50 protein-coding genes (2 of these 50 cut by a window edge) are annotated in these 57671 nt (G+C 63.2%); 23 read left to right on the plus strand and 27 right to left on the minus strand.

What is annotated here, in order from left to right:
• Window positions 1–986: the beginning of a BCCT family transporter gene (locus ACNFBR_RS02025; protein WP_416733466.1), read on the minus strand. 1018 nt of this gene lie to the left of the window's left edge; only the first 986 of its 2004 coding nucleotides appear in the window; the start codon lies at window positions 984–986; its stop codon lies beyond the left edge, outside the window.
• A 476-nt stretch (window positions 987–1462) separates the two neighbouring features.
• On the opposite strand from ACNFBR_RS02025, the gene betI reads away from it, so the two are divergent.
• From betI to trxC, 7 genes are all read left to right on the plus strand, one after another.
• Complete coding sequence (gene betI, locus ACNFBR_RS02030) at window positions 1463–2119, plus strand: transcriptional regulator BetI (RefSeq protein WP_416733467.1); 657 nt, start codon at window positions 1463–1465, stop codon at window positions 2117–2119.
• Window positions 2120–2158: 39 nt separating this feature from the next.
• On the plus strand, window positions 2159–3631 hold the full coding sequence (betB, locus tag ACNFBR_RS02035) for a betaine-aldehyde dehydrogenase (RefSeq protein ID WP_416733468.1): 1473 nt from the start codon (window positions 2159–2161) through the stop codon (window positions 3629–3631).
• A gap of 77 nt (window positions 3632–3708) precedes the next feature.
• The gene (betA, locus tag ACNFBR_RS02040; RefSeq protein WP_416733469.1) at window positions 3709–5406 is read left to right on the plus strand and encodes a choline dehydrogenase; all 1698 of its coding nucleotides are present in this window, start codon (window positions 3709–3711) and stop codon (window positions 5404–5406) included.
• Window positions 5407–5669: 263 nt separating this feature from the next.
• On the plus strand, window positions 5670–7412 hold the full coding sequence (locus ACNFBR_RS02045; RefSeq protein ID WP_012274619.1) for a potassium/proton antiporter: 1743 nt from the start codon (window positions 5670–5672) through the stop codon (window positions 7410–7412).
• Window positions 7413–7447: 35 nt separating this feature from the next.
• Entirely contained in the window at window positions 7448–10756 is a 3309-nt protein-coding gene (gene mscK, locus ACNFBR_RS02050; protein WP_416733470.1) for a mechanosensitive channel MscK, read from the plus strand.
• Window positions 10757–10903: 147 nt separating this feature from the next.
• A complete protein-coding gene (selO, locus tag ACNFBR_RS02055) occupies window positions 10904–12364 on the plus strand; it encodes a protein adenylyltransferase SelO (RefSeq protein WP_416733471.1) in 1461 nt (486 codons plus the stop codon).
• A gap of 54 nt (window positions 12365–12418) precedes the next feature.
• Window positions 12419–12853 carry a thioredoxin TrxC gene (trxC, locus tag ACNFBR_RS02060; protein ID WP_016712483.1) on the plus strand — a complete coding sequence of 145 codons (435 nt, stop codon included), beginning with the start codon at window positions 12419–12421 and terminating at the stop codon, window positions 12851–12853.
• Between the two features lie 372 nt (window positions 12854–13225).
• On the opposite strand, the gene ACNFBR_RS02065 is transcribed toward trxC, so the two are convergent.
• A complete protein-coding gene (locus ACNFBR_RS02065; protein ID WP_416733472.1) occupies window positions 13226–13999 on the minus strand; it encodes a ParA family protein in 774 nt (257 codons plus the stop codon).
• Window positions 14000–14075: 76 nt separating this feature from the next.
• Entirely contained in the window at window positions 14076–14975 is a 900-nt protein-coding gene (locus tag ACNFBR_RS02070; RefSeq protein WP_416733473.1) for a LysR substrate-binding domain-containing protein, read from the minus strand.
• 167 nt (window positions 14976–15142) lie between these two features.
• Between ACNFBR_RS02070 and ACNFBR_RS02075 the strand changes: the two genes are divergently transcribed.
• Entirely contained in the window at window positions 15143–16330 is a 1188-nt protein-coding gene (locus ACNFBR_RS02075) for an MFS transporter (RefSeq protein WP_416733611.1), read from the plus strand.
• A 36-nt stretch (window positions 16331–16366) separates the two neighbouring features.
• On the opposite strand, the gene ACNFBR_RS02080 is transcribed toward ACNFBR_RS02075, so the two are convergent.
• The 11 genes from ACNFBR_RS02080 to pilM form a co-directional block, all read right to left on the minus strand.
• Window positions 16367–16714, minus strand: a complete 348-nt coding sequence (locus ACNFBR_RS02080) for a YgiW/YdeI family stress tolerance OB fold protein (RefSeq protein ID WP_416733474.1) — start codon at window positions 16712–16714, stop codon at window positions 16367–16369.
• Window positions 16715–16830: 116 nt separating this feature from the next.
• Window positions 16831–17895: a uroporphyrinogen decarboxylase gene (gene hemE, locus ACNFBR_RS02085; RefSeq protein ID WP_051099567.1), complete on the minus strand. Its 1065-nt coding sequence runs from the start codon at window positions 17893–17895 to the stop codon at window positions 16831–16833.
• A 191-nt stretch (window positions 17896–18086) separates the two neighbouring features.
• Window positions 18087–19505 carry an FAD-dependent oxidoreductase gene (locus ACNFBR_RS02090; RefSeq protein WP_003249156.1) on the minus strand — a complete coding sequence of 473 codons (1419 nt, stop codon included), beginning with the start codon at window positions 19503–19505 and terminating at the stop codon, window positions 18087–18089.
• Window positions 19506–19611: 106 nt separating this feature from the next.
• Window positions 19612–24057, minus strand: a complete 4446-nt coding sequence (gene gltB, locus ACNFBR_RS02095; RefSeq protein WP_416733475.1) for a glutamate synthase large subunit — start codon at window positions 24055–24057, stop codon at window positions 19612–19614.
• Window positions 24058–24430: 373 nt separating this feature from the next.
• Window positions 24431–26044 (minus strand): AAA family ATPase, encoded by a 1614-nt coding sequence (locus ACNFBR_RS02100; protein WP_416733476.1) that lies wholly within the window; start codon window positions 26042–26044, stop codon window positions 24431–24433.
• Between the two features lie 15 nt (window positions 26045–26059).
• Complete coding sequence (gene aroB / locus ACNFBR_RS02105; RefSeq protein WP_041166613.1) at window positions 26060–27157, minus strand: 3-dehydroquinate synthase; 1098 nt, start codon at window positions 27155–27157, stop codon at window positions 26060–26062.
• Window positions 27158–27254: 97 nt separating this feature from the next.
• The gene (gene aroK, locus ACNFBR_RS02110; RefSeq protein WP_025340956.1) at window positions 27255–27773 is read right to left on the minus strand and encodes a shikimate kinase AroK; all 519 of its coding nucleotides are present in this window, start codon (window positions 27771–27773) and stop codon (window positions 27255–27257) included.
• 4 nt (window positions 27774–27777) lie between these two features.
• Window positions 27778–29040 (minus strand): type IV pilus secretin PilQ, encoded by a 1263-nt coding sequence (locus ACNFBR_RS02115; RefSeq protein WP_416733477.1) that lies wholly within the window; start codon window positions 29038–29040, stop codon window positions 27778–27780.
• The gene (locus tag ACNFBR_RS02120; RefSeq protein ID WP_416733612.1) at window positions 28964–29965 is read right to left on the minus strand and encodes a pilus assembly protein PilP; all 1002 of its coding nucleotides are present in this window, start codon (window positions 29963–29965) and stop codon (window positions 28964–28966) included. The genes ACNFBR_RS02115 and ACNFBR_RS02120 overlap by 77 nt, the downstream gene beginning before the upstream one ends.
• 11 nt (window positions 29966–29976) lie before the next feature.
• On the minus strand, window positions 29977–30513 hold the full coding sequence (locus tag ACNFBR_RS02125) for a PilN domain-containing protein (RefSeq protein WP_416733478.1): 537 nt from the start codon (window positions 30511–30513) through the stop codon (window positions 29977–29979).
• Window positions 30510–31391 (minus strand): type IV pilus biogenesis protein PilM, encoded by an 882-nt coding sequence (gene pilM, locus ACNFBR_RS02130; protein ID WP_416733479.1) that lies wholly within the window; start codon window positions 31389–31391, stop codon window positions 30510–30512. Before pilM ends, ACNFBR_RS02125 begins: the two co-directional genes overlap by 4 nt.
• 181 nt (window positions 31392–31572) lie before the next feature.
• Between pilM and ACNFBR_RS02135 the strand changes: the two genes are divergently transcribed.
• Window positions 31573–34023: a penicillin-binding protein 1A gene (locus ACNFBR_RS02135; protein WP_416733613.1), complete on the plus strand. Its 2451-nt coding sequence runs from the start codon at window positions 31573–31575 to the stop codon at window positions 34021–34023.
• 152 nt (window positions 34024–34175) lie between these two features.
• On the opposite strand, the gene ACNFBR_RS02140 is transcribed toward ACNFBR_RS02135, so the two are convergent.
• The 3 genes from ACNFBR_RS02140 to rpmE form a co-directional block, all read right to left on the minus strand.
• Window positions 34176–35444 carry a malic enzyme-like NAD(P)-binding protein gene (locus tag ACNFBR_RS02140; RefSeq protein ID WP_416733480.1) on the minus strand — a complete coding sequence of 423 codons (1269 nt, stop codon included), beginning with the start codon at window positions 35442–35444 and terminating at the stop codon, window positions 34176–34178.
• A gap of 178 nt (window positions 35445–35622) precedes the next feature.
• On the minus strand, window positions 35623–36444 hold the full coding sequence (locus tag ACNFBR_RS02145; protein ID WP_416733481.1) for a thermonuclease family protein: 822 nt from the start codon (window positions 36442–36444) through the stop codon (window positions 35623–35625).
• 2 nt (window positions 36445–36446) lie between these two features.
• Window positions 36447–36662: a 50S ribosomal protein L31 gene (gene rpmE / locus ACNFBR_RS02150; RefSeq protein ID WP_012274639.1), complete on the minus strand. Its 216-nt coding sequence runs from the start codon at window positions 36660–36662 to the stop codon at window positions 36447–36449.
• 167 nt (window positions 36663–36829) lie between these two features.
• Here rpmE and ACNFBR_RS02155 point away from each other — a divergent pair, with 167 nt between their 5' ends.
• The 3 genes from ACNFBR_RS02155 (at window position 36830) to ACNFBR_RS02165 (ending at window position 41592) form a co-directional block, all read left to right on the plus strand.
• Window positions 36830–39049 carry a primosomal protein N' gene (locus ACNFBR_RS02155; protein ID WP_416733482.1) on the plus strand — a complete coding sequence of 740 codons (2220 nt, stop codon included), beginning with the start codon at window positions 36830–36832 and terminating at the stop codon, window positions 39047–39049.
• A 106-nt stretch (window positions 39050–39155) separates the two neighbouring features.
• Window positions 39156–40892: an arginine--tRNA ligase gene (gene argS / locus ACNFBR_RS02160; protein ID WP_416733483.1), complete on the plus strand. Its 1737-nt coding sequence runs from the start codon at window positions 39156–39158 to the stop codon at window positions 40890–40892.
• A gap of 1 nt (window position 40893) precedes the next feature.
• The gene (locus tag ACNFBR_RS02165) at window positions 40894–41592 is read left to right on the plus strand and encodes an SPOR domain-containing protein (RefSeq protein WP_416733484.1); all 699 of its coding nucleotides are present in this window, start codon (window positions 40894–40896) and stop codon (window positions 41590–41592) included.
• Between the two features lie 34 nt (window positions 41593–41626).
• On the opposite strand, the gene ACNFBR_RS02170 is transcribed toward ACNFBR_RS02165, so the two are convergent.
• Window positions 41627–42046: an NINE protein gene (locus ACNFBR_RS02170; protein WP_416733485.1), complete on the minus strand. Its 420-nt coding sequence runs from the start codon at window positions 42044–42046 to the stop codon at window positions 41627–41629.
• A 166-nt stretch (window positions 42047–42212) separates the two neighbouring features.
• On the opposite strand from ACNFBR_RS02170, the gene ACNFBR_RS02175 reads away from it, so the two are divergent.
• Window positions 42213–42839: a C40 family peptidase gene (locus ACNFBR_RS02175; protein ID WP_416733486.1), complete on the plus strand. Its 627-nt coding sequence runs from the start codon at window positions 42213–42215 to the stop codon at window positions 42837–42839.
• A 112-nt stretch (window positions 42840–42951) separates the two neighbouring features.
• Here the strand turns inward: ACNFBR_RS02175 and ACNFBR_RS02180 are convergent, their stop codons facing one another.
• A complete protein-coding gene (locus tag ACNFBR_RS02180) occupies window positions 42952–43950 on the minus strand; it encodes a type IV pilus twitching motility protein PilT (protein WP_416733487.1) in 999 nt (332 codons plus the stop codon).
• A 65-nt stretch (window positions 43951–44015) separates the two neighbouring features.
• Here ACNFBR_RS02180 and ACNFBR_RS02185 point away from each other — a divergent pair, with 65 nt between their 5' ends.
• From ACNFBR_RS02185 to ACNFBR_RS02225, 9 genes are all read left to right on the plus strand, one after another.
• Window positions 44016–44696, plus strand: a complete 681-nt coding sequence (locus ACNFBR_RS02185) for a YggS family pyridoxal phosphate-dependent enzyme (protein WP_416733488.1) — start codon at window positions 44016–44018, stop codon at window positions 44694–44696.
• Window positions 44697–44734: 38 nt separating this feature from the next.
• Window positions 44735–45553 carry a pyrroline-5-carboxylate reductase gene (proC, locus tag ACNFBR_RS02190; RefSeq protein WP_416733489.1) on the plus strand — a complete coding sequence of 273 codons (819 nt, stop codon included), beginning with the start codon at window positions 44735–44737 and terminating at the stop codon, window positions 45551–45553.
• A 10-nt stretch (window positions 45554–45563) separates the two neighbouring features.
• Window positions 45564–46154 carry a YggT family protein gene (locus tag ACNFBR_RS02195; protein WP_012274648.1) on the plus strand — a complete coding sequence of 197 codons (591 nt, stop codon included), beginning with the start codon at window positions 45564–45566 and terminating at the stop codon, window positions 46152–46154.
• Between the two features lie 88 nt (window positions 46155–46242).
• Window positions 46243–47382, plus strand: coding sequence for a homoserine O-succinyltransferase MetX (gene metX, locus ACNFBR_RS02200; protein ID WP_416733490.1), 1140 nt, complete (start codon window positions 46243–46245; stop codon window positions 47380–47382).
• 7 nt (window positions 47383–47389) lie between these two features.
• Window positions 47390–48010 (plus strand): methionine biosynthesis protein MetW, encoded by a 621-nt coding sequence (gene metW / locus ACNFBR_RS02205; protein ID WP_012274650.1) that lies wholly within the window; start codon window positions 47390–47392, stop codon window positions 48008–48010.
• A 22-nt stretch (window positions 48011–48032) separates the two neighbouring features.
• Window positions 48033–48467 carry a DUF4426 domain-containing protein gene (locus tag ACNFBR_RS02210; protein ID WP_416733491.1) on the plus strand — a complete coding sequence of 145 codons (435 nt, stop codon included), beginning with the start codon at window positions 48033–48035 and terminating at the stop codon, window positions 48465–48467.
• Window positions 48467–49060 (plus strand): RdgB/HAM1 family non-canonical purine NTP pyrophosphatase, encoded by a 594-nt coding sequence (gene rdgB, locus ACNFBR_RS02215; RefSeq protein ID WP_416733492.1) that lies wholly within the window; start codon window positions 48467–48469, stop codon window positions 49058–49060. The genes ACNFBR_RS02210 and rdgB overlap by 1 nt, the downstream gene beginning before the upstream one ends.
• Window positions 49057–50232, plus strand: a complete 1176-nt coding sequence (gene hemW, locus ACNFBR_RS02220; protein ID WP_416733493.1) for a radical SAM family heme chaperone HemW — start codon at window positions 49057–49059, stop codon at window positions 50230–50232. The genes rdgB and hemW overlap by 4 nt, the downstream gene beginning before the upstream one ends.
• 9 nt (window positions 50233–50241) lie before the next feature.
• The gene (locus ACNFBR_RS02225; protein ID WP_003249095.1) at window positions 50242–50568 is read left to right on the plus strand and encodes a DUF3392 domain-containing protein; all 327 of its coding nucleotides are present in this window, start codon (window positions 50242–50244) and stop codon (window positions 50566–50568) included.
• Window positions 50569–51192: 624 nt separating this feature from the next.
• Here the strand turns inward: ACNFBR_RS02225 and trmB are convergent.
• The 4 genes from trmB to ACNFBR_RS02245 all read right to left on the minus strand — a co-directional run bounded on the left by trmB (window position 51193) and on the right by ACNFBR_RS02245 (window position 53466).
• Complete coding sequence (gene trmB, locus ACNFBR_RS02230) at window positions 51193–51915, minus strand: tRNA (guanosine(46)-N7)-methyltransferase TrmB (protein ID WP_004575478.1); 723 nt, start codon at window positions 51913–51915, stop codon at window positions 51193–51195.
• A gap of 9 nt (window positions 51916–51924) precedes the next feature.
• Window positions 51925–52737 carry a thiazole synthase gene (locus tag ACNFBR_RS02235; protein ID WP_019097203.1) on the minus strand — a complete coding sequence of 271 codons (813 nt, stop codon included), beginning with the start codon at window positions 52735–52737 and terminating at the stop codon, window positions 51925–51927.
• A gap of 54 nt (window positions 52738–52791) precedes the next feature.
• Complete coding sequence (thiS, locus tag ACNFBR_RS02240) at window positions 52792–52992, minus strand: sulfur carrier protein ThiS (protein WP_003257817.1); 201 nt, start codon at window positions 52990–52992, stop codon at window positions 52792–52794.
• 102 nt (window positions 52993–53094) lie between these two features.
• Entirely contained in the window at window positions 53095–53466 is a 372-nt protein-coding gene (locus ACNFBR_RS02245) for a DUF423 domain-containing protein (RefSeq protein ID WP_416733494.1), read from the minus strand.
• A gap of 64 nt (window positions 53467–53530) precedes the next feature.
• On the opposite strand from ACNFBR_RS02245, the gene mtgA reads away from it, so the two are divergent.
• A complete protein-coding gene (gene mtgA, locus ACNFBR_RS02250; RefSeq protein WP_416733614.1) occupies window positions 53531–54241 on the plus strand; it encodes a monofunctional biosynthetic peptidoglycan transglycosylase in 711 nt (236 codons plus the stop codon).
• Between the two features lie 169 nt (window positions 54242–54410).
• On the opposite strand, the gene rpoH is transcribed toward mtgA, so the two are convergent.
• The 4 genes from rpoH to ftsY form a co-directional block, all read right to left on the minus strand.
• Entirely contained in the window at window positions 54411–55265 is an 855-nt protein-coding gene (rpoH, locus tag ACNFBR_RS02255) for an RNA polymerase sigma factor RpoH (RefSeq protein WP_015272155.1), read from the minus strand.
• A gap of 110 nt (window positions 55266–55375) precedes the next feature.
• A complete protein-coding gene (ftsX, locus tag ACNFBR_RS02260) occupies window positions 55376–56401 on the minus strand; it encodes a permease-like cell division protein FtsX (RefSeq protein ID WP_416733495.1) in 1026 nt (341 codons plus the stop codon).
• Entirely contained in the window at window positions 56398–57069 is a 672-nt protein-coding gene (ftsE, locus tag ACNFBR_RS02265; protein WP_009684915.1) for a cell division ATP-binding protein FtsE, read from the minus strand. The genes ftsX and ftsE overlap by 4 nt, the downstream gene beginning before the upstream one ends.
• Before the next feature lie 2 nt (window positions 57070–57071).
• Window positions 57072–57671, minus strand: the 3' end of a protein-coding gene (ftsY, locus tag ACNFBR_RS02270) for a signal recognition particle-docking protein FtsY (protein WP_416733496.1). It continues 915 nt past the right edge of the window; only the last 600 of its 1515 coding nucleotides appear in the window; its start codon lies beyond the right edge, outside the window — the gene reads right to left on this strand; the stop codon is at window positions 57072–57074.

Genomic DNA, 57671 nt, shown 5'->3' on the forward strand with positions numbered 1-57671 from the left:
ACGGTCCACAGGCCCAGCCAGCGCTCGGACTTGCCGGCTTCGCCTTCATACACATAGAGGTCGAAGGTTTTCAGCACGATGCCGTTCAGGTAGTCACCGATGTTCTGCACGAAGCCGTTGAGCAGGTGCAGGGTTTCGCCGCCCAGCAGCACGAAGATCAGCAGGCCGCTGAACAGCATGATGTTCAGGTTGGACAGGCGGCGAATGCCGTTTTCCACACCCGAGACCGCAGCCACGGTGGCCACACCGGCCATGACCAGAATCACCACCAGCAGGTTGGTCTTGCTGTGGTCCATGCCGAACAGGTATTCCAGGCCCGAGGACACCTGCATCGAGCCGATGCCCAGGTTGGTCACCAGGCCCAGCAGGGTGACGAACATGCCAAAGATGTCGACGGCGTTGCCGGCAGCGCCCTTGACCCAACGCTCGCCGACCAGTGGGTAGAGCGCCGAGCGCAGGGCCAGTGGCTGGTTGTGGCGGTAGGCGAAGTAGCCCACGGCCAGGCCGACCAGGGCATAGATTGCCCAGCCATGCAGGCCCCAGTGCAGGAAGGTCAGCTGCAGGCCCTGGCGCGCGGCTTCGAGGCTGGCCGGAGTGCCTTCCGGGGGGTTGAAGTAGTGGTCCAGCGGCTCGGAGGCGCCGAAGTACAGCAGCGAAATACCGATACCGGACGAAAACAGCATGCCGGCCCAGGCGCCATAGCTGAAGTCAGGCTGGTCGTCCTTGCCACCCAGCTTGAGGCTGCCGTAGTCGGAGAACGCCAGGTAGACGACGAACAGCAGGTAGCCGCAGATGACCAGCATGTAGTACCAGCCAAAGGTACGCGTCAGCCATTTCTGGGCCACGCCCAGCACTTGGCCCGCGGTTTCGGGTACAGCGATCAACAAGGCAGTCAGAACAAGGATCATCAGCGCGGAGGTGAAGAACACCACGCGGTTGACCCGTACCCTCTCGGCGGGGGGCTTGGTAAGTGAGGCAGAACTCATTGCACGAATGCTCCGGGCAGTACGGCTGTGGAGGCTAATCAGTCTTTCCCGAGCAATTGGTGGAATATCCCCACTGCGTCAGGTGTTATAAAAGCACCCTGGAAACCGTGATCCCGAATCGATACGTTGCAAAAAAACAGACAGGTGGCCTGCTGAAAATGCCACGCCTCAACTGAGGTGCGCGCATTCGTCACAGATCACCCCGCCCGCTCCAAGGGCCTGCCGCAGGGCCAATGACCGTACGGCAGAATCTGCATTTCGCATCGCTCATGCCCGTCAACGCCTTGTATTCCGGGGGTTACGCGATTTCCTGGGGTGTCAATCCGTGCCTTCTCGACCGCCTGAAAAACTGTCAATGGCACAAATTGTCGCAGAGCTTATTCTTTATTGATTGAACGTTCAATCAAAACAAAATAGACTGGCCTTCGCCGAGTCAGCCGCCTGTCGTCTGCTCGCAGGCCTGAGGAGATAGCAAGATGCCCAAGGTCGGTATGCAACCCATCCGCCGCCAGCAGTTGATCGAAGCCACGTTGCAGGCGGTCGATCAGGTCGGTCTGGGGGACGCCAGCATTGCGCTGATTGCCCGTTTGGCCGGTGTGTCGAACGGCATCATCAGTCACTACTTTCGGGACAAGAACGGCCTGATCGCAGCGACGATGGGTTACATCATGAACATGCTCAACGAAGGCGTTCGAGCACGTCGCCAGGCCCTGACGGACGACAGCCCGCGCGCCCACCTGAAAGTGATCATCGAGGGCAACTTCGATGCCAGCCAGGTGAACGGCCCGGCAATGAAAACCTGGTTGGCCTTCTGGGCTTCCAGCATGCACCAGCCCGATTTGCACAGGTTGCAGCGGATCAACGACCACCGCTTGTATTCCAACCTGTGCTGCCAGTTCCGCCGCACCCTGCCGCTCTACCATGCGCGCAAGGCAGCCCGTGGCCTGGCAGCCCTGATCGACGGCTTGTGGCTGCGTGGCGCCCTGTCGGGTGATGCATTCGACACCGACCAGGCAATACGGATTGCTTACGAATACATGGATCTACAACTGGCTAAGCAGCACACCCTGGGCACAACCGACCAGGCTGCTGACCAAGCGCGCACGGCCCTTGCCAACCCGGCAGGAGCGTGACGCGCAAGCCAAACCACACACTGCACTTGCGAGGACACTATGGCCCGTTTCGGAACGCAAAAACTCTACATTGATGGCGCTTACGTCGACGCTGGCAGCGATGCCACCTTCGAAGCCATCAACCCGGCCACCGGCGAAGTCCTCGCCCACGTACAGCGTGCTACCGAGGCTGACGTCGAGAAGGCCGTGGAAAGCGCCGAGCGTGGCCAGAAAGTCTGGGCTGCGATGACCGCCATGCAGCGTTCGCGCATCCTGCGCCGCGCCGTCGACATCCTGCGCGAGCGCAACGACGAGCTGGCCATGCTGGAAACCCTGGACACCGGCAAGTCGTACTCGGAAACCCGCTACGTCGATATCGTCACCGGCGCCGACGTGCTGGAATACTACGCAGGCCTGGTACCGGCCATCGAAGGCGAGCAGATCCCGCTGCGCGAATCGTCCTTCGTCTACACCCGCCGCGAGCCGCTGGGCGTGACCGTGGGTATCGGCGCCTGGAACTACCCGATCCAGATCGCCCTGTGGAAGTCCGCCCCGGCCCTGGCCGCCGGCAACGCGATGATCTTCAAGCCGTCGGAAGTCACCTCGCTGACCACCCTGAAACTGGCCGAGATCTACACCGAAGCCGGCCTGCCGAATGGCGTGTTCAACGTGTTGACCGGCAGTGGCCGTGAAGTCGGCACTTGGCTGACCGAGCACCCGCGCATCGAAAAAGTCTCGTTCACCGGCGGCACCACCACCGGCAAGAAAGTCATGGCCAGCGCCTCCAGCTCTTCGCTGAAGGAAGTGACCATGGAACTGGGTGGCAAGTCGCCACTGATCATCTGCGCCGACGCCGACCTGGACAAGGCCGCCGACATCGCCATGATGGCCAACTTCTACAGCTCGGGCCAGGTGTGCACCAACGGCACCCGCGTGTTCATCCCGGCCGAAATGAAGGCTGCCTTCGAAGCCAAGATCGCCGAGCGCGTTGCCCGCATCCGCGTTGGCAACCCGGAAGACGAAAACACCAACTTCGGCCCGCTGGTCAGCTTCCCGCACATGGAAAACGTGCTGGGCTACATCGCCAAGGGTAAAGCAGAAGGTGCCCGCGTCCTGTGCGGCGGCGAGCGTCTGACTGCCGGTGATTTCGCCAAGGGCGCTTTCGTTGCGCCGACCGTGTTCACCGATTGCACCGACGACATGACCATCGTCAAGGAAGAAATCTTCGGCCCGGTGATGAGCATCCTCACCTACGAAACCGAAGAAGAAGTGATCCGTCGCGCCAACGACACCGAATACGGCCTGGCCGCCGGTGTCTGCACCAACGACATCACCCGCGCCCACCGCATCATCCACAAGCTCGAAGCCGGTATCTGCTGGATCAACGCCTGGGGTGAATCGCCGGCCGAAATGCCGGTGGGTGGCTACAAGCAGTCGGGCGTCGGCCGTGAAAACGGCGTCAGCTCGCTGGCTCAATACACTCGCATCAAGTCGGTCCAGGTCGAGCTGGGCGGCTACAACTCGGTTTTCTAAACCCTGTCTAGCCACGCCCGTGCCGCTGTGCACGGGCGCTCCCGCTCCCTGATCACCGCCAACACGAGGGTACTTTCATGTCCCAAGAATTCGATTACATCATCGTCGGTGCCGGTTCGGCCGGTAACACCCTGGCTACCCGCCTGACCGAAGACGCCGGCGTCACCGTCCTGCTGCTTGAAGCCGGTGGCCCCGACTACCGCTTCGACTTCCGCACCCAGATGCCAGCCGCCCTGGCCTTCCCGCTGCAGGGCCGCCGCTACAACTGGGCCTACGAGACCGACCCGGAGCCGTACATGGACGGCCGCCGCATGGAATGCGGCCGCGGCAAGGGCCTGGGCGGCTCTTCGCTGATCAACGGCATGTGCTACATCCGCGGCAACGCCATGGACTTCGACGGCTGGGCAGAACTGCCAGGCCTGCAAGACTGGACCTACCTGGACTGCCTGCCGTACTTCCGCAAAGCCGAAACCCGCGACATCGGCCCGAACGACTACCACGGTGGCGAAGGCCCGGTCAGCGTCGCCACCCCTAAGGCTGGCAACAACCCGCTGTTCCACGCCATGGTCGAAGCCGGCGTACAAGCCGGTTACCCGCGCACTGAAGACCTCAACGGCTACCAGCAGGAAGGCTTCGGCCCGATGGACCGCTCGGTGACCAAGAACGGCCGCCGTTCCAGCACCGCCCGTGGTTACCTGGACCAGGCCAAGAAACGCCCGAACCTGACCATCGTTACCCACGCCCTGAGCGACCGCGTACTGTTCGACGGTAAACGCGCCGTTGGCGTGACCTACCTGGTCGGCGACAGCGAAGAGCGTGTTGAAGCCCGTGCCCGCAAGGAAGTGATCGTCAGCTCCGGCGCCATCGCCTCGCCGCAGTTGCTGCAACGCTCCGGCGTTGGCCCACGCGCCCTGCTGGAAAGCCTCGACATCCCGGTTGTGCACGACCTGCCGGGCGTTGGTGAAAACCTGCAGGACCACCTGGAACTGTACCTGCAGTACGCCTGCACTCAACCCGTGTCGCTGTACCCATCGCTGCTGTGGTGGAACCAGCCGGCCATCGGTGCCGAGTGGATGTTCAACGGCACCGGCATCGGCGCCAGCAACCAGTTCGAGGCCGGTGGTTTCATCCGTACCCGTCCTGAATTCAAGTGGCCGAACATTCAGTACCACTTCCTGCCAGTGGCCATTAACTACAACGGCTCCAATGGCGTGAAAGAGCACGGTTTCCAGGCGCACATGGGTTCCATGCGCTCGCCGGCCCGTGGCCGCATCCAGGCCAAGTCGAAGAACCCGCGCCAACACCCGAGCATCCTGTTCAACTACATGTCCACCGAGCAGGACTGGCAAGAATTCCGCGACGGCATCCGCCTGACCCGCGAAATCATGGCCCAGCCGGCGCTGGACCCGTACCGTGGCCGCGAAATCAGCCCGGGCGCCCATGTGCAAACCGATGAAGAACTGGACAAATTCATCCGCGAGCACGCCGAAACCGCCTTCCACCCGTCCTGCTCGTGCAAGATGGGCACCGACGACATGGCCGTGGTCGATGGCGAAGGCCGCGTGCATGGCATGAAGGGCCTGCGTGTGGTCGATGCGTCGATCATGCCGCTGATCATCACCGGCAACCTCAACGCCACCACGATCATGATCGCCGAGAAGATTTCGGACAAGATCCGTGGCCGCAAGCCTTTGCCGCGCAGCACCGCCAAGTACTATGTGGCGGGTGATGCACCGGTGAAGGGCAAGCCGATGCGGGAGGTGAAACAGGGCTGATAAACCCTGGGGCCGCTTTGCGGCCCATTCGCAGCGCAAGGCTGCTCCTACAGGGCATGCACGTCCCCCTGTAGGAGCAGCCTTGCGCTGCGAAGAGGTCCGCCCAGGCAACACAAGAAAAGGCACCCACCGCGGTGCCTTTTTTACATCTGCAGAAACGCTTTACATGCTGCCAATTCATCAGGTTAGAATCGATTGGCACGCGACCTGCTAGCGACACGCTATCAAGCCCTCTCCCGCCCGTTGTCCCGGAGTACCTGCCTTTGGATGCAAGCACCATCAACAGCCTGTTCCTGATCGGCGCATTGCTGGTGGGCGCAAGTATCCTGGTCAGTTCGCTGTCGTCGCGCCTGGGCATCCCTATTCTGGTCATCATCCTCGCCGTCGGCATGGTCGCCGGCGTCGATGGTGGCGGCATCATCTTCAACAACTACCCCACCGCCTACCTGGTGGGCAACCTGGCACTGGCCGTAATCCTGCTCGACGGTGGCCTGCGCACACGGGTGGCAAGCTTCCGCGTGGCGCTGTGGCCGGCGCTGTCGCTGGCCACGGTCGGGGTCATGATCACCACCGCCCTCACCGGCCTGGTCGCTGCCTGGCTGTTCAACCTGAGCCTGATCCAGGGCCTGCTGATTGGCGCCATCGTGGGGTCCACCGATGCCGCCGCGGTGTTTTCGCTGCTCGGAGGCAAAGGCCTGAACGAGCGGGTTACCGCCACCCTGGAGATCGAGTCAGGCAGCAACGACCCGATGGCGGTATTCCTCACCGTCACCCTGATCGACATGATCGCCAGCGGCCAGACAGGCCTGCACTGGAGCCTGCTGGGCCACTTGCTGCGCGAGTTCGGCATCGGCGGGCTGCTGGGCCTGGGTGGCGGCTGGCTGATGCTGCAACTGGTCAACCGCATCAACCTGGCCGGCGGCCTGTACCCGATTCTGGTGGTTGCCGGCGGCCTGGTGGTGTTCTCGCTGACCAACGCCTTGCACGGCAGCGGCTTCCTCGCCGTGTACCTGTGCGGCCTGGTGCTGGGCAACAAGCCGATCCGTAGCCGCCATGGCATCCTGCATATGCTCGACGGCATGGCCTGGCTGGCCCAGATCGGCATGTTCCTGGTGCTGGGGCTGCTGGTCACGCCACACGACCTGCTGCCCATCGCCCTGCCGGCGCTGGGCCTGGCGCTGTGGATGATTCTGGTGGCGCGGCCACTGTCGGTGGTCGCCGCCCTGCTGCCGTTCAAGGCCTTCCATGGCCGCGAAAAGGGCTTCATTTCCTGGGTTGGCCTGCGCGGCGCGGTCCCGATCATTCTGGCGGTGTTCCCGCTGATGGCCGGCCTGCCGGACGCCCAGCTGTTCTTCAACCTGGCGTTCTTCATCGTGCTGGTGTCGCTGCTGGTACAAGGTACCAGCCTGCCGTGGATGGCCAAGCTGCTGAAAGTGACCGTACCGCCAGACCCGGCACCGATCTCCCGCTCCGCCCTGGAAGTGCACGTCACCAGCGAGTGGGAGCTGTTCGTGTACCGCCTGGGTGCCGAAAAATGGTGCATCGGGGCCGCCTTGCGCGAGTTGAAAATGCCCGAGGGCACGCGCATTGCCGCCCTGTTCCGCAACGAACAGCTGCTGCACCCGTCGGGCAGTACCGTGCTGGAAGTCGGCGACATGCTTTGCGTGATCGGCCACGAGCACAACCTGCCAGCCCTGGGCAAACTGTTCAGCCAGGCCCCGCAGCGTGGCCTGGACCTGCGCTTCTTCGGCGACTTCGTCCTCGAAGGCGATGCCGAACTGGGTGCGGTGGCGGCGTTGTACGGCCTGAAACTCGACGGCCTGGACGCGAAAATGCCGCTGGCGCAGTTCATCCGACAGAAGGTCGGAGGCGCTCCAGTAGTGGGTGACCAGGTCGAATGGCATGGCACGATCTGGACCGTGGCCACCATGGACGGGAACAAGATCCAGAAAGTAGGCGTCAGATTCCCCGAAGGAACGCGACCCGGACCAGGATTGTTCCTCTAAACTTCGTTTCTGCCGGATCCACAAGTAGCCTGCCTATGTCCCTGCGCGTGTACCTTCGCACAGCCCTGCTCGGGCTGTGCCTGTCTCTTCCTTTTGCCGCCTACGCGGCAGAAGCCCCGACCACCGCCAGCATCCAGAACAGCCTCGACAAGATCGCCGAGCGCAAGCTGCCCGAGGCGGACCAGAAGGCCTTGCAGCAAGTGCTCGAACAAACCTTGAGCTTGCTTGCGGCCAAGGAAGACAACGAGAAGAAGCTGGCCGCACTGAAGCAGCAGCTGACCGGTGCCCCCAAGGAGACCAGCGACAGCCAGAAAGAGCTGGCCAGGCTCAAGGAAAGCAAAGCCCAGCCTGTCGCGCAGCGTTACGCCACGCTGACGGTACCGCAGCTCGAGCAGATGCTCAGCGAACGCAACACCCAGCAGGGCGAGTTGCAGAAGGCGCTGTCCGAAGCCAACAGCCTGATCATCAACTCGCAAACCCGGCCAGAGCGCGCCCAAGCCGAAATCAGCAGCAGCCAGACCCGCACCCAGCAGATCAACAACATCCTTAAAACCGGCAAGGATGGCGGCAAATCCATCAACGTCGACCAGCGCAACCAGCTCAACGCCGAGTTGGCCTCGCTCAACGCCCTGACCCTGCTGCGCCGCCAGGAACTGGCCGGCAACAGCCTGCTGCAAGACCTCGGCAATGCGCGTCACGACCTGCTGATCGAGCGCGCAGCGCGCCTGGAGCAGGAAATCCAGGACCTGCAGACGCTGATCAACGACAAGCGCCTGGCGCAATCCCAGGAGGCAGTCACCCAGCAGTCGATCGAGGCCCAGAAAGCCGGCGGCAGCAGCCTGCTGGCCACCGAGAGCGCGGTCAACCTCAAGCTCTCCGACTACCTGCTCAAGAGCACCGACCGCCTCAACGAGTTGACCCAGCAGAACCTGCGCACCAAGCAGCAGCTCGACAGCCTGACCCAGGCCGACCAGGCGCTTGACGAGCAGATCAACGTGCTCAAGGGCAGCCTTTTGCTGTCGAAGATCCTCTACAAGCAGAAGCAGACCCTGCCGCACCTGAAAGTCGACCGCGACCTGGCCGATCAGATCGCCGACACCCGCCTGTACCAGTTCGAGGTCAACCAGCAACGCGAACAAATGAGCAGCCCGGTCACCTACGTCGACAAGCTGCTGGCCGCGCAACCGCAGGAAGAGGTGACCCCGCAGCTGCGCAAGGCCCTGCTGGAGGTGGCCATCACCCGCAGCGACCTGCTGGAACGGCTGAACCGCGAGCTGTCGGCCCTGCTCAACGAATCGATCACCCTGCAACTCAACCAGAAGCAGCTGCTGGGCACCGCGCAGAGCCTGCGCACCACCCTCGACGAACAGATGTTCTGGATTCCCAGCAACAAACCACTGGACTGGGACTGGCTGCGGTATGTGCCAGAGCGCCTGGCCGACCAGGTCGCCAACCTGCCGTGGGGCTCGGGCCTGAAAGAGCTGGCCGACGGCCTCAGCCAGCGCCCCTTGCTGTTTCTGCCACTGCTGCTGGTGATCGGCGCCCTGCTGTGGCGACGCAAATACTTGTACCAACGGCTGGGCAAGGTGCACCAGGACATTGGCCATTTCCGCCGTGACAGCCAGTGGCACACGCCCCAGGCGATCCTGATCAATATCCTTCTGGCGATGCCGGTCAGCCTTGGCCTGGCGCTGTGCAGCTACGCCCTGCAGATCGACGCCCGCGGGCAGAACGCCAACCTGGGCGCCGCACTCTGGCAACTGGCCCAGGCCTGGCTGGTGTTCTACACCGCCTACCGCATTCTCGCCCCCGGTGGCGTGGCGGAAATTCACTTCCGCTGGCACAAGCCACAGGTCGAGTTCCTGCGCGGCTGGGTACGCCGCCTGGGCACCGTGGTGCTGGCGCTGGTCGGCGTGGTGGCGGTGGCCGAGCACCAGCCGTCGGCGCTGGCCGACGACGTGCTGGGCATCGGCGTGGTGCTGACCTGCTATGCGCTGATGGCCTGGCTGCTCAGCCGCCTGCTGCTCAGCAGCCCCGCGCACCGCGACACCTCGCTGTTCCGCAGGGCTGTGGGCGTAGCGTTCACCGCCCTGCCCATCGCCCTGTTCGTTGCCGTGTGCTTCGGCTACTACTACACCGCGCTGAAGCTCACCGACCGGTTGATCTACACCCTGTACCTGCTGCTGTTCTGGCTGGTGATCGAAGCCGCGTTCGTGCGGGGCCTGTCGGTAGCGGCGCGGCGCCTGGCCTACCAGCGTGCGCTGAGCAAGCGTGCGGCGGCCAAGGAAGGGCTGGATGGCGAAGTGATCACCGAAGAGCCAACGCTGGACATCGAACAGGTCAACCAGCAGTCGCTGCGCCTGATCCGCCTGGCCCTGCTCGGTGGTTTCATCGCCGGCCTGTACTGGGTGTGGTCGGACCTGATCTCAGTGTTCGCCTACCTCAACAACTTTGTCCTGTACGAATACACCAGCGGCACCGGTGCGGCCGCCAGCATGGTGCCGATCAGCCTCGGCGACCTGCTGGGTGCGCTGGTGATCGTCGGCATCACCTTCGCCCTGGCCGGCAACTTGCCAGGCCTGCTGGAAGTGCTGGTGCTGTCACGCCTGAACCTGGCCCAGGGCAGTGCCTACGCCACCACCACGCTGTTGTCGTACACCATTGTCGGCATCGGCATCGTCAGCACCCTGTCGACCCTGGGGGTAAGCTGGGACAAGCTGCAATGGCTGGTGGCCGCGCTGTCGGTGGGACTGGGCTTTGGCATGCAGGAAATCTTCGCCAACTTCATCTCCGGCATCATGATCCTGTTCGAGCGCCCAGTGCGGATTGGCGACACCATCACCATCGGCAACCTGTCGGGCACGGTGAGCAAGATCCGCATCCGCGCCACCACCATCACCGACTTCGATCGCAAGGACATCATCGTCCCCAACAAGACCTTCATCACCGGCCAGCTGATCAACTGGTCGCTGACCGACACGGTCACCCGGGTAACGCTGAAGCTGGGCATCGACTACGGCTCCGACCTCGATCTGGTGCGCGAGCTGCTGCTCAAGGGTGCGCATGAGAACCCACGGGTACTCAAGGACCCGGAACCGATCGTGTACTTCCTCAACTTCGGCGAAAGCTCGCTGGACCACGAACTGCGCATGCACGTACGTGACCTGGGCGACCGCAACCCGACGCTGGACGAGATCAACCGCTACATCAATCGCGAGTTCAAGGCCCATAACATCAAGATCTCGGTACGCCAGGTCGAGGTGTTCCTGATGGACCAGAAGGGCGGCAAACAGCAGCTGATTCCGCTGGAGCAACCCAAGCCGGATGGCACTGCGCCGGCCTAAGCAGGCTCGAATACTTTATCCTGTGCCAATACCCTGCAAGGGCTTCGCCCTCGTTCGCGGGCACGCCCGCTCCTACAAGGGTGGGAGCGGGCGTGCCCGCGAAGGGCCGCAAAGCGGCCCCAGTCAATCTATCTCAGGAGCCGGCCCGTGAAAGCCCTCGACCAACTCAGCTTCGACAATCGCTTCGCCCGCCTGGGCGACGCGTTCTCCACCCAGGTGCTGCCTGAGCCCATCGCAGACCCGCGCCTGGTAGTTGCAAGCGAGTCGGCCATGGCCCTGCTCGACCTCGACCCCGCTCAGGCCGACCTGCCAGTGTTCGCCGAGCTGTTCAGCGGCCACAAGCTGTGGGAACAGGCCGACCCTCGGGCGATGGTCTATTCCGGCCACCAGTTCGGCTCGTACAACCCACGCCTGGGCGACGGCCGTGGCCTGCTGCTGGCCGAGGTACTGAACGACAAAGGCGAGCACTGGGACCTGCACCTCAAAGGCGCCGGCCAGACCCCGTACTCGCGCATGGGCGACGGCCGCGCCGTGCTGCGCTCATCGATCCGTGAGTTCCTCGCCAGCGAAGCACTCCATGCGCTGGGCATCGCCACCAGCCGGGCATTGTGCGTGATCGGCTCCAGCACCCCGGTATGGCGCGAAACCCGCGAAAGCGCCGCCATGCTCACACGCCTGGCACAGAGCCACGTGCGCTTCGGTCATTTCGAGTACTTCTACTACACCAAGCAGCCGGAACAGCAGCGCCTACTGATCGACCATGTGCTGGAGCAGCACTACCCCGAATGCCGTGATGCCGAACAACCTTACCTGGCCATGTTCCGCACCATCGTCGAGCGCAATGCCGAACTGATCGCGCGCTGGCAGGCGTATGGCTTCTGCCACGGGGTGATGAACACCGACAACATGTCGATCCTCGGCATCACCTTCGACTTCGGCCCGTATGCCTTCCTCGACGACTTCGATGCCAACTTCATCTGCAACCACTCCGACGACCGAGGCCGCTACAGCTACGCCAACCAGGTGCCCATCGCCCACTGGAACCTCAGCGCGTTGGCCCAGGCCCTGACCACGGTGATCGAGGTGGAGCCACTGAAGGAGGCACTGGGGCTGTTCCTGCCGCTGTACCAGGCCCATTACCTGGACCTGATGCGCCGGCGCCTGGGCCTGACCACTGCCGAGGACGACGACATGGCACTGGTCGAGCGCTTGCTGCAACGCATGCAGAGCGGTGGCGTGGACTACAACCTGTTCTTCCGCAAACTGGGCGAACAACCGGTGGCCGAGGCGCTGAGGGTGGTACGCGACGACTTCATCGACCTGGCCGGCTTCGATGCCTGGGGTGCAGACTACCTGGCCCGCTGCGCGCGCGAACCCGCCAATGCCGAAGGCCGCCGTGAGCGAATGCATGCGGTGAACCCGCTGTACGTGCTGCGCAACTACCTGGCGCAGAAAGCCATCGAAGCGGCCGAAGCGGGGGATTACAGTGAAGTGCGGCGGCTGCACCAGGTGCTGACCACACCCTTTGAGGAACAGCCCGGGATGCAGGCCTACGCCGAGCGGCCGCCGGAGTGGGGCAAGCATCTGGAAATCAGCTGCTCTTCTTGATTGATGAGTGCGCGACCGGCGATAGCGCCCTGGCAAACAACACAAGGAACTGAAATGTCCGACCCACTGGTAATCCCCTGCCCCCACTGCAACGGCCTCAACCGCCTGCCCGCCGAGCGCCTGGGCGATGCGCCGAAATGCGGCCGCTGCAAACAGGACGTGCTGCTGAGCACCCCCTTCGAGCTCACCGAAGCCAGCTACGCCAGCCAGATCAAAGGTGACCTGCCATTGCTGGTCGACATCTGGGCCGACTGGTGCGGCCCGTGCAAGTCATTCGCCCCCACCTTCGAACAGGCCGCCCGCCAACTCGCTGGCCGCTGCCGCCTGGCCAAGCTCGATAGCGAAGCGAACCGCAACTTGGCCGGGCAACTGGGCATCCGCTCGATCCCTAGCCTGCTGCTGTTCAAGAATGGCCGCGAAGTCAGCCGTCAGGCTGGGGCGTTTCCACTCCAGTCGTTGCTGGAGTGGGTGCGGAGCCAAGGGGTTTAGAGAACGTCAGAGATGGAAGGATTAGTTTCCTCATACCGTTCTGCCTCCAGGCCTGACTACCTCACCGCCAACAAGGGTTCGTCTTGAGAGGTGTGGCGCCTGCAATATCGAGCGCCGCCCGCGCGGCGCATCGCGAGCAAGCTCGCTCCTACATTTGTTTCGGGCCAATTGTTCCTGTGGGAATTGCGCGCGAACGCTTTGGCGCCTGGCGCGATATCGCGTCGTACAAACCAGGCGGTCGCGCGCGCCTGTCACAGGCATAACTGGCCCGAAACAAATGTAGGAGCGAGCTTGCTCGCGATGCGCCGCGCGGGCGGCGCTCGATACCCGCCCCACCACAAAAACCAACCCTTACACTTGCGTGCCTATGCACTAAGCGTTCTCTTCAAGCAGCGAATGCAACTCCACAAACTGCTGCGTCAGCTTGTGCTTTGGCTCCAGGTGAATCAGCGGCAGGCTGGCGTGGTGCGATTCACGCATCTTCACCGAGCTGCCCAGGTACACCGGCAGCACCGGCAAGCCTTCGGCCAGCAACTCGTCGAGCATCTGCTGCGGCAGGCTGGCACGGGACTGGAACTGGTTGACCACGATGCCTTCGACCAACAGGTCTTCGTTGTGGTCTTCCTTGAGCTCTTCGATCTCGGCCAACAGGCCATACAGGGCCTGGCGTGAGAAACTGTCGCAGTCGAACGGGATCAGCACACGGTCGGCAGCGATCAGCGCCGAAACCGCGTAGAAGTTCAGCGCTGGCGGGGTATCGATGTAAATACGCTCGTAGTCCTCGTCCAGCTCGTCGAGCAACTTACGCAGCTTGTTGATCTTGTGCTTGGCCTCAAGCTTGGGCTGCAGGTCGGCCAGCTCGGCCGTGGCGGTGACCACGTGCAGGTTATCGAACGGGGTTTCGTAGATATCGACCTTGTTCTTCTTGCTGAACGGCCCGCTGGACAGGCTTTGCTTGAAGAAATCGGCAATACCCATGGGGATGTCCTCGCCGGTGAGGCCGGTGAGGTACTGGGTCGAGTTGGCCTGGGCATCCAGGTCGATCAACAGGGTCCGATAGCCTTCATTGGCACTGACCGCCGCCAGGTTGCAGGCAATGCTCGACTTGCCCACGCCACCTTTCTGATTGAACACCACGCGCCGCATGATTGACCTCCGTGTTTCAACGAATGCCCGAGTATGTGGCGGCACTGCGGCAATGGCCAGTGCCATTTGCCCTGTATCAGCCCTGGCCGACCACCTGCCCTGTCAACAGCTCGGCAAATGCCTTGGCCATCACCGAGTTTCCGCGCTCGCGCTGCACCAGCCACACCGCCGACATCGCCCCTTCGTCCAGCAGCGTGCGGTACACCACGCCCTCGATGCGCATGCGCTGGAACGACGCCGGCAACACCGACACCCCCAGCCCTGCCGACACCAGGCCGATGATGGTCATTGCCTCCCCCGCCTCCTGGGCAAAGTGCGGGCTGAACCCGGCCTGTCGGGCCAGGCTCAGCAACTGCGCATGCAAGCCGCTGCCATAACTGCGCGGGAAGAACACGAACGGCTCATGGGCCAGGGCCGCCATGTACACACCCTGTTCAGTGCCCTCGGCCAGCGGATGTGAAGCATTGATCACCGCCACCAGCGGCTCGCGGAACAACTCAGTGGCCAGCAACCCTTCCGGCAACGGCATCGGCCGCATCAGCCCCACTTCGATGGACTCGTCGAACACCCCTTCGGCAACATCGCGGCTGCTCATTTCCTTGAGGTTCAGGTGCACCGCCGGGAAGCGCTGGCGAAAGGCGTGAATCGCCTTGGGGATCTTCGAAGTGAACGGTGCCGACGAGGTAAAGCCGATCTTCATCTCGCCCAGCTCACCCAGTTGCGCACGCCGGGCCACATCTGCCGCCTTTTCTACCTGCGCCAGCACCTGCCGGGCCTCTTCGAGGAACAGCCGCCCCGCCTCGCTCAGCTCGACACGACGGTTGGTCCGCTCGAACAGACGCGCCCCCAGCTCTTGCTCCAGCGCCTGGATTTGCTGGCTCAAAGGTGGCTGCGAAATGCCCAGTTGCTGAGCAGCGCGGCCAAAGTGCAGCTCTTCGGCGACGGCGATGAAGTAACGCAGATGGCGCAGTTCCATGAGGGGCTCCGAACAGGTCGCAAAACATCTTAAATAGGTCGAACAATATATTGGATCTAATCATTAGCCGGCTATATGCTTTTTTTTCATTGCGCCAGAGGTACCCGCCCGTGAAAACTGCTGTAGCCCCCCTTCCCGCCGAGCCCGAACCTGCCACCCTGAACGACATGTGGATCGAAAAAGGCACCCCCGCCTTCATGAAGACCGTGCTGGCCCTGTTCAGCGGCGGCTTCGCCACCTTCGCCCTGCTGTACTGCGTACAGCCGATGATGCCGCTACTGTCCAAGGAATTTGCCATCAACGCGGCGCAAAGCAGCCTGGTGCTGTCGGTGTCCACTGCCATGCTGGCGTTCGGCCTGCTGATCACCGGCCCGGTGTCTGACCGCATCGGACGCAAGCCGGTGATGGTCTTTGCCCTGGTCTGCGCCGCCCTTTCCACCCTGGCCAGCGCCGTGATGCCGAGCTGGGAGCTGGTACTGGCCACCCGCGCGTTGGTCGGCCTGTCGTTGAGCGGCTTGGCGGCGGTGGCCATGACCTACCTGAGCGAAGAGATCCACCCGCAACACATTGGCCTGGCCATGGGCCTGTACATTGGCGGCAACGCGATTGGCGGCATGAGCGGGCGGCTCATCACCGGCGTATTGATCGACTTCGTCAGCTGGCACACGGCGATGCTGACCATTGGCGGCCTGGCACTGCTGGCCGCGCTGGTGTTCTGGAAGGTGCTGCCGGAATCGCGCAATTTTCGCCCGCAGACGATGAACCCGCGCAGCCTGCTGGACGGCTTTGTCATGCACTTCAAGGATGCCGGCCTGCCCTGGCTGTTCCTTGAAGCATTCCTGCTGATGGGGGCCTTCGTCACCCTGTTCAACTACATCGGCTATCGCTTGCTGGCCGAGCCTTACCACATGAACCAGGCGCTGGTGGGCTTGCTGTCGGTGGTGTACCTGTCGGGGATCTACAGTTCGGCACAGGTCGGCGCGCTGGCTGACAAGCTGGGCCGGCGCAAAGTGTTCTGGGCCAGTATCCTGGTGATGGCGGGGGGCTTGCTGATGACTTTGGCCAGCCCGCTGCCGATGGTGATCGTAGGCATGCTGGTGTTCACCTTCGGCTTCTTCGGTGCGCACTCGGTGGCCAGTAGCTGGATCGGGCGCAGGGCGCTGAAGGCCAAGGGGCAGGCCTCGTCGCTGTACCTGTTCAGCTATTACGCAGGGTCCAGCGTGGCCGGTACGGCGGGCGGGGTGTTCTGGCACCAGTGGGGCTGGAACGGGATCGGGCTGTTCATTGGCAGCTTGCTGGCGGTGGCGTTGGTGGTGGCAGTGCACTTGAGCAAGTTACCGCCCAAATCGGTGTGAAGCCTTCGCGGGCGCGCCCGCGAAGAGGCCCTCGGATCAGTTGATGATCTCGACAATATCCACATCCACTTCCCGGCTCATCAGGTGCTTCTCCACCTCACCGGTCAGCTTGACCTTGGTCTTGTCGTTGAACGGCGTCGGCGGCAGGTCTTCATCGTCGATTTCAACGGTGATGGTGCCGGTGTTGTCCTTGAATTCGTACTTGTCGTCGTTATTGATCTTCTTGGTCACGAAGCCCTGCAGCACAACCGGGGTGTCATCGGCAGCGTCGTTGGCAGCAGCGACGGTTGTGACCGACTGGGCGCCAGGGCCGGTATAGCCAGCGGCAAAAGCGGCAGTACTGAAAAGCGGGGCAAGGATGAGAGCGAGGTAACGGATTTTCATGAGGATCGGGTCCTGTTTCGGTTTCGATGGGACCAGATTAACGACGTTCGCTGAATTAAAACTTAATGCAACAAAAAGCCCGGCACATGGCCGGGCTTTGCGTTTCAGTGATCAGTTCACTGATGGTACTGCGCCGACAGCTCATGCACGGCGTTGATGAACACACCCGCGTGTTCCGGGTCGACCTCCGGGGTAATGCCGTGGCCCAGGTTGAACACGTGGCCAGTGCCATGGCCGTAGCTGGCCAGAATGCGCGCCACTTCCTGGCGGATGGCCTCGGGCTTGGCGTACAGCACGGTTGGGTCCATGTTGCCTTGCAGTGCCACTTTGTCACCTACGCGGCGGCGGGCGTCGCCGATCTCGCAGGTCCAGTCCAGGCCCAGCGCGTCGGCGCCAGCTTCGGCGATGCTTTCCAGCCACAGGCCACCGTTCTTGGTGAACAGGATGACCGGCACCTTGCGCCCTTCGTGCTCGCGGATCAGGCCACTGACGATCTTGCGCATGTAGGCCAGGGAGAATTCCTGGTAGGCCGCCGCCGACAGGTTGCCGCCCCAGGTGTCGAAAATTTGCACAGCTTGGGCGCCGGCCAGGATCTGGCCGTTCAGGTAGCTGGTCACCGACTGGGCCAGCTTGTCCAGCAGCAGGTGCAGGGCTTGCGGGTTGTCGTAGGCCATGGCCTTGGTCTTGCGGAAGTCCTTCGACGATCCGCCTTCGACCATGTAGGTGGCCAGGGTCCACGGGCTGCCGGAGAAACCGATCAGCGGCACGCGGCCATTGAGCTCACGGCGAATGGTGCTGACCGCGTCCATCACGTAGCCGAGATCTTTCTGCGGGTCGGGGATCGGCAGAGCCTCGATGTCGGCCGGGGTGCTGATGACCTTCTTGAAACGCGGGCCTTCACCGGTTTCGAAGTACAGGCCCAGGCCCATGGCATCGGGGATGGTGAGGATGTCCGAGAACAGGATCGCTGCGTCCAGCGGGTAGCGGTCCAGCGGCTGCAGGGTGACCTCGCAGGCGAACTGCGGGTTCATGCACAGGCTCATGAAGTCGCCGGCCTTGGCGCGGCTGGCGCGGTACTCCGGCAGGTAGCGGCCGGCCTGGCGCATCATCCATACCGGGGTGACGTCTACGGGTTGCTTGAGCAGTGCACGCAGGAAACGATCGTTCTTCAGGGCAGTCATGTCGGCATCCGGAAAAATAGTGCGGGCATTTTCTCAGACGCCAGCGCAAAAGGCACGGCCATGGCCATGCGTTTTGTCTATTGGATGCCACAGATCAAGCGTTTTTGTATACAAAAGATTCGCGGGCAAGCCCGCTCCCACAGGTTATACGCCAAACCTGTGGGAGCGGGCTTGCCCGCGAATAGGCCGGATCAGACTTCCAGATAGTCCAGGATGCCTTCAGCAGCAGTACGCCCCTCGAAGATCGCCGTCACCACCAGGTCCGAACCGCGCACCATGTCGCCACCGGCGAACACTTTCGGGTTGCTGGTCTGGTGCTTGAACTTGCCCTTCTCCGGTGCCACCACGCGGCCCTGGCTGTCCAGCTGGATGCCGTGCTGCTCGAACCACGGCGCCGGGCTCGGGCGGAAGCCGAAGGCGATCACCACGGCATCGGCCGGCAGTATCTCTTCGGAACCTGGGATCGGCTCAGGGCTGCGGCGGCCACGGGCATCCGGCTCACCCAGGCGAGTCTCGACCACTTTCACGCCTTCGACCTTGTCCTCGCCGACAATGGCGATGGGCTGGCGGTTGTAGAGGAACTTCACGCCCTCTTCCTTGGCGTTTTTAACCTCTTTGCGCGAACCTGGCATGTTGGCTTCGTCACGGCGATACGCACAGGTCACTGCCTTGGCGCCCTGGCGGATCGAAGTGCGGTTGCAGTCCATCGCGGTGTCGCCACCGCCCAGTACCACCACCTTCTTGCCCTGCATGTCGACGAAGTCTTCCGGCGACTTCTCGAAGCCCAGGTTGCGGTTGACGTTGGCGATCAGGAAGTCCAGCGCGTCATGCACGCCCGGCAGGTCCTCGCCCGGGAAGCCGCCTTTCATGTAGGTGTAGGTCCCCATGCCCATGAACACCGCGTCGTACTCGGCGAGCAATTGCTCCATGGTCACGTCCTTGCCCACCTCGGTATTCAGGCGGAACTCGATGCCCATGCCGGTGAAGACTTCGCGGCGGTTGCTGAGCACGGTCTTTTCCAGCTTGAACTCGGGGATACCGAAGGTCAGCAGGCCGCCGATTTCCGGGTTCTTGTCGAACACCACCGGGGTTACGCCAGCGCGCACCAGCACATCGGCGCAGCCCAGGCCGGCCGGGCCGGCGCCGATGATGGCGACGCGCTTGCCGGTTGGCTTGACCTTGGACATGTCCGGGCGCCAGCCCATGGCGAAGGCGGTGTCGGTGATGTACTTCTCCACCGAACCGATGGTCACTGCACCGAAGCCGTCGTTCAGGGTGCAGGCACCTTCGCACAGGCGGTCTTGCGGGCAGACACGGCCGCACACTTCCGGCAGGGTGTTGGTCTGGTGCGACAGCTCCGCCGCCGCCAGGATGTTGCCTTCGGAGACCAGCTTCAACCAGTTGGGGATGAAGTTGTGCACCGGGCACTTCCACTCGCAATACGGGTTACCACAGCCCAGGCAGCGGTGTGCCTGCTCCACGGACTGCTGCGGCTTGAACGGTTCGTAGATTTCCACGAACTCCTTCTTGCGCTGGCGCAGCAGCTTTTTCTTCGGGTCCTTGCGGCCCACTTCGATGAACTGGAAGTCGTTGTTCAGACGTTCAGCCATTTTTCAAAACCTCTTTACCGCAGTTGCCAGCCTCAGGCTGCAAGCTGCAAGACGATCACTTGAGCACGACGGGCCCCGCGCACGGGGCCGTCACTTGCAGCTGTTCTTACTGCGGGTTGGCACGGGTGCTGGACAGCAGCTGTTTCAGGTTGGCTGCCTTTGGCTTCACCAGCCAGAAGCGCCGCACGTAGTCGTCCAGGTTCTCCGAGAGCTCACGCCCCCACTCGCTGCCGGTCTCTTCCACATACTCGCCAAGGACCCGCGCCAGGTGGCTGCGGTAGGCTTCCATCGCCTCACCACTGATGCGCTGGATTTCCACCAGCTCATGGTTGAGTTTGTCGACGAAGGTATTGTCCATGTCGAGCACGTAGGCGAAGCCGCCAGTCATGCCAGAACCGAAGTTGTAACCGGTCTTGCCCAGCACGCAGACAAAGCCGCCGGTCATGTATTCACAGCAGTGATCGCCAGTGCCCTCGACAACAGCGTGGGCGCCGGAGTTACGCACAGCGAAGCGCTCGCCCGCGGTACCCGCGGCAAACAGCTTGCCGCCAGTGGCACCGTACAGGCAGGTGTTGCCGACGATGGCGCTGTGCTGGGTTTCGAACGGGCTACCGGCAGGCGGCACGATGGTGAGCTTGCCACCGGTCATGCCCTTGCCGACGTAGTCGTTGGCGTCGCCTTCCAGGTGCAGGTTCAGGCCGCCTGCGTTCCACACGCCGAAGCTCTGGCCCGCTGTCCCCTTGAAGCGGAAGGTGATCGGCGCCGCAGCCATGCCTTGGTTGCCGTGCAGGCGGGCGATTTCGCCCGACACGCGCGCACCGATGGAACGGTCGCAGTTGCAGATGTCGAGGTTGAATTCGCCACCGGCCTGGTCGCGGATGGCCGGCATGGCCATTTCCACCATCTTCTCGGCCAACTCGCCCTGGTCGAACGGTGGGTTCTTGTCCACTTCGCAGAACTGCGGCTTGTCAGCCGGAATGTGCGAGCTGCCCAGCAGCGGCGACAGGTCGAGGTACTGCTGGCGCTCGGTGTCGCCTGGCAGTACGTCGAGCAGGTCGGTACGGCCGATCAGTTCGCCCAGGCTGCGCACGCCCAGCTTGGCCAGCCACTCACGGGTTTCCTCGGCCACGAAGGTGAAGAAATTGACCACCATGTCGACGGTGCCGATGTAGTGGTCCTTGCGCAGCTTGTCGTTCTGGGTGGCTACGCCGGTGGCGCAGTTGTTCAGGTGGCAGATGCGCAGGTACTTGCAGCCCAGGGCGATCATTGGCGCGGTACCGAAGCCGAAGCTTTCGGCGCCAAGGATGGCCGCCTTGATCACGTCCAGGCCGGTTTTCAGGCCGCCGTCGGTCTGTACCCGAACCTTGCCGCGCAGGTCGTTGCCGCGCAGGGTCTGGTGGGTTTCGGCCAGGCCCAGTTCCCAAGGGGCGCCGGCGTACTTGATCGAAGTCAGCGGGGAAGCACCCGTACCACCGTCGTAGCCCGAGATGGTGATCAGGTCGGCATAGGCCTTGGCCACGCCAGCGGCGATGGTGCCTACGCCAGCTTCCGCCACCAGCTTGACCGAAACCAGTGCCTGCGGGTTGACCTGCTTGAGGTCGTAGATGAGCTGGGCCAGGTCTTCGATCGAGTAGATGTCGTGGTGCGGCGGTGGCGAAATCAGGGTCACACCCGGCACCGCGTAGCGCAGCTTGGCGATCAGGCCGTTGACCTTGCCGCCTGGCAGCTGGCCGCCCTCACCGGGCTTGGCACCCTGGGCAACCTTGATCTGCAGCACTTCGGCGTTCACCAGGTATTCCGGGGTCACACCAAAGCGGCCGGTGGCCACCTGCTTGATCTTGGAGCTGCGGATGGTCCCGTAGCGCGACGGGTCTTCACCGCCCTCACCGGAGTTGGAACGCGCACCCAGGCGGTTCATGGCCTCGGCCAGCGCCTCGTGGGCTTCCGGCGACAGGGCACCCAGCGAGATACCGGCGGAGTCGAAACGCTTGAGGATGGCCTCCAGCGGCTCGATCTGCTCCAGCGGCAGCGGCTGGTCAGCCACTTTCACTTTCAATAGGTCGCGGATCATCGACACCGGGCGAGTGTCGACCAGCGCGGTGTATTCCTTGAACTTGGCGTAGTCGCCCTGCTGCACGGCGGCTTGCAGGGTATTGACCACGTCCGGGTTGTAAGCGTGGTACTCGCCACCGTGGACGAACTTCAGCAGGCCACCTTGCTGGATCGGCTTGCGCGCGCTCCAGGCTTCGGCCGCCAGCAGCTTCTGGTCGCTTTCCAGGTCTACGAAGCGTGCACCCTTGATGCGGCTGGACACGCCCTTGAAGCTCAGGCCGACCACTTCCTCGGCCAGGCCGATAGCTTCGAACAGCTGGGCGCCGCGGTACGAGGCGATGGTGGAGATACCCATCTTCGACAGGATCTTCAGCAGGCCCTTGGAGATGCCCTTGCGGTAGTACTTGAACACTTCGTCCAGGTCGCCCAGCACTTCGCCGGTACGGATCAGGTCGGCCAGCACTTCATATGCCAGGTACGGGTAAACGGCCGAGGCACCGAAGCCCAGCAGCACGGCGAAGTGATGCGGGTCACGGGCGGTGGCGGTTTCCACCAGGATGTTACTGTCGCAACGCAGGCCCTGCTCGGTCAGGCGGTGATGCACCGCGCCAACGGCCAGCGAAGCGTGCACCGGCAGCTTGCCTGGGGCAATGTAACGGTCGCTCAGCACCAGCTGGGTCTTGCCCGCGCGCACAGCCTCTTCGGCCTGGTCGGCGATGTTGCGGATGGCCGCTTCCAGGCCGACGCTCTGCTCATAGTTGAGGTCGATCAGCTGACGGTCAAAGCCTTCGCGCTCCAGGTTCATCAGCGAGCGCCACTTGGCGGGCGAGATGACCGGCGAGCTGAGGATTACCCGCGACGCGTGCTCCGGGGACTCCTGGAAGATGTTGCGCTCGGCACCCAGGCAGATTTCCAGCGACATCACGATCGCTTCGCGCAGCGGGTCGATCGGCGGGTTGGTCACCTGGGCGAATTGCTGCCGGAAGAAGTCGTACGGCGAACGCACGCGCTGCGACAGCACGGCCATCGGCGTGTCGTCACCCATCGAGCCGACGGCTTCCTGGCCCTGCTCACCCAGCGGGCGCAGCACCTGGTCACGCTCCTCGAAGGTGACCTGGAACATCTTCATGTATTGCTTGAGCTGGTCAGCATCATAGCTGGCCACGCCCTGGTCGTCGGTCAGCGTCGCCTGGATACGCGTAGCGTGCTGACGCAACCAGCGCTTGTACGGGTGGCGCGACTTCAGGCGGTTGTCGATGGCGTCGGTGTCGAGGATCTGGCCGGTTTCGGTGTCCACTGCCAGGATCTGACCCGGGCCGACACGGCCTTTGGCCAGCACTTCTTCAGGCTGATAGCCCCATACGCCGATTTCCGAGGCGATGGTGATGTAGCCATTGGTGGTGGTCACCCAGCGCGCCGGGCGCAGGCCGTTGCGGTCGAGCAGGCACACCGCGTGGCGGCCTTCGGTCATGACGATACCGGCCGGGCCGTCCCACGGCTCCATGTGCATGGAGTTGTATTCGTAGAAGGCGCGCAGGTCGGCGTCCATGGTCTCGACGTTCTGCCAGGCTGGCGGCACCAGCATGCGCACGCCGCGGAACAGGTCGATACCACCGGTGACCATCAGCTCCAGCATGTTGTCCATGCTCGACGAGTCGGAACCGACGCGGTTGACCAGCGGGCCGAGCTCTTCGAGGTCGGGGATCAGGTCGTTGGCGAACTTGGTGCGACGGGCCATGGCCCAGTTGCGGTTGCCGGTGATGGTGTTGATTTCGCCGTTGTGGGCGAGGAAGCGGAACGGCTGCGCCAGCGGCCATTTCGGCAGCGTGTTGGTGGAGAAGCGCTGGTGGAACACGCAGATCGCGGTTTGCAGGCGCTCGTCACCCAGGTCTGGATAGAACGCCGCGAGATCGCGCGGCATCATCAGGCCTTTGTAGATGATGGTCTTGTGCGAGAAGCTGCAGATGTAGTGGTCGGCGTCGTGGGCGTTGGCCACGGACGAACGGCGACGGGCACTAAACAGCTTGATGGCGAATTCCTGATCGCTCAGGCCTTCACCGCCGATGAACACCTGCTCGATCTGCGGCAGGCGCTCCAGGGCCAGGCGGCCCAACACGCGGGTGTCGATTGGCACTTTGCGCCAGCCGACCAGCTTCAGGCCGGCAGCAAGGATCTCGCGGTCCATGTTGGCGCGAGCAGCTTCGGCTTTGACCGGGTCCTGGTTGAAGAACACCATGCCGACGGCGTACTGCTTGGGCAGTTCGACGGCAAAGTGCTCCTGGGCCACGGCACGCAGGAATTGATCGGGCTTCTGCATGAGCAGACCGCAACCGTCACCGGTCTTGCCGTCGGCGTTGATGCCGCCGCGGTGGGTCATGCAAGTCAGCGCCTGCATGGCGGTTTGCAGAAGGTGGTGGCTCGGTTCGCCCGTCATATGGGCGATCAGGCCAAAACCACAGTTGTCCTTGAATTCTTCGGGATGGTACAGACCTGTTTTCATAGACACATTCTCACCAGGTTCACCTCTCAACGGAGGTAAATCTCTTTTTTAACAACCACTTACCATCCACGCCGATCAAACGCCAGCTTTTTTGCGGTGGCCATGGAAAACCATTGTTGCACAGCGACAGCGATGCCCACAAATTTTCATGTCTCACCACTGAAAATTTATGTCGCAATTTTGAATGTTTTTGCACCATGCGCCGTGATAGCGGCTTGGCTCGAGTCTGAAGCGTTTCAGCCATGACTGCAACTAGGGGCTTGTGGCCGGCAGTCTGGGACAGAAAAGCCTGCCGCGCTCGGGCGCAGCAGGCTAGTCGAAAGCTAGAATTCGCTTAGCTACTGGGCGGCGGGGTGATGCCGCCCGGAAGGTATCAGCGGGCCGTGGCCAGCTCTTGTTGGACGCTGGCGACGGTACGTGGCCAAGGTTTACCAGCCTGGACCTTCGCTGGCAAGTTCTTGATTGCCGCAACCGCTGCGTCGCGGTTGGCGAAGCTGCCATAGGTGACTACGTAGAGTGGCTTGCCCTGCAGGTTTTTCTTGAAGTAGCGATAGTCGCCACCCTGGGCTTTGACGTATGCCTGGGCCGAAGCTTCGGAGCTGGTGCCGAGGATCTGCACCACGTAATTGCCTGGCTTCTGCCCGGCGTACCAACCACCGCTGCCACCGCCAGCGGCCGCTGGTTTCTCGGCAGGTTTGGCGGCCGGCTTGGCCACGGCGACCTGGGTCGGCGCGGGAGCAGGCTTGGCAGGCGCAACCGGCTTGACGGGCTGGGTTGCAACAGGTTTTGGCGCAGGCGCAACCGGCTGCACAGGCTGGGCAGGCACACTGGCGACTGGCTGAGCAGGTGCGGGTGCCGGGCCAGCCGGCACACCTTGCGGCGGCGCGATGGTAGTCACGGTGGGGGGTGGGTTGCCAGGCTGCAGGGCAGTATCGCCGGCCGGGCTGCCTTCTTCACCCTCGCCCATGCCTGCGGCCTGGGCCAGCGGCTCGCGCATCACCGGCTGCGACTGGCCAACCAGCGGCAGCGGCATGGGTTGGGACGAGCCAGAGAACTCGATGGCGGCGCCCTGCTTGCCGTCGCCCAGCGGCAACTGCGCCTGGGCGGCTGGCGCTTCGGCGGGGGCCTTGTCGCCTTTCTTGGGCATCAATACCGCGGCCGCAACGGCGACCACGACCACAGCGGACAGCGCGAGCACATGTTTTTTAGGCATCTTGAACCCCATGGATGGTCGCTTGGCCGTCGAGCGGCTGGCGATCATGGCTTCGATCAAAGTGTCACGGGCGACCTGGTTGATGTTGCCAGGCCAACCGTCGGAGTTTTCATGGATATCGACGATCTGTTCACGGCTGAACACCTCGATGCCCCGGCCGGCGCCTTCCAGGCGCTGCTCCAGGTACTCGCGGGTTTCTTCCTCACTGTAGGGGGCAAGCTCGATGATGTGGAAGCGTTCTTCCTCGACATTGAGCTCGTCCAGCCCGGCAATCAGCGATGGCTCACCGAACAGGAACACGTGCGGGCGCCCTTCCGGTACCCCCGCCGCCAATTCCAGCAACGCTTGGAGTGCCGACTCGTCGAGTTGTTCCGCATCGTCCACCAGCAAATACACTTCCAGCCCGGTCAGTGCCAGCTGCACCACCTTGGACAGGATCGCCTGCATTTCGGGCTGGGCCACATCCAGTTCCTGCGCGACCTGGGCCAGCATGCTGGAGGCATCGCTGGCGCTGCGGCCGGACACCACCACGCTTTGCACAGCCTGTTTGTTGGTGCTGGCCACCAGGGCCTGGCGCAGCAGCGACTTGCCGCTGCCCAGCGGGCCGCTGACCACCAGCATCAACTGGCTGTAGCGCGCCAGGTGGTGCAGTTGGCCGAGCACGGGCTTGCGCTGGGCCGGGAAGAACTTGAAACCGGGCACGCGGGGCGCGAACGGATCGTGGCTCAACTGGTAATGGTCGAGGAAGGCCTCATCGGCATGCAAACTGGTCATTGCGCTGTCACAACCTCAAAGCTGGGCCACGATCGCGCGGTAATCCGCCGACAGCGTGGCCTGTAGAATCTCTTTCGAATAGTCGTCGGTCACCACGGCCTCGCCCATCTGGCGCAGCAGCACCAGACGCAGACGACCGTCGAGCACCTTCTTGTCGACCGCCATGTGCTCCATGAAATGCGCCGGGGTCATTTCCTGTGGTGGCACCACCGGCAAACCTGCATCCTGCAACAGGCGGATACCGCGATCGCGCTCAGCCTGGTCGATCCAGCCAAGGCGCATGGACATTTCCAGGGCCATCACCGTGCCAGCCGCCACGGCTTCGCCGTGCAGCCACACGCCATAGCCCATGTGGGTTTCGATGGCATGCCCGAAGGTATGCCCCAGGTTCAGCGTGGCCCGCACGCCGGACTCGCGTTCGTCGGCGCCCACCACTGCGGCCTTGGCCGCGCAGGAGCGGCGGATGGCTTCGGTCAAGGCTGCCGAATCGAGGGCGCGCAAGGCCTGCATATTGTCTTCGAGCCAGGCGAGGAACGGTTTGTCGCAAATCAGGCCGTACTTGATCACTTCGGCCAGGCCGGCGGACAGTTCGCGCGCGGGCAGGGTCTTGAGGCTGGTGGTATCGATCAGCACCGCATTAGGCTGATAGAAAGCACCGACCATGTTCTTGCCCAGCGGGTGATTGATACCAGTCTTGCCGCCCACCGAAGAGTCGACCTGCGACAACAAGGTGGTCGGCACCTGGATGAAGTCGACACCGCGCTGGTAGCAGGCGGCAGCGAAGCCGGCCATGTCGCCGATCACGCCGCCGCCCAGGGCGACCACGGTAGTACGACGATCGTGGCGGGCCGTGAGCAGGCCATCGAAGATCAGTTGCAGGGTTTCCCAGTTCTTGTGGGCTTCGCCATCGGGCAACACCACCGGCAGTACCGAGTAGGCACCCAGGGTCTTGCTCAGGCGTTCGAGATACAGGGGGGCGACGGTCTCGTTGGAAACGATGGCAACCTGCCGGCCGGCAATGTGCGGCGCCAGCAGTTCGGGCTGGTCCAGCAGGCCTTCGCCAATGTAGATCGGGTAGCTACGCTCGCCCAGGTCGACCTTTAGTGTCTGCATGTATCCCCACAATGTACTTGGGCGCGGTGCCATTCGGGCAGCCTGCGCGGTAACGTTGAACCTCGCCTCGGCGCTGGTGGCCGAGAATAGTCCCGGGTTAACGGGGCGGCAACTGCTGCAAGCGCTCGAGAATATCGATCACCACCATGCGTGGCGGCCGCTCATCGGTTTCCACGACCAGGTCGGCGATCTCGCGGTAGAGCGGGTCGCGGGTTTCCAGCAGGGCACGCAATGTCGCTTCGGGGTTGGCGGTACGCAGCAGCGGGCGGTTGCGGTCGCGCGCGGTGCGGCCCACCTGCTGCTCCACCGAAGCATGCAGGTAGATCACCCGGCCACCCTGGTGCAGCGCCTGGCGGTTGGCTTCGCGCATCACCGCGCCGCCGCCGGTGGCCAGGACCACGCCGTCGAGCGCGCACAGCTCGGCGATCATCGCTTGCTCGCGATCACGAAAACCCGGCTCGCCTTCCTTGTCGAAAATCCACGGGATGTTGGCGCCGCATCGCAGTTCGATTTCCTTGTCGGAATCCTTGAACAGCAGGCGCAGCTCTTTGGCCAATAGGCGTCCAATGGTGCTTTTACCAGCGCCCATGGGCCCCACAAGTATCAAATTTCGCACAGAATCAACGACTCACAGCAATCGCCTGGTCACTCATGATACGCGGAGTCAGGAAGACCAGCAGCTCGGATTTTTTCTCTTGTAATGCATCGCGTCGAAACAGCCGCCCAACATACGGCAGATCGCCGAAAAATGGCACCTTGTCGACCACATTGTTTTGCGAAGTCGAGTAAACGCCACCAATCACGATCGTTTCGCCGTCGGCCACGCGAACCTTGGCATTGACCTCGTTCTTGCGGATTGGCGGTACATTGTTCAAGGCATTGACGTAATCCGGCTCGTCCTTGGTCACCCTGACGGTCATGATCACCTTGTTGTCCGGGGTGATCTGCGGAGTCACCTCCAAGGACAGCGAGGCTTCGCGAAACGATACCGAGGTGGCGCCGCTCTGGCTGGTTTCCTGATAAGGCACCTCGGTGCCCTTGAGGATCCTCGCCGTTTCCTTGTCCGCCGTGACTACCTTGGGCTGCGAAATGATCTCACCGTTGCCGCTCTTTTCCATGGCGCTGAGTTCGAGATCGAGCAGCACGTCCCCGCGCAGCAATCCAAGGCCGATACTGCTGCCGGCTCGCTCGACGCCAAGGTCGACGAACAGTTCCTTGGCAGGCCGCAATCTATCGCCGTATAGCGGGCCACCCCAGCGCACCCCGAGGCTTTTCTCGTAATCGACGTTGGCCTCGACGATACGCGCCTCAATCGCTACCTGGCGCACCGGCACATCCAATTGCGCCACCAGTTGCCGCAACTCGGCCAAGCGGTCGGCTGGCTGGTACACCACCAGGGTATTGGTGCGCTCATCGACACTCAGGCTACCCGCGAGGACACCGTCACCCGCCAGGCTCGCCTGCAGCAGCTCCGCCAACTCGGCAGCCTTGGCGTGGTGAATCGGCAGCAGCTCCCGACGCAAAGGCTGCAACTGCGCATCCAGCGTTTGTTCTGCCCGAATGTCGGCTGACTGCGCGGCGAGTTCGGCCGCAGGCGCCACCAGCAGCACACTACCCTCCTGACGCCGGGCCAGGCCCTTGCTGCGCAGCACCAGGTCCAGCGCCTGATCCCATGGCACGTCCTGCAAACGCAACGTGACGCTGCCTTGCACCGCATCGCTGGCAACCAGGTTAACCCCGGCATAGTCCGCCAGCACCTGCAATACCGCGCGCACCTCTACGTCCTGAAAGTTCAATGACAGGGGCTCACCCTGATAAGGCGACGCCGACGCCAGCGGGATCGACAGCAGGGTTGCCAGCAGGCAGTTCATCCACGTTTTCATTCTGCTCCGGGGCCTCCTTGCCCAGACGTTTGGCGAGGGTGATGAACGTCGTGCGTTCGTGCCATTCCCCCGCCATGAACAGCCGCTCACGCACTTCGACCTGATACTGGTCGATGTGCCTCACCACCCCCTGATCGCGCCCTACCCGGTCACCCGGGCGCACGCGATAAAGCCTGCCAGCCACCATCAGCAGAGCTTCGTGTGCCGACCCACGCGCCAGGCTGCCGACCATTTCCAGCCGGGCCAGCGGCACACTGACCAGCCCCGTGCCGGCCAAACGCGCCGACGTAGGGGCAAATGGGTCTACTGCAGGCGCAGCCATTGCAGCCCTGGCGGGCATGCGCGCCAGCATCGCGGGTGTTTTCATGGGCGCCGGCTCGTCAAAGGCATCAACCCGCAGCTGCAGCCGCAGCAGCCCAGGCTGGCGATCAGCGGCAGTCAGGCTCATATCACCGCTATGCAGCACACGCGCCTGCCCCAACCAATCGTCCAGCCACAGCCTCAAGGCCGGGTAACGCCCAACCACTTGCAACGCCAGCGATACTCTGCGCAAGCCAGCTTGTTGCTCGCCCTCATTGACATCAAGGCGCTCGACCAGCAGACCATGCGCGTGCCCCGACACCGTCAGGCGCTCAAGCAGGTCACTCATGCTCTCCCCGGCAGCCAAATGCCAGTGCGCCTCCTGTAGCCGCTGTTCGGCGGCCACCACAGAAGCCTGCAGCCGCTCCAGTTCGACCAGGCGCGCTTCACTGGCCGCCTGCAGCCGGTTCAACTCGGCATGCCGAGCATCCTCCTGCGCCTGCTGATGTAACACTGCCGGCAGACGCATCGCGCAGCCCAGGCTGAACAGCACAACGGCTACCAACACCGGCGCCAGCCGTCCGAGGTGGCCGGAATGCTCGGCCACAGCCAGCCAAGCGAGCAGCCGCGCCGTATTCACGACCAGACCGCCGAAACGCGCGCGGTCAGTAGAAACTCATCGCCGCCCGACAGGCTTTTGATGCCCTTGAGCTCCAGGTCGAGCAAAACGCTCGAACGGTTCAGATCGCGCATGAACTGCGCAACCACAGCACCGGACGCCGCCAACCCGACCACCCGCAAGCGGCCATTTTCCAGGCTGAGATCAAGTAGTTGCACACCTTCGGGCAACGCCCCCTCAAGGTCAGCGAACATACTGGCCAATACCCCCTGATGGGCGCGCAAGCCTTCCAGCGCAGACGCCTGGGCAAGCAGCGCGTCATGCTGCGCAGGCACATCGGCCAGCAGTTGCAGCTTCTCGTCCAGCACCTCAAGGGCCGCTTGGCGCTGGGCATTGGCCAATGCCTGCTGGTGTCCGCGCTGGCGAGCCAACTGATCGACCAGCGCCAAGGCGCACAAGCCCAGCAGTGCGCCAGCAATCAGTTGGCCGCGAAAACGCCGCAGCGCAGCCTGACGCTGCCGTTCACGCCAGGGCAGAAGGTTCAAGCGCATCATAGGTGCATCCCCCCCAGGGCCAAGGCACAGGCCAGGAGCATCGAACCATCGACATGCTCCAGCCCCGTCAAGCCGGGCAAGTGCCTGCATGGCACGTTCAGCCGATTGCCAAGGCCCTGCAGCCAGCCTGGGTCGATCGACAAGCTGCTGCTGACCCACAACGCCGCAGGCAGGTGCTGTTCGGCAAGCAGCGCCTGCAAACGCTCTGGCAATAGCTCGGCTAGCTCCGGGCCAGCCGCTGGTAATTCACGGCGCTGGTACACCCGGCCCGGCAGCCAGTCATAAAGGGTCACGCTGTGGGGTTCGACACGCAGCAACGCCGAACCCTCCAGTTCGCCCTGTGGCAACATGCGGCACAGGGCAATGTTGTCGACTTCGACAGCCTCCAGCTGCAAGCCCGCCTCCTCGACCACCGATTCAAGTGACGCCAGCGCACTCTGCCGACAGGCCGCGACCATCACCTCGGAGCAGCCCGGCTGAACGCTTGAAGCCCCCAGAACCTGAAAATCCAGGGCCAGGTCTTCCAGCGGGAACGGAAACAGCCGCTCAGCATCGGCCAGCAACCGCGCCTCCAACTGCCCCCCAGTCTGTTCCGCTGGGAGGTGACACAGTTTGCAAATGACCTGGCTGGCCGGTAGCGCCAGCGCTACACGGCGCTGGCTAAGGCCGCTGCGGCGGTAGGCACGCTGCAACGCAGCCGCCACCACACCGGGCTCTGCTGCCCATTCATCACCCAGCGGTGGCCGAAACGTTTCTTGTGCCGACCCCACCACCCGCCAGCGCCGATTGCGCTGCTGCAGTTGCAGCATCCGAACGGCATCGGGGGCAATTTCCACCCCCACGAGTGAACCGGCATCCTTGCCGAAGCGTCCAAGCATCTCGACTTCCCTGCTGTCTGTGGCAACCCCGCGGCAACACTGGGCCGGGGCCACCCATCGAGGCGACGGGTAGCCTGGCCGGTAACCCGGAGAGGCGAAAAAATGCTTATAATGCCCAGCGTTTTTTGGTCCGCCGGACCTGCGTGCAATCCACTCCCAACCTGGACACCGAAAAGCCTTGATACGTCTGCTGAAGTTCTTCTGGTGGTCTTCCGTCGCAGTCATCTGCGCGCTCGTACTCGGTGTGAGCGGTGCGTTTCTGTATCTTAGCCCCAGCCTGCCCTCGGTCGAGTCCCTCAGAAGCGTCCAGTTGCAGATCCCCCTCAGGGTGTACAGCAGCGATGGCAAGCTGATTGCCGAGTTCGGCGAAATGCGCCGCTCGCCGATCCGCTTCGCGGAAATTCCCCCACAATTCATTCAGGCGCTGCTGTCAGCCGAGGATGACAATTTCCTCAATCATTACGGCGTCGACCCCAGCAGCCTGATGCGCGCTGCGACCCAGCTGGTGAAAACCGGGCATATCCAGACCGGCGGCAGCACCATCACCATGCAGGTGGCGAAAAACTTCTTCCTCACCAGCGAACGCAGCTTCTCGCGCAAGACCAACGAAATCCTGCTGGCCCTACAGATCGAGCGCGAGCTGACCAAGGATGAAATCCTTGAGCTGTACGTGAACAAGATCTACCTGGGCAACCGCGCCTACGGTATCGACGCAGCGGCACAGGTGTACTACGGCAAGTCGATCCGTGACGTGAGCCTGGCGCAGATGGCGATGATCGCCGGCCTGCCCAAAGCCCCGTCGCGTTTCAACCCGCTGGCCAACCCGGTGCGTGCCAAGGAGCGACGCGACTGGATCCTCGGCCGCATGTACAAACTGGGCAAGATCGACCAGGCCAGCTACCAGGCCGCCCTGGCCGAGCCGCTCAACGCCAGCTACCACGTGCCGACGCCTGAGGTGAATGCCCCCTACATCGCCGAAATGGCCCGTGCCGAAATGGTCGGTCGCTACGGCAGCGATGCCTACACCGAGGGCTTCCGCGTCACCACCACGGTGCCCAGCGACATGCAGGAAATGGCCAACAAGGCCGTCCTCAACGGGCTGTCCGATTACGACGAGCGCCACGGCTACCGCGGCCCTGAAGCACGCTTCCCGGGCCGCACCCAGGCAGCCTGGCTGCAGGAACTGGGCAAGCAACGCACCCTTGGCGGCCTGGAGCCAGCCATCGTCACCCAGGTGGAAAAAACCGGCCTTGCAGTACTGACCCGCGATGGCCAAGTGGCGCATGTTGCCTGGGACACCATGAAATGGGCGCGCCCATTCATCAACAGCAACGCCCAGGGCCGCTCACCGCAGTCTCCGGCCGACGTGGCCCAGGTCGGCGACCTGGTGCGCCTGCAACGCCTGGAAGATGGCAAGCTCAAGTTCAGCCAGGTGCCCGGCGCACAGAGCGCACTGGTCACCCTCGACCCCTACAACGGCGCCATTCGCGCCTTGGTCGGTGGCTTCTCGTTCGAGCAGAGCAACTACAACCGTGCCATGCAGGCCAAGCGCCAGCCGGGTTCGAGCTTCAAACCGTTCATCTACAGCGCCGCGCTCGACAGCGGCTACACCGCCGCCAGCCTGGTCAACGATGCGCCGATCGTGTTCGTCGACGAGTCGGTGGATAAAGTGTGGCGACCGAAGAACGACACCAATACCTTCCTCGGCCCGATCCGCATGCGCGAGGCGCTGTACAAGTCGCGCAACCTGGTGTCGATCCGCCTGCTGCAGGCCATGGGCGTGGACCGCACCATCGACTACATCGCCAAGTTCGGCTTCAACAAGCAGGACCTGCCGCGCAACCTGTCCCTGGCCCTGGGCACCGCCACCCTGACCCCGATGGAAATCGCCACCGGCTGGAGCACCTTTGCCAACGGCGGCTACAAGATCACTCCGTACCTGATCGACCGCATCGAAAGCCGCAGTGGCGAAACGCTGTTCACCTCCAACCCGGCCCGCGTACCGCAAGGTGCCGAGGACCAGGCGGGCCTGGCCGCACCGGAACAGCCAATCAGCACCGCAGCCATGCCAGGCGAGGCACCGCCTGCCTTCAGCCAGGTGGCCGCTGCACCGCAAGCGCCGGCAGTAGCCGAGCAGATCATCGACGGGCGTACCACCTACATCCTCACCAGCATGCTGCAGGACGTGATCAAGCGCGGCACCGGTCGACGGGCATTGGCCCTGGGCCGCACCGACCTGGCGGGCAAGACCGGTACCACCAACGAATCCAAGGACGCCTGGTTCTCGGGCTACAACGCCGATTACGTAACGACCGTGTGGGTCGGTTTCGACCAGCCGGAAACCCTGGGCCGCCGCGAATACGGTGGTACGGCGGCACTGCCGATCTGGATGAGCTTCATGGGCGCGGCACTCAAGGACAAGCCGGCGCATACGCCAGCTGAACCGGAAGGCATCCTCAGCCTGCGTGTGGACCCGGTCAGCGGCCGCGCCGCCTCGCCGAGCACACCGAATGCCTACTTCGAACTGTTCAAGGCCGAAGACTCGCCGCCATCGGTGGACGAACTGGGCAATGGCGCAGCACCGGGCAGCCCGCTGCCAGCTGATGAAGCGGCGCCGATGGATCTGTTCTGAAGCAGGGTGCCTGACACAGGTTTTGCGTGGGGGCGTCAATCGAGCGCCGCCCATGTCACGACAAGCCCCTGGCAGCCCTGAAACATTCCCACGGCCTAACAAAAAAGCCCCGGCTCAAGAGCCGGGGCTTTTTATTGTCGCAACAGCGGTAATCAGCCGTTGAACACGTCATCCACGCTGGTCAGCGGGTAGTGCTTCGGATACGGCAGGGTAGCCACGCCGGATTCGATGGCAGCCTTGGCCACAGCATCGGAAACAACGGTGATCAGGCGTGCGTCCAGCGGTTTCGGAATGATGTACTCACGGCCGAACTCCAGGCCTTGAACGCCGTAGGCTTCGCAAACTTCCTTCGGCACTGGCAGCTTGGCCAGGTCTTTCAGGGCGATAGCGGCGGCGATCTTCATTTCTTCGTTGATGCGCTTGGCGCGAACGTCCAGGGCACCACGGAAGATGAACGGGAAGCCCAGTACGTTGTTGACCTGGTTCGGGTAGTCGGAACGACCGGTGGCCATGATCACGTCGCTGCGAGTGGCGTGCGCCAGCTCTGGCGAAATTTCCGGATCCGGGTTCGAGCAGGCGAACACGATCGGGTTGGCAGCCATCGACTTCAGGCCTTCTGGGCTCAGCAGGTTCGGGCCGGACAGGCCTACGAACACGTCAGCACCGTCAAGGGCGTCAGCCAGGGTACGCTTGTCGGTAGCGTGGGCGAACTGCGCCTTGTACTGGTTCAGGTCGTCACGGCCAGCGTGGATCACGCCGCTACGGTCGATCATGTAGATGTTCTCGACCTTGGCGCCCATGCTCACCAGCAGCTTCATGCAGGAGATGGCGGCAGCGCCGGCACCCAGGCAGACGATCTTGGCGTCTTCCAGCTTCTTGCCGGCGATTTCCAAGGCGTTGATCATGCCGGCGGCGGTAACGATGGCGGTACCGTGCTGGTCATCGTGGAACACCGGAATGTCGCACTGCTCGATCAGGGTGCGCTCGATCTCGAAGCACTCAGGTGCCTTGATGTCTTCAAGGTTGATGCCACCGAAGGTGATCGAAATACGGCGAACGGTGTCGATGAAGGCTTGTGGGCTTTCCGACTCGACTTCGATGTCGAATACATCGATACCGGCGAAACGCTTGAACAGAACACCCTTGCCTTCCATGACTGGCTTGGAAGCCAGTGGGCCGAGGTCACCCAGACCGAGGATGGCGGTGCCATCGGAAATCACCGCAACCAGGTTGCCTTTGCCGGTGTATTTGTAAGCCAGCTCTGGATCACGGCCGATTTCGCGCACCGGCTCTGCAACACCTGGGCTGTAGGCCAGGGCGAGGTCACGGGCGGTGGCAGTGGGTTTGGAGAGCTCGACGCTCAGTTTCCCCGGACGAGGTTGAGCGTGATATTCGAGAGCGGCGGTTTTCAGGTCTGACATGGTGGGCATTCCGCTATTTACTGTTCTGACGGACCGCCGAGGATACGCAAAGAGCCGGGGAGCCACAAGACTGGTCGGTCACTTGTGTCAAGGCCTTTAGCCTACGACTTTACGCTATAACCCACGGGGGCATACGGCTCACAGTGTGTACAATCCAATAGCGAAATGTCTACATCTTTTAGCCTGAAATTCGCTCCAACATGCTCGGATCGGTCAATGGCAACACCCAGCGTCGCTGCCCAGGCTTGAGGCCACCCCTGCGGGAACGATCCAGCACCCAACCACGCGCCTCGACCTGGCGTCCCTTGAGATTATCGAAGAAGCTGGCGGGGAAGTTGCGCTGCAGACGAGCGGGAACCTGTAGCACCACAGCATCGTCCATGGTCAGCCAGACCCCGCCACGGTTGCGCTCGATGCTGTTGATGCGGCCGCCGATTACCGCAAAGCCCGACTGCCTGACAGCACTGGCAGGCACCACGGGCGAACGGCGCCACAGGCCTTTGCCCGTCTTGCGCGCCGCTTGCTCAGCACGCTGCTGGCAGCCGCTGAGGCGCACATTGGGGGCAACCGCCACGTGGTAACCCAGGCCTTCGCCGAGCAACTGTGCTTCCAGATTGTTGCCATTACGGCCATAAATATGTGCCAGTGTGCGGCCGTATTTGTCCTTGGGCTCAACGCCAGGCACCAGCCCGACACGCCCGTCACTGGCCTGAACCAACGCCTGCAGGCGCCGCTTGGCAGCCTCGGCATATGCCTCGCTGGTGCGCCCTTTGCGGCCGATTTCCGGTGCGTTGATGCCAATCAGCCGCACACTCCGGCCATCGGCCAGCCGCAGCGTGTCGCCATCGACCACCTGCCGCACCACTACCCACGTGGGCTTGTCCGGCGGCGGGCAGAACGCCAGGGCCGGGAAATGCCAGATAACGCCCACAAAAAAGGCGCCCACAAGGGGCGCCTTCTTCAGCAACAACGCGAAGCCCGAAGGATTCGCCATGCGCATGATTACTTCTTGGTACCGAACATACCGAAGCGGTCGGCGAACTTCTGTACGCGACCACCGGTGTCCAGGACTTTCTGCTTACCGGTGTAGAACGGGTGGCACAGGTTGCAAACGTCGATCGACAGGACATTGCCCAGGGTCGAACGGGTTTCGAACTTGTTGCCGCAGCTGCAGGTGACTGCAACTACTTCGTAGTTCGGGTGGATACCTTCTTTCATGGTCACTTCCTCGAGCTGCGTGCCGCCACCCAACACCAATTGTTGAATACCGCACGTAATTAGGCGGCGAATAATACCAGAGCATGCCGCCAGCGCAAGATGTCGCTTGCACCGACCGTCGTCTGCTAGGCTCGCCAGTCCTTGTAACGCCCTCCGAGAATTATCGCGTGTCCGACGTCATCCTGCGCCTTGCCCTGCCCTCCCCGCTGCGTCGCCTGTTCGACTACAAGGCGCCGGCGAGCATGGCGCGCGAGGCCTTGACCCCCGGCATGCGCATCCGCGTGCCCTTTGGCCGACGCGAAATGATCGGCGTGCTGGTAGAGGTGTGCGCGCAGAGCGAAGTACCTGCCGACAAACTGAAACCGGCCAGCGCCCTGCTCGACCCGGTGTCACCCATCCCGGCATCGCTGTTCAAGCTGTGCCTGTGGACCGCCCAGTACTACCAGCACAGCCTGGGCGACACCCTGAGCTGGGCGTTGCCCACGCTGCTGCGCCAGGGCGAACCCGCCGAAATGCGCCAGGAGCGCTTCTGGCACATAGCCACCGGCGCCCGCCTGGAAGACCCGCGCATCGCCCGCGCGCCACGCCAGCGCGATGCCCTCAAGACCCTGGCCCAGCACCCGCACGGCGTGGCCCACAGCCTGCTGGCCAAGCTCAACCTGAACAAGGACAGCCTCGACCTGCTATTGGCCAAGGAACTGGTGCACATCGAGGTGCGCCGCCACCTGCCGGCGCTGCGCCATGAGCACTGGCTGGCGCAGCCGGAGCTGCCGCTCAACGAAGAGCAGCGCAATGCCTTCGACGCCGTGCGCGAAGGCTTTGGTGGCTTCGGTGCGTTCTTGCTGGCCGGCGTCACCGGTAGCGGCAAGACCGAGGTCTACCTGCAGCTGATCCGCGAGACACTGGAAGCCGGCAAGCAGGCACTGGTGCTGATCCCGGAGATCAACCTCGGCCCGCAAACCCTGGCGCGCTTCGAGCAACGCTTCAACGCGCGCATTGCCCTGCTGCACTCGGCAGTCAACGACCGCGAACGCCTGGATGCCTGGCTGGCGGCACGGGACGGCGAGGCCGACATCATCATCGGCACCCGCTCGGCATTGTTCACGCCAATGAAAAACCCCGGCCTGATCATCATCGACGAAGAGCACGACGGCTCATATAAACAGCAGGAAGGCCTGCGCTACCACGCCCGCGACCTGGCGCTGGTGCGCGCTCACCAGGAGAACATTCCGATCCTGCTCGGCTCCGCCACGCCGTCGCTGGAAACCCTGCACAACGCCCTGACCGGCCGCTACCGCCTGCTGCGCATGAACCAGCGCGCCGGTGGTGCGCGCCCGCCACGCATGCTGCGCCTGGATGTGAAAAGCCTGCCACTGGACAGCGGCATCAGCGGCCCGCTGCAACAGGCCATTCGCCAGACCCTGGAAGCCGGCCAGCAAGTGCTGGTGTTCCTCAACCGCCGAGGTTTTGCCCCGACCCTGCTGTGCCACGATTGCGGCTGGCTGTCCGAGTGCCCACGCTGCGATGCGCGCATGACCGTGCACCAACGCTCCGGCGTGCTGCGCTGCCACCACTGCGGCTATGACGAACGCCTGCCGCATCAGTGCCCGCAGTGCAACCACGTTGACCTGCGCCCGGTCGGAGCCGGCACCGAGCGCGCCGAAGAACGCCTGAAAGTGCTGTTCCCGGATTACCCGATCCTGCGCGTGGACCGCGACAGCACGGCGCGCAAGGACGCCATGCACAACCTGTTCAACACCATCCAGCGCGGCCAGCCGAGCATTCTCGTCGGCACCCAGATGCTCGCCAAGGGCCACCATTTCCCACGGGTGACCCTGGTGGCCATCCTCGATGCCGACGGCGGGCTGTTCTCAGGTGATTTCCGCGCCAGCGAACGCATGGCACAACTGATCGTGCAGGTGGCCGGCCGTGCCGGGCGTGCCGAAGAACCTGGCAAGGTGATCATCCAGACCCACCTGGCCGACCATCCACTGCTGGTGCAGCTTACCGAGCAAGGCTACTTCGCCTTTGCCGAACAGGCCCTGGACGAACGCCGCGCCGCCGGGCTGCCGCCTTACTCGCACCTGGCCCTGCTGCGTGCCGAAGCGCACAAACCGGGGCAGGCCGAAGCGTTCCTCGACGAAGCCTGTGCCGCCGCCGAACGCTTGGTGGCCGAACAGCGCCTGCCGGGCATCGAGTTGCTTGGCCCAGTGCCGGCGCCCATGGAGCGCCGTGCCGGGCGCTTTCGCGCGCAACTGTTGATACAGGCCAATACCCGGGCGCCTTTGCATCGACTGATCAGCGCCTGGTTGCTAGTGTTGGAGCAGCTGCCGAGCGGGCGCCAGGTGCGCTGGTCGCTGGATGTCGACCCGGTCGACCTTTACTGAGCTGCAGCCCAAAGGTTGGCAACCCGCTCCCGGCAACGGATAATGCCCAGTTTTTCCACCTGCGCATCCAGGCGCTCACCGCGCTTGCGGTCGAAAAGAGATCCCCATGAAAGACACCATTCGCCAGCTGATCCAGCAAGCCCTCACCCAACTCGTCAACGACGGTGTGCTGCCTGAAGGGCTGTCGCCGGCGATCCAGGTGGAAAACGCCCGGGACAAGACCCACGGCGACTTCGCCAGCAACATCGCCATGATGCTGGCCAAGCCGGCCGGCATGAAGCCACGCGACCTCGCCGAGAAACTGATCAACGCGCTGCCGGCCAGCGCCGACATCAGCAAGGTCGAGATCGCCGGCCCTGGCTTCCTGAACTTCTTCCAGAACACCGACGCTTTGGCCAAGCGCCTGGATGCCGCCCTGGCCGACGCCCACCTGGGCGTGCGCAAGGCCGGCCCGAGCGAGAAAGTCGTCATCGACATGTCGGCGCCAAACCTGGCCAAAGAAATGCACGTTGGCCACCTGCGCTCGACCATCATCGGCGACAGCGTTGCGCGCGTGCTGGAGTTCCTGGGCGACAACGTCATTCGCCAGAACCACGTCGGCGACTGGGGCACCCAGTTCGGTATGCTGATGGCCTATCTGCAGGAAAACCCAATCACCAGCGACGAGCTGTCGGACCTGGAGAACTTCTACCGCGCGGCGAAAAAGCGCTTCGATGAGTCGGAAGAGTTCGCCACCCGCGCCCGTGGCCTGGTGGTCAAGCTGCAGGCCGGCGACCCTGAGTGCCTGGCCCTGTGGACACGCTTCAAGGACATCTCGCTGTCGCACTGCCAGAAGACCTACGAGCTGCTTAACGTCAAACTGACCATGGCCGACGTGATGGGTGAAAGCGCCTACAACGACGACCTGGCCAACGTGGTGGCCGACCTCAAGGCCAAGGGCCTGCTGGTCGAAGACCAAGGCGCCCAGTGCGTATTCCTCGAAGAGTTCAAGAACAGCGAAGGTGAGCCACTGCCGGTGATCGTGCAGAAGGCCGACGGCGGCTACCTGTATGCCACCACCGACCTGGCCGCCGTGCGCTACCGCAGCAACGTGCTCAAGGCTGACCGCGCGTTGTACTTCGTCGACCAGCGTCAGGCTCTGCACTTCAACCAAGTGTTCGAAGTCGCCCGCCGCGCCGGCTTCGTTGGCCACCCGATGCAGATGGAGCACATGGGCTTCGGCACCATGAACGGCGCCGACGGCCGCCCGTTCAAGACCCGTGACGGCGGCACCGTGAAGCTGATCGACCTGCTCACCGAGGCCAAGGAGCGTGCCTACGCGCTGGTCAAGGAGAAGAACCCGAGCCTGGCCGACGACGACCTGCGCCACATCGGGGAAGTGGTGGGTATTGGCGCGGTGAAATACGCCGACCTGTCCAAGCACCGTACCAGCGACTACAGCTTCAACTTCGAGCTAATGCTCAATTTCGAAGGCAACACCGCGCCTTACCTGCTGTACGCCTACACCCGCGTAGCCGGCGTGTTCCGCAAGCTGGGCAAGGGCTTCGACGAAGTCGACGGCAACATCGTGCTGCAGGCTGCCCACGAGCAGGACCTGGCCGCGCGCCTGGCTCAGTTTGGCGAAATCCTCAACAACGTCGCCGACAAAGGCACGCCGCACGTCCTGTGCAGCTACCTGTACGACCTGGCCGGCCTGTTCTCCAGCTTCTACGAGAACTGCCCGATCCTCGCCGCCGAAACCCCTGAGCAACAGCAGAGCCGCCTGCGCCTGGCCGCCCTGACTGGCCGCACCCTCAAACAAGGTCTGGAGCTGCTCGGCCTGGAAACCCTGGAGCGCATGTAAGTTGGCTGCCAAGAAAAAACCTGCCCCAAAGCGCGGCGCCAGCCGCCAGACGGCGCCGGCCAAGCAGCCGATTCCAGGCTGGGTATGGCTGGCCGTCGGCCTGACCGTTGGCGCGTTCATCGTGTTCCTGATGAAGCTCGAACCCGGTGGCGACGACATCAAGCGCGCCAAGCCCGAGCAGCAGAAGCCGGAGAAGGTGTCCGAGGCCAGCAAGCCTGCGCAGGCCACCCCGCAACAGCCGGTGAAGCCGAAGTACGACTTCTACACCCTGTTGCCGGAGTCCGAGGTGATCGTGCCGCCAGAGGCCGTACCAGAGAAAACGCCACCGGTGCCGGCCCAGCCGGTCACCCCGGTGACGCCAGCAGAAGCGGCAAAAATCGACACCGCGCGGGCCCAGGCAGCGTTGCTTGGCCAGACCCCGCCACCGCCGCCACCGGTGATCAAGCCGGCAGCCACCACTCAGTACTTCCTGCAAGCCGGTTCGTTCCGCAAGCAGGCCGATGCCGACAAGGTGCGCGCGCAGATCATCCTGCTAGGCCAGTCGGTGAAGGTGGAATCCGGTACGGTCAAGGATGAAACCTGGTACCGCGTATTGGTCGGGCCGTTCAGCAACCGTGAGCAGCTGACCGGCGCGCAGAAACAGCTGGCCGGGGCTGGGTTCAGCAACCTGTTGCTGCAACAGCGGCAGACCCGTCAGTAATCCTGGGTTGGGGCGCGTTGCGCCCCCGCCCACCTTATCCCCGCCCCGCATTCCTCTCGGAAACCTGGCTGTTCAGTGTCCAGAAGTCGTACAGCACCCCCACCAGGAACAACCCGCCGGTAAAGAAGTAGATGATCGCGGTGATCCACTTGCCCTGGTACAGCCGATGCAGGCCAAACACGCCAAGGAAGGTCAGCAGGATCCAGGCGATGTTGTAGTCGATACGTCCTGACTGGAACCGCAAGTCGGCTTCACGGTCCATGGACGGGATCAGGAACAGGTCGATCAACCAACCAATACCCAGCAGGCCGAAGGTGAAGAACCAGAGGGTCCCGGTAATCGGCTTGCCGTAGTAGAAGCGGTGGGACCCGGTAAAGCCGAAAATCCACAGCAGGTAGCCAATGGTCTTGCTGTGGGTGTCGTGAAAGGGCGCCCCCTGTTGATAACTGTTCATTCATAGCCCCTGTGGGTTATCCGAAAATTTTCTAAAAAAAAATGTGACTTTCTCGTGGCAGGCCGACGTACGGCACCTGGGCAATCGACCAACGGATCAAAGATTGATCAAAAAGCTGTTATAAAGTTGCGCGCCCAACACATAACTATTCATAAGAGCTTCATCTATGCCGCCTTTGATCAAGACATGGCTGACCCTCTGCCTATTATTGCCCCTGGCCGCCCACGCCACCAATCGTGAGCAACGTCTTCCCAATGGTTTCACCGGCTACACCACCAACGCCTCGGTGAAACACGCACCGGTCAAGCAGACCGCGCTGCGCGCTCGCCCCAGCAACGCCGCCAGCAGCCGCGGCGTGCAGGTCGCCGCCATGTCGCCCAAGCAAAGCAGCGATGTGCTCAGCCGTGCGGTGAATGTGCTCGGTACCCCCTATGTTTGGGGCGGCAGCAGCCCGAAAAAAGGCTTCGACTGCAGCGGGCTGGTCAAGTACGCCTTCAACGACGTCGCCGATGTCGACCTGCCGCGCACCTCCAACGCCATGGCCCAGGGCCACGGCGTGAAGGTGGCCAAGGGTGACCTGAAGCCTGGCGACCTGATTTTCTTCAACATCAAGAGCCGCCGGGTGAACCATGTTGCCATCTACCTGGGCAACGACCGCTTCATCCATGCGCCACGGCGCGGCAAGCGGGTGAGCATCGACACCCTGAGCAAGCCTTACTGGCAGAAGCACTACGTTGTGGCCAAACGCGTGCTACCGAAGGAACAGCAGCAGCTGAGCCTGGCCAAGCGTTAAGCAAGTCCGGCCTCTTCGCGGGCTAGCCCGCTCCTACAGAGACAACACAGCCCTCGAAGTCTGTGCTGACCCTGTGGGAGTGGGCTTGCCCGCGAAAGGGCCGGTGCAAGCACTACAGGTCTTTGATCAGCCCCTTCTCTTTCAAACCCCGCATCGCCCCCTCCATCGTCCGCATCCCCTGCGCCATTCCCGCCTGCATCACCGAACACAACTGCGCCATCCGTCCCTCCCGAACTAAATTGCGCACCGCCGGCGTCGCCACCAGCACTTCCCGCGCCGCCACCCGCCCACCGCCCACGCGCCTGACCAGCACCTGCGTGACCACCAGGCGCAGCGACTCGGCCAGCATCGCCCGCACCAACAGCTTTTCCTCGGCAGCGAACACCTCCACCAACCTGTCGATGCTGCCGGCCGCCGAACGCGCGTGCACGGTTGCCAGCACCAGATGCCCGGTTTCGGCCGCGCGCAGTGCCAGGCGAATGGTCTCCAGGTCACGCAACTCGCCGATCATGATCACATCCGGGTCCTGGCGCAGCGCACTGCTCAGCCCCTGAGCAAAGCCGCGACTATGCCGACCCACCTCACGCTGGTTGACCAGGCTGCGCTGGCTGCTGTGGATAACCTCGACGGGGTCTTCCAGGGTAATGATGTGCAGCGCCCGCGCGCGGTTCAGCTGGTCTAACAGCGTGGCCAGGGTGCTGGACTTGCCACTGCCGGTCGGCCCACCCACCAGAATCAGGCCATCACGGCATTGAGCAACAGCTTGAAACACACCTGCCAGGTCAAGCTCATCCAGCGTGGCGATACGCCCCTGAATCAACCGAAAAGCCACAGCGGGGCCATTCAACTGGCGAAACAAGTTCAGACGAAAACGCCCAAGCGCAGGCAACTCCAGCGCCAGGTCCAGTTCATCGCCCTGGGCCCACTGTCGGCGCTGCTCGTCATCCAGCAGGGTAGCCATGCCTTCGATCAAGGCATCCGCCCCCAAAGGCGGCAAGCCCATGCACTGCAACTCGCCATCCAATCGCAGCATCGGTATCTGGCCCGCCGCCAGATGCAGGTCCGAAGCCCCCGCATCCACGGCCCGGGCCAACAGGTCAGTCACGTCCATGAGACTCCCCAAAGGCCTTCAAGTAGGTAGAATGCCGCAGACCCTTCAGTTGCCGGCATCCGTCCATGTCCACCCTAGCAGACAACCTTTCCGCGATTTCCGCCCGTATCGCCAGCGCCGCCCAGGCGGCCGGGCGCGATCCGGCCAGCGTTCAGTTGCTGGCCGTGAGCAAGACCAAGCCGGCCAGCGCCATCCGCGAGGTCCACGCCGCAGGCGTGCGCGATTTTGGGGAAAACTACCTACAGGAAGCGCTGACAAAGCAGCAGGATCTCAGCGACTTGCCCTTGATCTGGCACTTCATCGGCCCCATTCAGTCGAACAAGACCAAAGCCATCGCCGAGCATTTCGACTGGGTACATTCCGTGGACCGCCTGAAAATCGCCCAACGCTTGTCGCAGCAGCGCCCTGCCGGGCTGGCACCGTTGAACATCTGCCTGCAGGTGAACGTCAGCGGTGAAGACAGCAAATCCGGCTGCGCCCCCGCCGACCTGCCGGCCCTGGCCAAGGCAGTGACTGCACTGCCCAACCTGCGCCTGCGCGGGCTGATGGCAATCCCCGAACCCACCGACGACCGGGTCGCCCAGGAGGCCGCTTTCGCCAGCTTGCGCAAGCTGCAGGAAGGCCTTGGCCTGGACACGCTGTCCATGGGCATGAGCCACGACCTGGAAGCGGCGATTGCACAGGGTGCGACCTGGGTGCGCATCGGCACCGCCCTGTTCGGTGCCCGCGACTACGGCAACACCTGATTTCATGCTTCACTCACTCTTTTCCACAAGGACCTGACATGAGCAAGACACGTATTGCCTTTATCGGCGCCGGCAACATGGCCGCCAGCCTGATCGGCGGTCTGCGTGCCCAGGGCCTGGACGCCTCGCAGATCCGCGCCAGCGACCCGGGCGCCGAGACCCGCGGCCGCATCCAGGCCGAGCACGGCATCGAAACCTTCGAGGACAATGCCCAGGCCATCGACGGCGCCGACGTCATCGTGCTGGCGGTCAAGCCACAAGTCATGAAAACCGTGTGCCAGGCCCTGCAACCCAACCTGCGGGATGGCCAACTGATCGTTTCCATCGCCGCCGGCATCACCTGTGCCAGCCTGCAAAGCTGGGTGGGCGCTCGCCCGGTGGTGCGCTGCATGCCCAACACCCCCGCACTATTGCGCCAGGGCGTGAGCGGCCTGTACGCCACCGCCGAAGTGTCTGGCGAGCAGCGCCAGCAGGCCGAACAACTGCTGTCGGCCGTGGGCACCGCCCTGTGGCTGGAGCAGGAACAGCAACTGGACGCCGTGACTGCGGTGTCCGGAAGCGGCCCGGCCTACTTCTTCCTGCTGATCGAGGCCATGACCGCCGCCGGTGAAAAGCTCGGCCTGCCACGCGAAACCGCTTCCCAGCTAACCTTGCAGACCGCTCTGGGGGCCGCGCGCATGGCGGTTGCCAGCGATGTCGATGCCGCCGAACTGCGCCGCCGCGTCACCTCGCCCGCCGGCACCACGGAAGCGGCGATCAAATCGTTCCAGGCCAGCGGCTTCGAAGCCATCGTCGAGCAGGCGCTGCAGGCTGCAGCCACGCGTTCCGCCGAGCTGGCCGAACAATTGGGCAAATAAGGAGCTTTAGATGAATGCACTGTCCGGCGCCGCGATCTTCGTGGTGCAAACCTTGGTCAGCCTGTACCTGGTGATCGTGCTGCTGCGCTTCGTGCTGCAACTGGTCAAGGCCAACTTCTACAACCCACTGTGCCAGTTCGCGGTGCGTGCCACTCAGCCGCTGCTCAAGCCGATCCGCCGGGTTATCCCCAGTGTCGGTGGGCTGGACACCTCGTCGCTGCTGCTGGCAATCGTCATCCAGGCGCTGCTGATGGGCTTTGTGCTGATGGTCACCTACGGCACCTTCGGTGACATCCTGCACCTGCTGATGTGGGCGATCATCGGTATCACCTCGCTGTTCCTGAAGATCTTCTGGGTGGCGATGATCGTGATGGTGATCGTTTCCTGGGTCGCCCCCAACAGCCACAACCCGGCAGCCGAGCTGGCCTACCAGATCAGCGAACCGGTGCTGGCACCGTTCCGCCGCCTGGTGCCCAACCTGGGCGGCATGGATATCTCGCCGATCTTCGCCTTCCTGGCGATCCAGGTGATCCAGTCGTTCGTCATGCCCCCACTGGCCGCCTACGCCGGCATGCCACAGGAACTGTGGCGCATGATCTGACCCTGGTTACCCCCAGCGGCAAGCCTTTGCTTGCCGCTGGGGGTAGCGCTCTTTAGACTTACGCCTCCGTCAAGCGTGAGCAGGGTCGATGTCCACTGTCTTTCCCGAAGATTCCGTCGGTCTGGTAGTACCGCAAACCGCCCGGTTCGATGAACCGCTGGCCCTGGCCTGTGGCCGTTCCCTGGCCAGTTACGAACTGGTCTACGAGACCTATGGCACCCTGAACGCCAGCGCGAGCAACGCCGTGCTGATCTGCCATGCCCTTTCCGGCCACCACCATGCCGCTGGCTATCATGCCGCCACCGACCGCAAGCCGGGCTGGTGGGACAGCTGCATCGGCCCAGGCAAGCCAATCGATACCAACCGCTTCTTCGTGGTCAGCCTGAACAACCTCGGCGGCTGCAACGGCAGCACCGGCCCCAGCAGCGTCAACCCGGCCACCGGCAAGCCCTATGGCGCCGATTTCCCGGTATTGACCGTGGAGGACTGGGTGCACAGCCAGGTGCGCCTGGGCGAACGCCTGGGCATCCAGCAATGGGCCGCTGTCGTCGGCGGCAGCCTGGGCGGCATGCAGGCACTGCAATGGACCATCAGCTACCCCGAGCGCGTGCGCCACTGCGTCGACATCGCTTCGGCACCCAAGCTGTCGGCGCAGAACATCGCCTTCAACGAGGTGGCACGCCAGGCGATTCTCACCGACCCTGAGTTCCACGGCGGCTCGTTCCAGGACCAAGGCGTGATCCCCAAGCGCGGCCTGATGCTGGCACGCATGGTCGGCCACATCACCTACCTGTCCGACGACTCGATGGGTGAAAAATTCGGCCGCGAGCTGAAAAGCGACAAGCTCAACTATGACTTCCACAGCGTCGAGTTCCAGGTCGAAAGCTACCTGCGCTATCAGGGCGAGGAGTTTTCCGGCCGTTTCGACGCCAATACCTACCTGCTGATGACCAAGGCGCTGGACTACTTCGACCCAGCCGCCAGCCAGGGGGGTGACCTGGCCGCCACGCTGGCCCACGTCACGGCGGACTACTGCATCATGTCGTTCACCACCGACTGGCGCTTCTCCCCAGCCCGTTCACGCGAGATCGTCGACGCGCTGATGGCCGCGCGCAAGAACGTCTGCTACCTGGAGATCGACTCCCCTTACGGGCACGATGCCTTCCTGATCCCCACACCTCGCTACATGCAGGGTTTCTCGAACTACATGAACCGCATTGCCATCTGAGGACAGCATGAGAGCCGATCTGGAAATCATCCACGACTGGATCCCCGCCGGCAGCCGGGTACTCGACCTGGGCTGCGGCAGCGGCGAACTGCTGGCCTCGCTGCGTGACCGCAAACAGGTCACCGGCTATGGCCTGGAGATCGACGCCGACAACATCGCCGCCTGCGTGGCCAAAGGCGTCAACGTCATCGAGCAGGACCTGGACAAAGGCCTTGGCAACTTCGCCAGCAACAGCTTCGACGTGGTAATCATGACCCAGGCCCTGCAGGCCGTGGAGTACCCCGACCGCATCCTCGACGAGATGCTGCGCGTGGGCCGCCAGTGCATCATTACCTTCCCCAACTTCGGCCACTGGCGCTGCCGCTGGTACCTGGCGACCAAAGGCCGCATGCCGGTCTCGGACTTCATGCCGTACACCTGGTACAACACGCCGAACATCCACTTCTGCACCTTCGCCGACTTCGAAGAACTGGTGCACGAACGACGGGCCAAGGTGCTTGACCGCCTGGCGGTCGACCACTTGCATCGCAACGGGTGGGGTGGCCGGCTTTGGCCTAATCTTCTAGGTGAGATCGGCATCTACCGCGTCAGCAGCCCGAGCTTGCAAGAGCACCAGCTCGCGGTCTGACGCCCACCGGAGGAATCGCCCCATGCGTCGCCTAGCCCTGTTCCTGATCAGCCTGTGCCTGGCCCTGCCGGTACTGGCTGCCGATGCCGCCCGCCCCGAGCGCAAGGAAGTGTTTGGCGACGTGACGGTGCACTACAGCGCATTCACTTCGAGCATGCTCACACCCGAGGTGGCCGCAGCCACCGGCCTGGTTCGCAGCAAGAACCAGGGCGTGCTCAACATCGCTGTGCTCAAGGCCGACAAGCCCACTCCAGCGCTGGTCAGCGGCACGGTCAAGGACCTGACGGGGCGCAGCAACCCTCTGTCGTTCAAGCAAATCACCGAACAGGGCGCGGTGTACTACGTCGCCCAATTCAAGATCGACCAGCCCGAAACCGTCACCTTCGACCTGAACATCGAAACCGGCGGGATCAGCAACTCCCTCAGCTTCAACCAGGAAGTTTTCCCAGGCGAATAATGAATTTCCAGCAACTCGTATTGGCCAGCCACAACGCCGGCAAACTCAAGGAACTCCAGGCCATGCTCGGCCAGTCCGTGCAACTGCGCTCGATTGGTGAGTTCAGCCAGGTCGAGCCGGAAGAAACCGGCCTGTCGTTCGTCGAGAACGCCATTCTCAAGGCGCGCAACGCCGCCCGTATTTCCGGCCTACCGGCCCTGGCCGACGACTCCGGCCTGGCGGTGGACTTCCTCGGCGGCGCGCCGGGCATCTACTCGGCGCGCTATGCCGATGGCAAGGGTGACGCGGCGAACAACGCCAAGCTGCTCGAAGCCTTGAAAGACGTGCCTGAAGCCGAGCGCGGCGCGCAGTTCGTCTGCGTACTGGCTTTGGTACGCCACGCCGACGACCCGCTGCCGATCCTGTGCGAAGGCCTGTGGCACGGCAGCATCCTCTTTGAAGCCAGCGGCGAGCATGGCTTTGGCTACGACCCGCTGTTCTGGGTACCGGAGCGCAGCTGCTCCAGCGCCGACCTGGCTCCGGCAGACAAGAACCAGCTCAGCCACCGCGCCCGTGCCATGGCCCTGCTGCGCCAACGTCTGGGCCTGGCATGATCGCAACGCTGTCCACTCCCGGCGCGGTGCGCTTCACCAGCCTGCCGCCGCTGGCGCTGTACATCCACATCCCGTGGTGTGTACGCAAATGCCCTTACTGCGACTTCAACTCCCACGCTGCCGGGCCTGAGCTGCCGGAAGACGCCTACGTCACAGCCCTGCTGGACGACCTCGACCAGGAACTGGCCGCCGTGCAAGGCCGCCCGATTAGCTCGATCTTCTTCGGTGGCGGCACGCCCAGCCTGTTCAGTGCCAACGCCCTCGGCCGGCTGCTGCGCGGCGTGGAGCAGCGCATCCCGTTCGCGCCAGACATCGAAATTACCCTGGAGGCCAACCCGGGCACTTTCGAGCAGGACAAGTTCAAGGCCTATCGGCAAACCGGCATCAACCGCCTGTCCATCGGCGTGCAGAGCTTTCAACCGGCCAAGCTGCAGGCGCTGGGGCGAATCCACAACGGCGACGAAGCGGTGCGGGCCGCCGGCATGGCGCGCGCAGCCGGCTTCGATAACTTCAACATGGACCTGATGCACGGCCTGCCCGACCAGTCGCTGGACGATGCGCTCAGTGATCTGCGCCAGGCCATAGATCTGGAGCCGACGCACCTGTCGTGGTACCAGCTGACCGTGGAACCAAACACGGTGTTCTGGAACCAGCCGCCAGAGCTGCCCGAAGACGACATCCTCTGGGACATCCAGGAGGCCGGCCAGGCGCTGATGGCCGAGCACGGTTACCGCCAGTACGAGGTATCAGCCTATGCCCAGGCAGGTCGCGCTGCCCGCCACAACCTCAACTACTGGCGCTTCGGCGACTTCATCGGCATCGGCGCTGGCGCCCACGGCAAGCTGACCTTCGCCGACGGACGCATCCTGCGGACCTGGAAGACCCGTCTGCCCAAGGATTACCTGAACCTGGCCAAGCCGTTCAAGGCCGGCGAGAAGCTGTTGCCGGTTGACGAGCTGCCGTTCGAGTTCCTGATGAACGCCCTGCGGCTCACCGATGGCGTGGAGGCCGAGCTGTTCACCCAGCGCACTGGCTTGCCGCTGGAACAACTGCGCGAGGCACGCCGCGCCGCCGAACAAAAAGGCCTTTTGCGGGTCGAACCGGATCGACTGGTGGCCACGCCAAGGGGCCAGTTGTTCCTCAATGACCTGCTGCAGTATTTCTTGACCTAAGGATGACCCATGGATCTGGTACTTGATCTGCTTGCGACGGTTTCCCGCTGGAGCCGCAGCAACCTGTCGGAGATTTCACTGGCCTTGGTAGGCTGCCTGCTGGTGCTGTTCGGCACCGATGTCAAAGCCTGGGCCGAGCAACGCCTGGGCGGCCTGGCGGGCGCCCTGCGCGTGCCGTTCATGGCGTTGATGGTGATGATCGGCAGCGGTGCAGCGCTGATCTACGCCACACCGTGGGTGGTGAAGGGGCTGAGCCAGTTCAACAACTATGCGCTGGCACCGGTGTTGCTGGTGGTGCTGGTGTTGATTGGCGTGGTGGCTGATCGCCGAGGGTAGAAATGGCTAAAAGCTGCCCCGGGATACCAGGGCAGCCCTACCACCTGACTAGCCCTTAACGGGCATCATCGAAGTGGTCACGCATGAAGTCCCGAACAGTCTTGAGCACTATCAAGATCCGGACAAGCTTCCAGGCGCGGCTCAGCGCATCAAGCAAACGCTTCATATGCCTTGGCCTCCGTATTGGCGGGCCAGTCTTCCAGCATCTAACCGGCGCTTCGATGCCTTCGAAAACCGTGTAAGTCTTCAGTGAAGTGGCCAGGTTGATGGCCCTTCGAAAGCATCACCGGCACGGTTCTCAAGCCGCGTCGAAGGGGCCGAAAAGCAGAATTCATCTCCTACCCGGCCCATCACTGAATACCCTTAAACGGGAGCAGCGCGATGGTACTCGCATTCTCCGATCAAGACTGTTAACCACTCCGACACACATGATGCTAAAAATTTCCGGGCATTGACGCGGCATCTACGCCTACCTATGATCCGTGAACCGTGTGAGTTTTCAGTGAAGTCCTGAGCGACGGATACTCAGTCCTACCGCTCAAAAAAAAACCGCTCTTCTCAGAGCGGTTTTTTTTCGCCTGCATATCCGCAAGCACCAGTGCATCGAAAGGCTGACTCAGCCAATCAATCCACCTTCTCGAACTTCAGATCCCACACCCCATGTCCCAGCCGCTCGCCGCGGCGTTCGAACTTGGTGATCGGGCGCTCTTCCGGGCGTGGCACATAGGTACCATCGGCCGCACGGTTGCGGTAGCCGGGGGCAGCACTCATCACTTCCAGCATGTACTCGGCATACGGTTCCCAGTCGGTCGCCATATGGAATACGCCACCGGGCTTGAGCTTGCGCCGTACCAGCTCGGCAAACTCCAGCTGGACGATGCGGCGCTTGTGGTGGCGCGCCTTGTGCCAAGGGTCGGGGAAGAACAGCATCAGGCGATCGAGGCTGTTGTCCGCCACGCAGCGGTTCAGCACTTCGATGGCATCGCAGTCATACACCCGCAGGTTCTTCAGGCCCTGGGTCAGCACGCCGTTGAGCAGCGCGCCTACACCCGGACGGTGCACTTCCACACCGATGAAGTCCTGCTCAGGCGCGGCAGCGGCCATCTCCAGCAGGGAATGACCCATGCCGAAGCCGATCTCCAGGGTGCGCGGCGCCGACCGGCCGAATACCTGGTCGTAGTCCACCGGGCTGTCGGCCAACGGCAGGATGTACAGCGGGCCGCCCTGGTCCAGGCCGCGTTGCTGGCCTTCGGTCATGCGCCCGGCACGCATCACGAAGCTCTTGATGCGGCGGTGTGGGCGGGCTTCGCCGTCGGGGGTGATCGGCGTATCGTGCGATTCAGTCATCAGTTGCTCTTACTTGATCAGACCATCCAGCGGCGAAGAGGCGCTGGCATAGAGTTTCTTCGGCATACGGCCGGCCAGGTAGGCCAGGCGACCGGCGACGATGGCGTGCTTCATGGCTTCGGCCATCAGCACCGGCTGCTGGGCGTGGGCAATGGCCGAGTTCATCAGCACGGCCTCGCACCCCATTTCCATGGCGATGGTGGCATCGGAAGCGGTGCCCACGCCGGCATCGACCAGCACCGGCACCTTGGACTCTTCCAGGATGATCTGCAGGTTGTAGGGGTTGCAGATACCCAAGCCGGTACCAATCAGGCCAGCCAGCGGCATGACCGCGATGCAGCCGGCTTCAGCCAGCTGACGGGCGATGATCGGGTCGTCGCTGGTGTAGACCATAACGTCGAAACCTTCCTTGACCAGCACTTCGGCGGCCTTGAGGGTTTCGATCACGTTGGGGAACAGGGTTTTCTGGTCGGCCAGCACTTCCAGCTTTACCAGTGTCCGGGATTCGTGCGACTTGCGCCCATCCAGCAGTTCGCGGGCCAGGCGGCAAGTACGTACCGCTTCCACCGCGTCGAAGCAGCCGGCGGTGTTCGGCAAGATGGTGTACTTGTCGGGCGACAGTACATCGAGCAGGTTCGGCTCGCCCGCATTCTGGCCCAGGTTGGTACGGCGCACGGCGACGGTGACGATTTCGGCACCCGAAGCCTCGGTGGCCAGGCGGGTTTCTTCCATGTCACGGTACTTGCCGGTGCCGACCAGCAGGCGCGACTGGAAAGTACGCCCGGCCAGGGTGAAGGGCTTGTCGCTACGAACGTTGCTCATCGTTGTTCCTCGGGAAAAGGTTGCAGGGCTTGCTTGTGAACCGCCGGGCTGCTGCTAGCCGCCACCGATGGCGTGGACCACTTCGACCTGGTCGCCGTCGTTCAGCAGCGTGCTGTCGTGCTGGCTGCGCGGCACGATATCCAGGTTCAGTTCCACTGCCACACGGCGCCCGGTCAGCTCCAGGCGCGCCAGCAGGGCTGCAACGCTTTCGCCAGCAGGCAGTTCGTAAGGTTCACCGTTCAGTTGAATGCGCATGCGCACGGCCACCATTGTTCTTTGGGGCCCGCATTCTAGCGCCGAACCGCCCTGCAACCCAAGGGCGGTGCACGCCATTAGTCGCGATTGTGGACCGGTCGGTCAGCCCAGCCGCCAGGCTGCCAGGCCCAGGCACAGCCAGCCGGCGAGGAAGCACAAACCACCCATTGGGGTGATGATGCCCAGCTTGCCCAGGCCGCTGAGGGTCAACAGGTACAGGCTGCCGGAGAACAGCACGATGCCTAGGGCGAACAGGCCGCCGGCCCAACCCACCAGGCGCCCCGGCAGGTGTGCAGAAAGCACGGCAACGCCGAAGATCGCCAGGGCATGCACCAACTGGTAGGTCACGCCGGTATGGAAGATGGCCAGGTAGTCGGCCGTTAGCCGGTTTTTCAGGCCATGGGCGGCGAAGGCGCCCAGGGCGACCCCGGTAAAGCCGAAAAAGGCGGCAAGCATCAGGAAGCTGCGAAGCATGGGACGACTCCTTGTATCGGGTCTGTATAATGGCCCCTTCCACCCGTACGGCCAAGCCATCGCCATGCTGCCAACCCTTATCCGTCGCCTCTCCCGCGCCCTGCTCTGGTTCGCTGCCGGCAGCATCGTGCTGGTGCTGGTGTTCCGCTGGGTGCCACCACCCGGCACGGCGCTGATGGTCGAGCGCAAGGTGCAGTCGTGGGTCAGCGGCGAGCCAATCGACCTGCAACGCGACTGGGAGCCATGGGAGAACATCTCCGATGAGCTGAAGGTTGCCGTCATTGCCGGCGAGGACCAGAAGTTCGCCAGCCATTGGGGGTTCGACATCCCGGCCATCCAGGCGGCACTGGCTTACAACGAGCGCGGCGGCAGCGTGCGCGGTGCCAGCACCCTTACCCAGCAGGTGGCCAAGAACCTGTTCCTGTGGTCTGGGCGCAGCTGGTTTCGTAAAGGGCTGGAGGCCTGGTTCACTGCGCTGATCGAGCTGTTCTGGTCGAAAGAGCGGATTCTCGAGGTCTACCTGAACAGCGCGGAGTGGGGCAAAGGCGTGTTTGGTGCCCAGGCGGCGGCGCGTTATCACTTTGGCGTCGATGCCAGCCGGCTTAGTCGCCAGCAGGCGGCACAACTGGCGGCGGTGCTGCCTAGCCCGATCAAGTGGAGTGCCAGCAGGCCGAGCGCCTATGTGGCAAGCCGGGCGGGCTGGATCAGGCGCCAGATGAGCCAGTTGGGCGGGCCCAGCTACCTAATGCAGCTCGACACTTCGCGCAAGCTTTGAGTTTTTTGCTGGTTTTTCTGGCCTCTTCGCAGCACAAGGCTGCTCCTACAGGCAACGCGGTACCCTGTAGGAGCAGCCTTGTGCTGCGAAGAGGCCGGCAACGCCCACGCCAATAAAAAAGCCGCTCGCCCTACCCGGGCCAGCGGCTTTTCAATGCAGCCAAGCTCGATCAGACAGCGATCAGCGCCTTGACCTTGTTCATCGCATTTTTCTCCAGCTGGCGAATTCGCTCAGCCGATACGCTGTACTTGTCTGCCAGCTCATGCAACGTGGCCTTCTCTTCCGCCAACCAGCGCTGGTAGAGAATATCGCGGCTACGCTCGTCCAGACCTTGCAGCGCTTCATGCAGGTTGCTGGTGGAGTTGTCGCTCCAGTCGGCATCCTCCAGTTGCACCGCCGGGTCGTAACGGTGGTCTTCCAGGTAATGCGCAGGCGACTGGAACGCGCTGTCGTCGTCAGCTTCCGCTGCCGGGTCGAAGGCCATGTCCTGGCCGCTGAGGCGGCTTTCCATCTCGCGCACTTCACGCGGCTCGACGCCAAGGCTTTCCGCCACGCGATGCACTTCGTCGTTGTTCAGCCAGGCCAGGCGCTTCTTCTGGCTACGCAGGTTGAAGAACAGCTTGCGCTGGGCCTTGGTGGTAGCCACCTTGACGATGCGCCAGTTGCGCAGGATGAACTCGTGGATCTCTGCCTTGATCCAGTGCACGGCGAACGACACCAGGCGCACGCCCATTTCCGGGTTGAAGCGCTTGACGGCTTTCATCAGGCCAACGTTGCCTTCCTGAATCAGGTCGGCCTGGGCCAACCCGTAGCCGGCATAGCTACGGGCGATATGTACGACGAAACGCAGGTGGGCCATCACCATTTGACGAGCGGCCTCGACATCCTGCTCATAATAGAGACGCTCGCCCAGATCACGCTCCTGCTCGACCGTCAGCAGCGGGATGCTGTTGACCGTGTGCACATAGGCTTCCAGGTTTGCACCGGGCACCAGGGCATAGGCAGGTTGCAACGATGTGGTCATTAAGAACCTCCGACTTACAAAACTCGCGCCTTGTGGGCGCTGCCAACATTGACCTGGAACGACGGTACAAGTTCCGTAGTGAAGAAAATGTCAATGCTGGCACGTAAAAACTATCGCGGCGCCAGCTCGTTCAAATGGCGGGCGACTGCGATCCATGCACCGATATACCCCAACAACACTGCTCCAATCAAGAGCGACAGACCATCGGACGCCGGCACCCCACCCAGTGCGAAATCACTGCCATAAAGGCCGGAAAGCCCTACAACCGCCTCGTTCAGCCAGTTCAGGCCAAACGCCAGGATGCCCCACGCCAGCAGCCCCGCACCCAGGCCATACAAGGCGCCCATGTACAGGAAAGGCCGACGCACGTAGGCGTCCGTGCCGCCGACCAGCTTGATCACTTCGATCTCGATACGGCGGTTTTCAATGTGTAGACGAATTGTGTTACCGATTACTAACAGCAGGGCAGAAATCAGCATCACGGCCAGGCCGAAGACAAAGCGGTCACCCAACTTGAGGATGGCTGCCAGGCGCTCGACCCACACCAGGTCCAGTTGCGCCACCTCCACCCGCGGCAGCTCCGACAGGCGCTGACGCAAAGCGTCCAGGGCCGGCTTGTCGACTTCGGTCGGGGTCACCACCACCACGCCAGGCAGTGGGTTGTCAGGCAGTTCGCGCAAGGCCTCGCCCAGGCCCGACTGCTGCTGGAACTCCTCCAGCGCCTGCTCGCGGCTGACATACTGCGCGTCCGCCACGCCAGGCATGCCCTTGATCTCGTCGCGCAGCGCTTCGCCATCGCGGCTGCCGGCATCAAGCTTGAGGTACAACGAAATCTGCGCAGCGCGCTGCCACGAACCGCCAAGCTGCTCGACGTTCTTCAGCAGCAACGACAGGCCCATGGGCATGCTCAGCGCCACCGCCATCACCAGGCAGGTGAAGAAGCTGCCGATCGGCTGCTTGCCCAGCCGGCGCAGGCTGTCGGCCATGCTGGCACGATGGCTTTCCAGCCAGGCATGCAGCAGCGTGCGGAAGTCCGGGCCATCATCGTCTTCACCGCGCTTTTTCTTCGCCGGTTGCGGGTCGGCCGGTTTCGGTGCAACCCGCTCGGAAACCTTCGGCGTACGTGTAGTGCTCATTGCCCGGCCTCCCCATCGCCGATCAAGCGGCCGCGCTGCAAGGTCAGCATGCGGTGGCGCATGCGCGCAATCAGTGCCAGGTCATGGCTGGCGATCAATACCGTGGTGCCCAGGCGGTTGATGTCCTCGAACACGCCCATGATCTCTGCAGCCAGGCGCGGGTCGAGGTTACCGGTGGGTTCGTCGGCCAGCAGCAGCGCCGGCTGGTGGACGATGGCACGGGCGATACCTACCCGCTGCTGTTGCCCGGTGGACAGGTCGGCCGGGAACAGCTCGCCCTTGTCGGCCAGCGATACACGCTCCAGGGCCGAGTCCACGCGCTTGGCGATCTCGGCTTTGGACAGGCCGAGAATCTGCAGTGGCAAGGCAATGTTGTTGAACACCGTGCGGTCGAACAACAGCTGGTGGTTCTGGAACACCACGCCGATTTGCCGGCGCAGGAACGGAATTTGCGCGTTGCTGATCTGGCCCAGGTCCTGCCCGGCCAGCATCAGCTTACCGCTGGTCGGGCGTTCCATGGCCAGCAGCAGGCGCAGCAAGGTGCTCTTGCCAGCGCCCGAGTGCCCGGTGACGAACAGGAACTCGCCCCGGCGCGCCCGGAAACTCAGCTCATGCAAACCCACATGACCATTGGGATAGCGCTTGGCAACCTGTTCGAATCGGATCATGGTCAGTCTCGCTCGGCGAACAGAGCCTTGACGAACGGCTCGGCTTCGAAAGTGCGCAGGTCGTCGATGCCTTCGCCGACACCGATGAAGCGGATCGGGATGTTGAACTGCTTGGCCAGGGCGAAGATCACCCCGCCCTTGGCGGTGCCATCCAGCTTGGTCAAGGCCAGGCCGGTCAGTTCGACGCTCTGATTGAAGTACTTGGCCTGGCTGATGGCGTTCTGGCCGGTGCCGGCATCGAGCACCAGCAGCACCTCGTGCGGCGCCTCGGCATCGAGCTTGCCGATGACCCGGCGGACCTTCTTCAGCTCTTCCATCAGGTTGTCTTTGGTGTGCAGGCGGCCGGCGGTGTCAGCGATCAGCACGTCGACGCCACGGGCTTTGGCGGCCTGCACGGCGTCGAAGATCACCGAAGCAGAGTCGGCACCGGTATGCTGGGCGATCACCGGGATCTGGTTACGCTCGCCCCACACCTGCAACTGCTCGACCGCCGCGGCACGGAAAGTATCACCGGCAGCCAGCATCACCTTCTTGCCTTCCAGCTGCAGCTTCTTCGCCAGCTTGCCGATGGTGGTGGTCTTGCCGGCGCCGTTCACGCCAAC

It is taken from the genome of Pseudomonas sp. NY11955 (assembly GCF_048068035.1).
Classification (GTDB): Bacteria; Pseudomonadota; Gammaproteobacteria; order Pseudomonadales; family Pseudomonadaceae; genus Aquipseudomonas.

Coding starts and splice junctions, on each gene's coding strand:
- trmB (WP_004575478.1), bottom strand. CDS start 51,915: ATGACTGAATCGCACGATACGCCGATCACCCCCGACGGCGAAGCCCGC.
- ACNFBR_RS02170 (WP_416733485.1), bottom strand. CDS start 42,046: ATGAACAGTTATCAACAGGGGGCGCCCTTTCACGACACCCACAGCAAG.
- pilM (WP_416733479.1), bottom strand. CDS start 31,391: ATGCTTGGACGCTTCGGCAAGGATGCCGGTTCACTCGTGGGGGTGGAA.
- betB (WP_416733468.1), top strand. CDS start 2,159: ATGGCCCGTTTCGGAACGCAAAAACTCTACATTGATGGCGCTTACGTC.
- ACNFBR_RS02195 (WP_012274648.1), top strand. CDS start 45,564: ATGAATGCACTGTCCGGCGCCGCGATCTTCGTGGTGCAAACCTTGGTC.
- proC (WP_416733489.1), top strand. CDS start 44,735: ATGAGCAAGACACGTATTGCCTTTATCGGCGCCGGCAACATGGCCGCC.
- betA (WP_416733469.1), top strand. CDS start 3,709: ATGTCCCAAGAATTCGATTACATCATCGTCGGTGCCGGTTCGGCCGGT.
- hemE (WP_051099567.1), bottom strand. CDS start 17,895: ATGACTGCCCTGAAGAACGATCGTTTCCTGCGTGCACTGCTCAAGCAA.
- ACNFBR_RS02175 (WP_416733486.1), top strand. CDS start 42,213: ATGCCGCCTTTGATCAAGACATGGCTGACCCTCTGCCTATTATTGCCC.
- ACNFBR_RS02070 (WP_416733473.1), bottom strand. CDS start 14,975: ATGGAACTGCGCCATCTGCGTTACTTCATCGCCGTCGCCGAAGAGCTG.
- rpmE (WP_012274639.1), bottom strand. CDS start 36,662: ATGAAAGAAGGTATCCACCCGAACTACGAAGTAGTTGCAGTCACCTGC.
- ACNFBR_RS02080 (WP_416733474.1), bottom strand. CDS start 16,714: ATGAAAATCCGTTACCTCGCTCTCATCCTTGCCCCGCTTTTCAGTACT.
- ACNFBR_RS02100 (WP_416733476.1), bottom strand. CDS start 26,044: ATGACCAGTTTGCATGCCGATGAGGCCTTCCTCGACCATTACCAGTTG.
- ACNFBR_RS02115 (WP_416733477.1), bottom strand. CDS start 29,040: ATGAAAACGTGGATGAACTGCCTGCTGGCAACCCTGCTGTCGATCCCG.
- betI (WP_416733467.1), top strand. CDS start 1,463: ATGCCCAAGGTCGGTATGCAACCCATCCGCCGCCAGCAGTTGATCGAA.
- mtgA (WP_416733614.1), top strand. CDS start 53,531: ATGCTGCCAACCCTTATCCGTCGCCTCTCCCGCGCCCTGCTCTGGTTC.
- ACNFBR_RS02125 (WP_416733478.1), bottom strand. CDS start 30,513: ATGATGCGCTTGAACCTTCTGCCCTGGCGTGAACGGCAGCGTCAGGCT.
- metW (WP_012274650.1), top strand. CDS start 47,390: ATGAGAGCCGATCTGGAAATCATCCACGACTGGATCCCCGCCGGCAGC.
- trxC (WP_016712483.1), top strand. CDS start 12,419: ATGTCCGACCCACTGGTAATCCCCTGCCCCCACTGCAACGGCCTCAAC.
- ACNFBR_RS02185 (WP_416733488.1), top strand. CDS start 44,016: ATGTCCACCCTAGCAGACAACCTTTCCGCGATTTCCGCCCGTATCGCC.
- aroB (WP_041166613.1), bottom strand. CDS start 27,157: ATGCAGACACTAAAGGTCGACCTGGGCGAGCGTAGCTACCCGATCTAC.
- ACNFBR_RS02235 (WP_019097203.1), bottom strand. CDS start 52,737: ATGAGCAACGTTCGTAGCGACAAGCCCTTCACCCTGGCCGGGCGTACT.
- ACNFBR_RS02140 (WP_416733480.1), bottom strand. CDS start 35,444: ATGTCAGACCTGAAAACCGCCGCTCTCGAATATCACGCTCAACCTCGT.
- ACNFBR_RS02245 (WP_416733494.1), bottom strand. CDS start 53,466: ATGCTTCGCAGCTTCCTGATGCTTGCCGCCTTTTTCGGCTTTACCGGG.
- gltB (WP_416733475.1), bottom strand. CDS start 24,057: ATGAAAACAGGTCTGTACCATCCCGAAGAATTCAAGGACAACTGTGGT.
- rdgB (WP_416733492.1), top strand. CDS start 48,467: ATGAATTTCCAGCAACTCGTATTGGCCAGCCACAACGCCGGCAAACTC.
- ACNFBR_RS02090 (WP_003249156.1), bottom strand. CDS start 19,505: ATGGCTGAACGTCTGAACAACGACTTCCAGTTCATCGAAGTGGGCCGC.
- ACNFBR_RS02075 (WP_416733611.1), top strand. CDS start 15,143: ATGTGGATCGAAAAAGGCACCCCCGCCTTCATGAAGACCGTGCTGGCC.
- ACNFBR_RS02065 (WP_416733472.1), bottom strand. CDS start 13,999: ATGCGGCGCGTGGTGTTCAATCAGAAAGGTGGCGTGGGCAAGTCGAGC.
- ftsX (WP_416733495.1), bottom strand. CDS start 56,401: ATGAGCACTACACGTACGCCGAAGGTTTCCGAGCGGGTTGCACCGAAA.
- argS (WP_416733483.1), top strand. CDS start 39,156: ATGAAAGACACCATTCGCCAGCTGATCCAGCAAGCCCTCACCCAACTC.
- ACNFBR_RS02225 (WP_003249095.1), top strand. CDS start 50,242: ATGGATCTGGTACTTGATCTGCTTGCGACGGTTTCCCGCTGGAGCCGC.
- metX (WP_416733490.1), top strand. CDS start 46,243: ATGTCCACTGTCTTTCCCGAAGATTCCGTCGGTCTGGTAGTACCGCAA.
- hemW (WP_416733493.1), top strand. CDS start 49,057: ATGATCGCAACGCTGTCCACTCCCGGCGCGGTGCGCTTCACCAGCCTG.
- mscK (WP_416733470.1), top strand. CDS start 7,448: ATGTCCCTGCGCGTGTACCTTCGCACAGCCCTGCTCGGGCTGTGCCTG.
- thiS (WP_003257817.1), bottom strand. CDS start 52,992: ATGCGCATTCAACTGAACGGTGAACCTTACGAACTGCCTGCTGGCGAA.
- rpoH (WP_015272155.1), bottom strand. CDS start 55,265: ATGACCACATCGTTGCAACCTGCCTATGCCCTGGTGCCCGGTGCAAAC.
- ACNFBR_RS02180 (WP_416733487.1), bottom strand. CDS start 43,950: ATGGACGTGACTGACCTGTTGGCCCGGGCCGTGGATGCGGGGGCTTCG.
- ftsE (WP_009684915.1), bottom strand. CDS start 57,069: ATGATCCGATTCGAACAGGTTGCCAAGCGCTATCCCAATGGTCATGTG.
- ACNFBR_RS02210 (WP_416733491.1), top strand. CDS start 48,033: ATGCGTCGCCTAGCCCTGTTCCTGATCAGCCTGTGCCTGGCCCTGCCG.
- ACNFBR_RS02145 (WP_416733481.1), bottom strand. CDS start 36,444: ATGCGCATGGCGAATCCTTCGGGCTTCGCGTTGTTGCTGAAGAAGGCG.